This is a genomic window from Nocardia sp. CA-120079 (assembly GCF_050955745.1).
Lineage (GTDB): Bacteria > Actinomycetota > Actinomycetes > Mycobacteriales > Mycobacteriaceae > Nocardia.
In genome coordinates, this window is record NZ_CP192088.1 from 3,256,379 (window position 1) to 3,314,049 (window position 57,671).

At 65.0% G+C, this 57,671-nt stretch carries 52 protein-coding genes and 1 pseudogene (2 of these 53 running past the window's edge); 36 read left to right on the top strand and 17 right to left on the bottom strand.

Going from position 1 to position 57,671, the window contains the following annotated elements; all coding sequences use genetic code 11:
• Both ACQPYR_RS14840 and fabG read left to right on the top strand, forming a co-directional pair.
• On the top strand, positions 1–1,235 hold the 3' portion of the coding sequence (locus ACQPYR_RS14840) for an ATP-binding protein (protein ID WP_433632522.1). 1,087 nt of this gene lie to the left of the window's left edge; the window shows 1,235 of its 2,322 coding nt (coding positions 1,088–2,322); its start codon lies beyond the left edge, outside the window; it ends in the stop codon at positions 1,233–1,235.
• 50 nt (positions 1,236–1,285) lie between these two features.
• Positions 1,286–2,014, top strand: coding sequence for a 3-oxoacyl-ACP reductase FabG (gene fabG, locus ACQPYR_RS14845; protein ID WP_433632525.1), 729 nt, complete (start codon positions 1,286–1,288; stop codon positions 2,012–2,014).
• Between the two features lie 60 nt (positions 2,015–2,074).
• Here fabG and ACQPYR_RS14850 read toward each other — a convergent pair whose 3' ends face one another.
• The 3 genes from ACQPYR_RS14850 to ACQPYR_RS14860 form a co-directional block, all read right to left on the bottom strand.
• Entirely contained in the window at positions 2,075–2,656 is a 582-nt protein-coding gene (locus ACQPYR_RS14850; protein ID WP_433632528.1) for a helix-turn-helix domain-containing protein, read from the bottom strand.
• A gap of 132 nt (positions 2,657–2,788) precedes the next feature.
• On the bottom strand, positions 2,789–4,042 hold the full coding sequence (locus tag ACQPYR_RS14855) for a CaiB/BaiF CoA transferase family protein (protein WP_433632531.1): 1,254 nt from the start codon (positions 4,040–4,042) through the stop codon (positions 2,789–2,791).
• Positions 4,039–4,548, bottom strand: coding sequence for a DoxX family protein (locus tag ACQPYR_RS14860; protein WP_433632534.1), 510 nt, complete (start codon positions 4,546–4,548; stop codon positions 4,039–4,041). Before ACQPYR_RS14860 ends, ACQPYR_RS14855 begins: the two co-directional genes overlap by 4 nt.
• A gap of 114 nt (positions 4,549–4,662) precedes the next feature.
• Here ACQPYR_RS14860 and ACQPYR_RS14865 point away from each other — a divergent pair, with 114 nt between their 5' ends.
• Genes ACQPYR_RS14865 through ACQPYR_RS14875 form a run of 3 tightly spaced genes read left to right on the top strand, consistent with a single transcriptional unit; the run spans position 4,663 to position 7,471 of the window.
• Positions 4,663–5,082 (top strand): Zn-ribbon domain-containing OB-fold protein, encoded by a 420-nt coding sequence (locus ACQPYR_RS14865; RefSeq protein WP_433632537.1) that lies wholly within the window; start codon positions 4,663–4,665, stop codon positions 5,080–5,082.
• Entirely contained in the window at positions 5,079–6,224 is a 1,146-nt protein-coding gene (locus ACQPYR_RS14870; protein WP_433632539.1) for a thiolase family protein, read from the top strand. The genes ACQPYR_RS14865 and ACQPYR_RS14870 overlap by 4 nt, the downstream gene beginning before the upstream one ends.
• Positions 6,225–6,256: 32 nt before the next feature.
• Entirely contained in the window at positions 6,257–7,471 is a 1,215-nt protein-coding gene (locus ACQPYR_RS14875; protein ID WP_433632542.1) for an acetyl-CoA C-acetyltransferase, read from the top strand.
• 71 nt (positions 7,472–7,542) lie between these two features.
• On the opposite strand, the gene ACQPYR_RS14880 is transcribed toward ACQPYR_RS14875, so the two are convergent.
• Positions 7,543–9,072, bottom strand: coding sequence for an acyl-CoA synthetase (locus tag ACQPYR_RS14880; RefSeq protein WP_433632545.1), 1,530 nt, complete (start codon positions 9,070–9,072; stop codon positions 7,543–7,545).
• Between the two features lie 101 nt (positions 9,073–9,173).
• Between ACQPYR_RS14880 and ACQPYR_RS14885 the strand changes: the two genes are divergently transcribed.
• The gene (locus tag ACQPYR_RS14885; protein WP_433632548.1) at positions 9,174–10,013 is read left to right on the top strand and encodes a crotonase/enoyl-CoA hydratase family protein; all 840 of its coding nucleotides are present in this window, start codon (positions 9,174–9,176) and stop codon (positions 10,011–10,013) included.
• 45 nt (positions 10,014–10,058) lie between these two features.
• On the opposite strand, the gene ACQPYR_RS14890 is transcribed toward ACQPYR_RS14885, so the two are convergent.
• The gene (locus tag ACQPYR_RS14890) at positions 10,059–11,099 is read right to left on the bottom strand and encodes a TIGR03617 family F420-dependent LLM class oxidoreductase (RefSeq protein ID WP_433632550.1); all 1,041 of its coding nucleotides are present in this window, start codon (positions 11,097–11,099) and stop codon (positions 10,059–10,061) included.
• Positions 11,100–11,168: 69 nt separating this feature from the next.
• Between ACQPYR_RS14890 and ACQPYR_RS14895 the strand changes: the two genes are divergently transcribed.
• The 6 genes from ACQPYR_RS14895 to ACQPYR_RS14920 all read left to right on the top strand — a co-directional run bounded on the left by ACQPYR_RS14895 (position 11,169) and on the right by ACQPYR_RS14920 (position 16,784).
• Complete coding sequence (locus ACQPYR_RS14895) at positions 11,169–12,311, top strand: acyl-CoA dehydrogenase family protein (RefSeq protein WP_433632552.1); 1,143 nt, start codon at positions 11,169–11,171, stop codon at positions 12,309–12,311.
• Between the two features lie 34 nt (positions 12,312–12,345).
• Entirely contained in the window at positions 12,346–13,152 is an 807-nt protein-coding gene (locus tag ACQPYR_RS14900) for an acyl-CoA thioesterase domain-containing protein (RefSeq protein WP_433632554.1), read from the top strand.
• A 130-nt stretch (positions 13,153–13,282) separates the two neighbouring features.
• On the top strand, positions 13,283–13,687 hold the full coding sequence (locus tag ACQPYR_RS14905) for a hypothetical protein (protein WP_433632557.1): 405 nt from the start codon (positions 13,283–13,285) through the stop codon (positions 13,685–13,687).
• 310 nt (positions 13,688–13,997) lie between these two features.
• The gene (locus ACQPYR_RS14910) at positions 13,998–15,167 is read left to right on the top strand and encodes a thiolase family protein (RefSeq protein ID WP_433632560.1); all 1,170 of its coding nucleotides are present in this window, start codon (positions 13,998–14,000) and stop codon (positions 15,165–15,167) included.
• 2 nt (positions 15,168–15,169) lie between these two features.
• The gene (locus ACQPYR_RS14915) at positions 15,170–15,961 is read left to right on the top strand and encodes a crotonase/enoyl-CoA hydratase family protein (protein WP_433632562.1); all 792 of its coding nucleotides are present in this window, start codon (positions 15,170–15,172) and stop codon (positions 15,959–15,961) included.
• A 49-nt stretch (positions 15,962–16,010) separates the two neighbouring features.
• Positions 16,011–16,784, top strand: a complete 774-nt coding sequence (locus ACQPYR_RS14920) for an SDR family oxidoreductase (RefSeq protein WP_433632565.1) — start codon at positions 16,011–16,013, stop codon at positions 16,782–16,784.
• A gap of 121 nt (positions 16,785–16,905) precedes the next feature.
• On the opposite strand, the gene ACQPYR_RS14925 is transcribed toward ACQPYR_RS14920, so the two are convergent.
• On the bottom strand, positions 16,906–17,586 hold the full coding sequence (locus tag ACQPYR_RS14925) for a TetR family transcriptional regulator (protein WP_433632568.1): 681 nt from the start codon (positions 17,584–17,586) through the stop codon (positions 16,906–16,908).
• A 70-nt stretch (positions 17,587–17,656) separates the two neighbouring features.
• A complete protein-coding gene (locus ACQPYR_RS14930) occupies positions 17,657–19,006 on the bottom strand; it encodes an acyl-CoA dehydrogenase family protein (RefSeq protein ID WP_433632570.1) in 1,350 nt (449 codons plus the stop codon).
• Between the two features lie 228 nt (positions 19,007–19,234).
• On the opposite strand from ACQPYR_RS14930, the gene ACQPYR_RS14935 reads away from it, so the two are divergent.
• Entirely contained in the window at positions 19,235–19,771 is a 537-nt protein-coding gene (locus ACQPYR_RS14935) for a PaaI family thioesterase (RefSeq protein ID WP_433632573.1), read from the top strand.
• A gap of 158 nt (positions 19,772–19,929) precedes the next feature.
• Here the strand turns inward: ACQPYR_RS14935 and ACQPYR_RS14940 are convergent, their stop codons facing one another.
• On the bottom strand, positions 19,930–20,688 hold the full coding sequence (locus tag ACQPYR_RS14940; protein WP_433632575.1) for an SDR family NAD(P)-dependent oxidoreductase: 759 nt from the start codon (positions 20,686–20,688) through the stop codon (positions 19,930–19,932).
• Positions 20,689–21,435: 747 nt separating this feature from the next.
• Here ACQPYR_RS14940 and ACQPYR_RS14945 point away from each other — a divergent pair.
• The 4 genes from ACQPYR_RS14945 (at position 21,436) to ACQPYR_RS14960 (ending at position 28,016) form a co-directional block, all read left to right on the top strand.
• A complete protein-coding gene (locus tag ACQPYR_RS14945; protein WP_433632578.1) occupies positions 21,436–24,156 on the top strand; it encodes an ABC transporter permease subunit in 2,721 nt (906 codons plus the stop codon).
• Positions 24,157–24,229: 73 nt separating this feature from the next.
• Positions 24,230–24,871: an ABC transporter ATP-binding protein gene (locus ACQPYR_RS14950; protein ID WP_433632581.1), complete on the top strand. Its 642-nt coding sequence runs from the start codon at positions 24,230–24,232 to the stop codon at positions 24,869–24,871.
• Between the two features lie 105 nt (positions 24,872–24,976).
• Positions 24,977–26,248: an ABC transporter substrate-binding protein gene (locus tag ACQPYR_RS14955; protein ID WP_433632584.1), complete on the top strand. Its 1,272-nt coding sequence runs from the start codon at positions 24,977–24,979 to the stop codon at positions 26,246–26,248.
• A gap of 103 nt (positions 26,249–26,351) precedes the next feature.
• Positions 26,352–28,016 carry a CocE/NonD family hydrolase gene (locus ACQPYR_RS14960; RefSeq protein ID WP_433632586.1) on the top strand — a complete coding sequence of 555 codons (1,665 nt, stop codon included), beginning with the start codon at positions 26,352–26,354 and terminating at the stop codon, positions 28,014–28,016.
• Positions 28,017–28,070: 54 nt separating this feature from the next.
• Here the strand turns inward: ACQPYR_RS14960 and ACQPYR_RS14965 are convergent, their stop codons facing one another.
• The 6 genes from ACQPYR_RS14965 to ACQPYR_RS14990 all read right to left on the bottom strand — a co-directional run bounded on the left by ACQPYR_RS14965 (position 28,071) and on the right by ACQPYR_RS14990 (position 35,499).
• Complete coding sequence (locus ACQPYR_RS14965) at positions 28,071–29,075, bottom strand: LLM class flavin-dependent oxidoreductase (protein WP_433632589.1); 1,005 nt, start codon at positions 29,073–29,075, stop codon at positions 28,071–28,073.
• Entirely contained in the window at positions 29,072–29,653 is a 582-nt protein-coding gene (locus ACQPYR_RS14970) for a nuclear transport factor 2 family protein (protein ID WP_433632592.1), read from the bottom strand. The genes ACQPYR_RS14965 and ACQPYR_RS14970 overlap by 4 nt, the downstream gene beginning before the upstream one ends.
• On the bottom strand, positions 29,650–30,183 hold the full coding sequence (locus ACQPYR_RS14975; RefSeq protein ID WP_433632595.1) for an SDR family NAD(P)-dependent oxidoreductase: 534 nt from the start codon (positions 30,181–30,183) through the stop codon (positions 29,650–29,652). The genes ACQPYR_RS14970 and ACQPYR_RS14975 overlap by 4 nt, the downstream gene beginning before the upstream one ends.
• Position 30,184: 1 nt before the next feature.
• Positions 30,185–30,961, bottom strand: coding sequence for an SDR family NAD(P)-dependent oxidoreductase (locus ACQPYR_RS14980; RefSeq protein WP_433632597.1), 777 nt, complete (start codon positions 30,959–30,961; stop codon positions 30,185–30,187).
• Between the two features lie 179 nt (positions 30,962–31,140).
• Positions 31,141–34,467 carry a protein kinase domain-containing protein gene (locus tag ACQPYR_RS14985; RefSeq protein ID WP_433632600.1) on the bottom strand — a complete coding sequence of 1,109 codons (3,327 nt, stop codon included), beginning with the start codon at positions 34,465–34,467 and terminating at the stop codon, positions 31,141–31,143.
• A 219-nt stretch (positions 34,468–34,686) separates the two neighbouring features.
• On the bottom strand, positions 34,687–35,499 hold the full coding sequence (locus ACQPYR_RS14990) for a mycofactocin-coupled SDR family oxidoreductase (RefSeq protein ID WP_433632603.1): 813 nt from the start codon (positions 35,497–35,499) through the stop codon (positions 34,687–34,689).
• A 230-nt stretch (positions 35,500–35,729) separates the two neighbouring features.
• On the opposite strand from ACQPYR_RS14990, the gene ACQPYR_RS14995 reads away from it, so the two are divergent.
• The 4 genes from ACQPYR_RS14995 to ACQPYR_RS15010 are packed head-to-tail and all read left to right on the top strand — an operon-like array spanning position 35,730 to position 39,541.
• The gene (locus ACQPYR_RS14995) at positions 35,730–38,150 is read left to right on the top strand and encodes a sensor histidine kinase (protein WP_433632606.1); all 2,421 of its coding nucleotides are present in this window, start codon (positions 35,730–35,732) and stop codon (positions 38,148–38,150) included.
• Positions 38,147–38,578 carry a roadblock/LC7 domain-containing protein gene (locus tag ACQPYR_RS15000; protein WP_433632608.1) on the top strand — a complete coding sequence of 144 codons (432 nt, stop codon included), beginning with the start codon at positions 38,147–38,149 and terminating at the stop codon, positions 38,576–38,578. The genes ACQPYR_RS14995 and ACQPYR_RS15000 overlap by 4 nt, the downstream gene beginning before the upstream one ends.
• A complete protein-coding gene (locus ACQPYR_RS15005) occupies positions 38,575–38,952 on the top strand; it encodes a DUF742 domain-containing protein (protein WP_433632610.1) in 378 nt (125 codons plus the stop codon). Before ACQPYR_RS15000 ends, ACQPYR_RS15005 begins: the two co-directional genes overlap by 4 nt.
• 25 nt (positions 38,953–38,977) lie before the next feature.
• Complete coding sequence (locus ACQPYR_RS15010) at positions 38,978–39,541, top strand: GTP-binding protein (RefSeq protein WP_433632612.1); 564 nt, start codon at positions 38,978–38,980, stop codon at positions 39,539–39,541.
• A gap of 5 nt (positions 39,542–39,546) precedes the next feature.
• Here ACQPYR_RS15010 and ACQPYR_RS15015 read toward each other — a convergent pair whose 3' ends face one another.
• Positions 39,547–40,185, bottom strand: a complete 639-nt coding sequence (locus ACQPYR_RS15015; protein ID WP_433632615.1) for a TetR/AcrR family transcriptional regulator — start codon at positions 40,183–40,185, stop codon at positions 39,547–39,549.
• A gap of 36 nt (positions 40,186–40,221) precedes the next feature.
• Positions 40,222–40,917, bottom strand: a complete 696-nt coding sequence (locus ACQPYR_RS15020; protein WP_433632617.1) for a TetR/AcrR family transcriptional regulator — start codon at positions 40,915–40,917, stop codon at positions 40,222–40,224.
• A 217-nt stretch (positions 40,918–41,134) separates the two neighbouring features.
• On the opposite strand from ACQPYR_RS15020, the gene ACQPYR_RS15025 reads away from it, so the two are divergent.
• From ACQPYR_RS15025 to ACQPYR_RS15065, 9 genes are all read left to right on the top strand, one after another.
• Positions 41,135–42,601, top strand: a complete 1,467-nt coding sequence (locus ACQPYR_RS15025) for an aldehyde dehydrogenase family protein (protein ID WP_433632620.1) — start codon at positions 41,135–41,137, stop codon at positions 42,599–42,601.
• A gap of 28 nt (positions 42,602–42,629) precedes the next feature.
• Positions 42,630–43,520 carry an SDR family NAD(P)-dependent oxidoreductase gene (locus tag ACQPYR_RS15030; protein ID WP_433632622.1) on the top strand — a complete coding sequence of 297 codons (891 nt, stop codon included), beginning with the start codon at positions 42,630–42,632 and terminating at the stop codon, positions 43,518–43,520.
• A 79-nt stretch (positions 43,521–43,599) separates the two neighbouring features.
• Positions 43,600–44,790, top strand: coding sequence for a cytochrome P450 (locus ACQPYR_RS15035; RefSeq protein ID WP_433632625.1), 1,191 nt, complete (start codon positions 43,600–43,602; stop codon positions 44,788–44,790).
• Positions 44,787–44,978 carry a ferredoxin gene (locus ACQPYR_RS15040; protein WP_433632628.1) on the top strand — a complete coding sequence of 64 codons (192 nt, stop codon included), beginning with the start codon at positions 44,787–44,789 and terminating at the stop codon, positions 44,976–44,978. The genes ACQPYR_RS15035 and ACQPYR_RS15040 overlap by 4 nt, the downstream gene beginning before the upstream one ends.
• Before the next feature lie 180 nt (positions 44,979–45,158).
• Entirely contained in the window at positions 45,159–46,193 is a 1,035-nt protein-coding gene (locus tag ACQPYR_RS15045) for a hypothetical protein (protein ID WP_433632631.1), read from the top strand.
• Positions 46,194–46,257: 64 nt separating this feature from the next.
• Positions 46,258–46,887 (top strand): TetR-like C-terminal domain-containing protein, encoded by a 630-nt coding sequence (locus ACQPYR_RS15050; protein ID WP_433632634.1) that lies wholly within the window; start codon positions 46,258–46,260, stop codon positions 46,885–46,887.
• A 178-nt stretch (positions 46,888–47,065) separates the two neighbouring features.
• Positions 47,066–48,409 (top strand): phenylacetate--CoA ligase family protein, encoded by a 1,344-nt coding sequence (locus ACQPYR_RS15055; protein WP_433632636.1) that lies wholly within the window; start codon positions 47,066–47,068, stop codon positions 48,407–48,409.
• A complete protein-coding gene (locus ACQPYR_RS15060) occupies positions 48,406–49,095 on the top strand; it encodes a hypothetical protein (RefSeq protein WP_433632639.1) in 690 nt (229 codons plus the stop codon). The genes ACQPYR_RS15055 and ACQPYR_RS15060 overlap by 4 nt, the downstream gene beginning before the upstream one ends.
• A gap of 73 nt (positions 49,096–49,168) precedes the next feature.
• The gene (locus ACQPYR_RS15065; protein WP_433632641.1) at positions 49,169–51,631 is read left to right on the top strand and encodes a GNAT family N-acetyltransferase; all 2,463 of its coding nucleotides are present in this window, start codon (positions 49,169–49,171) and stop codon (positions 51,629–51,631) included.
• A 28-nt stretch (positions 51,632–51,659) separates the two neighbouring features.
• Here the strand turns inward: ACQPYR_RS15065 and ACQPYR_RS15070 are convergent, their stop codons facing one another.
• On the bottom strand, positions 51,660–52,286 hold the full coding sequence (locus ACQPYR_RS15070) for a TetR/AcrR family transcriptional regulator (RefSeq protein WP_433632644.1): 627 nt from the start codon (positions 52,284–52,286) through the stop codon (positions 51,660–51,662).
• 232 nt (positions 52,287–52,518) lie between these two features.
• Between ACQPYR_RS15070 and ACQPYR_RS15075 the strand changes: the two are divergent.
• The 6 genes and pseudogenes from ACQPYR_RS15075 to ACQPYR_RS15100 all read left to right on the top strand — a co-directional run.
• Positions 52,519–52,851: pseudogene (locus ACQPYR_RS15075) on the top strand (FAD-binding protein); the annotation flags it as partial.
• Positions 52,852–53,628: 777 nt separating this feature from the next.
• Positions 53,629–54,369, top strand: coding sequence for an MlaE family ABC transporter permease (locus tag ACQPYR_RS15080; protein ID WP_433635133.1), 741 nt, complete (start codon positions 53,629–53,631; stop codon positions 54,367–54,369).
• 4 nt (positions 54,370–54,373) lie between these two features.
• On the top strand, positions 54,374–55,231 hold the full coding sequence (locus ACQPYR_RS15085) for an ABC transporter permease (RefSeq protein ID WP_433632647.1): 858 nt from the start codon (positions 54,374–54,376) through the stop codon (positions 55,229–55,231).
• Positions 55,232–55,242: 11 nt separating this feature from the next.
• Positions 55,243–56,454 (top strand): MCE family protein, encoded by a 1,212-nt coding sequence (locus ACQPYR_RS15090; RefSeq protein ID WP_433632649.1) that lies wholly within the window; start codon positions 55,243–55,245, stop codon positions 56,452–56,454.
• Complete coding sequence (locus tag ACQPYR_RS15095; RefSeq protein WP_433632652.1) at positions 56,454–57,479, top strand: MCE family protein; 1,026 nt, start codon at positions 56,454–56,456, stop codon at positions 57,477–57,479. Before ACQPYR_RS15090 ends, ACQPYR_RS15095 begins: the two co-directional genes overlap by 1 nt.
• A protein-coding gene (locus ACQPYR_RS15100; RefSeq protein WP_433632654.1) for an MCE family protein crosses the window boundary here: on the top strand, positions 57,476–57,671 show its beginning. Its footprint extends 977 nt past the window's final position; the window shows 196 of its 1,173 coding nt (coding positions 1–196); its start codon is at positions 57,476–57,478; the stop codon falls past the right edge of the window. The genes ACQPYR_RS15095 and ACQPYR_RS15100 overlap by 4 nt, the downstream gene beginning before the upstream one ends.

Below are 57,671 nucleotides of genomic sequence, written 5' to 3' on the forward strand. Positions count from 1 at the left end.
ACTACTTCCGTAACCGGCTCGTCGAACGCTATCCGCACTGGTTCGGCCCCGGCCAACACGACACCATGGCATGGGTTCGAGCCGAACGCGACAACCTCCGGGCCGCGATCGACTTCTGTCTCGGCGAACCTACGGATGCTCGCGCAGCTGCGGTTATCGCCAGCGGTCTCGGTGGCGAGACATTGCTGACCGGCCGACTCGGAGAGGGAAGGCTGTGGATCGACCGCGTGCTGGCCGTCCTCGACGAGGATTGCACCGAACGCGCGATCCTGCTGTGGATAGCCGGCCAGTGTGCGGGGAATCAGGGCGATTTCGAGTCCGCAGAGCTACTCCTACGCAACGGTCAGCGAACCGCGCGGCGCATCGGTGCTCCCCACGAAGAGGCAATGGCCACCGTTTTCCTCGGTGTGCTGCGAATGTCGTTGGGAGCCTCGACCGAGGCCATCGAGCTCTTCGACCACGCGCTCGAGTCGCTGGTGCGCGACGACCCGCTGGCTCTCGCGCTGCTCCTGCTGCACAAGGGCAAGGCGGTCTACCAGCTCGGCGACCCGGAGGCCGGGATGCGATTGTGTCGGGAATCGCTGGCCGTGTGCGAGCGGCACGACGAGCATTGGCATCGGGCCGAGGCACTGTGGGAACTGGCCAACCTCTGCTTGTACGAAGGCCGGACCGACGAAGCTGAGATACAGGCGTTGGAAAGCCTGCGGTTGAACAATGAATTCCGCAACCCTGTGGGGATCGCCCGCTGTATCGAAACCTTGGCGTGGATCGCCGAGGCACGCGCCGAGCATGGGCGCGCGGCAAGGTTGCTTGGCAGCACCGATGCGCTGTGGCGCACGACCGATGCGCTGTTCGACCCGCAGTCGGTGCGTCACCACGAGAGGTGTCGCGATCAGGCGGCCCGAGCGTTGGGCGAGCGGGCGTTCAGGGCGCAATTCGAGGCGGGTGTCCGTGCACCGGTCGCCGAAAGCATCGCCTTCGCGCTGGGGGAGGTCCAGGCGTCGTCCGCCGGGGCGGCGGCTTCCGAGAACGTGCGGTTGACGCCGCGCGAATGGGAAATCGCCGACCTGCTCGCGCACGGCGCCAGCAACCGCGATATCGCCTCGAAGCTCGTGATTTCTCCGCGGACGGTCGAAGGGCATGTGGTCAATATTCTCGGCAAGCTCGGGTTCTCGTCCCGGGTCCAGGTCGCGGTCTGGATAGCCGAGCACGGTGCCGCGCGTCACGCGCTTTAACCCCGTATATAGTGCAATGAATAAGTGCTTAATGCGAGGGAGGAACAACAATGACCCTGTTGAAAGGGCGCGTCGCTGTTGTCACCGGCGGCGCCCAGGGACTGGGCCTGGCGATCGCGGAGACGTTCGTCGAGCACGGCGCTCAGGTGATGCTCGCGGATCTCGACGGCGAAGCCGCGGAGCGTGCGGCCGAGCGCCTCGGCGGAGCGGCGCGCCGATGTGATGTTACGGATGAAGACGGAATGACCGCCCTGATCGACGACACCGTACGACGGTTCGGATCGGTGGACATCATGGTCAACAACGCCGGGATCACCCGGGACAAGACGATGCGGAAGATGACCTCCGAGGACTTCCGCACGGTCCTCGATGTTCACGTCTACGGCGCGTGGCTGGGTACGCGGGCGGCCGGCGCGGTGATGCGCGAGCAGGGCCGCGGTTCGATCATCACCATGTCGTCCATCTCGGGCAAGGTCGGCAACTTCGGCCAGACCAACTACAGCGCTGCCAAGGCGGGCATGGTCGGCCTGACGAAGGCCGCGGCGAAGGAACTCGCCGCTGCGGGGGTGCGGGTCAACGCGATCCAGCCCGGACTGATCCGGACCGCCATGACCGAGGCGATGCCACAGCAGGCCTGGGACTCGAAAATGGCCGAAATTCCGATGAAGCGGGCGGGGGAGCCCAGCGAGGTGGCCTCTGTGGCGTTGTTCCTCGCCAGCGACCTGTCCAGTTATCTCACCGGTACGGTCCTGGAGGTAACGGGCGGCCGGTACATGTGACCGCGGCCGGTCCGGCCCGCCGAATCGACATGCGGCGGGCCGGACCGCCGGGTCGCGGTATCACCGTGACCGATCCAGGGACGTTCGCTGCTGGAATGCCAGTTCGACGAGATCGGTGAGGCTCGAGGACGGATCGGACCTGTCCCAGTAGCGCAACGCCGCACTGAGGCAGGAGACCGCGATCGAGGCGACGAGGGTGTGTCGGAGGGTAGGCGTCGCCGCACCTTCTTCGGTGGCGAGTTGCCGGGCGATCTCGCGTTCCCAGAGCAATCGCGTACGCAGGCTGCGGGCCTCGAGTGATCGGGTGGTCATGACCAGGCGAGTCAAGGTCTGGGTGCGTTCGTCCTGAAGTTCGGCCGCGAACTTCGTGATCGGTTCTTCCAGTGCGGCGACATCGACCGAGGAATCCGAGCGCGTCGCCACATACTCGACCATGGTCTTCGCGGAGTCGTCTTCATCCCCGAAGAGAATGTCTTCCTTGCTGGGAAAATGGCGGAAGACCGTCGCGCTGGACAGGCGCGCGGCGCGGGCGATCTGCTCGACCGTGGTGGCGTCGTACCCCTGCTCCGCGAACAGGACGAGCGCCGCCGCGGTGATGTCGTTGCGCGCCCGGATACGGTTGCGTTCCCTGAGCGTGCTCACGTCGTGGCCCCACTTTACCTTGACAGAAGTTCTCGAAATGAAGGTTTCTAGCGCAAGCAACTTTATCAAGCACCGTCATTTCCGTGTCCGGGCGGACACGGGCGCCGAAAGAGATTCCCCGGGGCGTCGTCTTCAGTCGGCCGCCCCAGCGAAGGCGGGACCTATCGCGCCGGCGGCGCGTAGTCGAGCGAGGTCTTCCTCAGCGAGGCCGAGGCCGCGAAGGACGGTGTCGGTGTGCTCGCCGAGAGCGGGAATCGGGCCCAGGACCGGATCGTATCCGTCGAGCACCGGGGGTGCCAGCAATGTGCGCACCGGGCCTACCGGTGAGCTCACCTCCCGCCACCTGCCCCGGGCCGCCAGATGTGGGTGGGCCACGACATCTGTGGTCGTGTTGTAGCGCGCGTTGCCGATCCCGGCGTCGTCGGCGGCTTTCCGGATGTGGGCCAGCGTGTGACGGGCGCACCACTCGCCGATCACTTCGTCCAGCTCGGCGCGGTGGACCACCCTGCGGGGCCCGTCCCGATACCGTTTATCGGTTGCCAGGTCGGCGCGGCCGAGAAGCTCGGTGGCCAGTCGCTGCCATTCGCGGTCGTTCGTGGTGCCGAGCACGACGACCTGGCCATCGCTCGTCGCGTAGGAGCTGTACGGCGCGACGGACGGCGATCCCATACCTACCGGTTCCTGGTCCTCCCCGGTGTATGCGCTCCAGGTCAAGGCGTAGCCCATCAGCTCGGTCATGGTGTCGAACAGGCTCACCGCGGTCTTCCCGCCGTGTCCGGTACGGCCCCGGGCCTGGAGTGTGGCCAGAATCGAGATCACGCCGTAGAGCCCGGTGCAGGCGTCCGCTACCGGGGGACCGGGCTTGGCCGGCTTCCCGGGCAGTCCGGTGATCGAGCATGCGCCGGACTCCGCCTGTGCGAGCAGATCGTAGGCGCGCTTGTCCGACAGCGGTCCGCCACTGCCGTATCCGGAGATCTCGCACGTCACCAACCTGGGGTACGTCAGTTCCAGGGTTTCTGCGTCCAGCCCGAGCCGGGCCGTGGCGCCCGGAGCCAGATTCGTCACGAACGCGTCGGCATCGGCGAGCAGCCGGTGCAGGACGTCGAGCCCCTCCGGCGTCTTGAGGTTGAGCGTGACCGATTCCTTGCCGCGATTGAGCCAGACGAAATGTGCCGCCATTCCGCGCACCACATCGTCGTATTCGCGGGCGAAGTCGCCCCCCGCCGGATTCTCGATCTTGATCACCCGGGCACCGAGGTCGGCGAGCGTGCGCGTGCACAACGGAGCGGAAACCGCCTGCTCGAGGCTTACCACAGTGATCCCGGCCAGCGGTCCCGGGCGCGCGGCCTGCTCTTCTCTATCGCCGATCGGCAGTCGGTCCTTCACTGGGCCTCCGTAGGTACGGGCCGATAGCAGGCCGCCAACAGCGCTGCCCCCGCGATCGAGCCACCACCCGCCGAGATCAGGAAGCCGGTCAAGCCCGACAGTGACTCGGTGAGCCCCAGCACGCCGTCGAGCGACCACTCGCCGGGCCCGGTAGTGCTCAGAGCGACACCGATGGTCGCGAGGACAAGGTTGTATTCCCAACCGGAGTTGACCGAGTAGAACCCGTGTGCGCGATGCACCGTCCAGGCGGCGACCAGCATCAGTCCGACGAATCCGGCGCCCGCCAGAGGGGTGAGCAGGCCGAGTGCCAACAGAATGCCGGCCGCCATCTCGGTGCCTGCCGCTGTGACGGCGTGCAACCGTCCCGGTCGCATCCCGATGCTGTCGAACCATCGAGCGGTTCCGGGGATCCGTCCACCCGAGTAGAACTTCTGATAGCCGTGGGCGGCCATGGTGAGTCCTGCGATCACCCGCAACAGCAGTGCGCCTGCATCGAGTGCGGTCATTGGTTATGCCTTCCGGTAGTAGGTATCACATTGCACCATATAGCGGCGATTGGTTACGGGTGTAGGGCACGAAACGGGTGGATAAATAGCTAAACAATTGTTACGATAACCTGTATGACCACGCAAGTACCAGTCGCCGAGGGGGTCTTTACCTGGCCCTCCGACGACCCACGGTTGATCGCCTCGGAACGAGATGGCGTCCTGTCCTTCCCCGCGGAGCCCGGTGCGCCGGAACGTCTGCTGGGCAATCGCGGGACGTTGTGGAGCTTCACGACACAGCAGTTCCGTCCCCCGTCACCGCCCTACGACGGCAACGACACCCCGGAGACGTTCGTTCCGTACGCCCTCGGCTACATCGAGCTCCCCGGGGAGCTGTTGGTGCAGGCCAGGCTCACTGAGTCGGACCCGGCGAAACTTCGGATCGGCCAGCCGATGGAGATGGTGGTCGTGCCGTACACGGTTCGCGCCGACGGCACCGAAGTGCTCACCTACGCTTTTGCTCCCGCCGATACCACTGGAGGTGAAACCGAATGACCGACGTCGCGGTAGTGGGTGTAGGACTGCACCCGTTCGGCAGGCACGGCGACAAACAGGCCTTGCTGATGGGCGCGGAGGCCGCGCGTGCGGCCCTGGCCGATGCCAACGCGCAGTGGTCGCAGGTCCAGACGGCCTACGTCGGAAGCCACGAGGTGTCCAACCCGGATGCGATCGTGGGCTGGCTGGGGTTGACCGGGATCCCGGTGCGCGGTGTGTTCAACGGCTGCGCGACGGGAGGTACGTCGCTGCAGATGGCCGCGGAGGCGATCCGGCACGGTGAGGCCGACGTGGCGATGGCGATCGGAATGGACAAGCATCCCCGCGGCGCGTTCGCCGCGGACCCCTCGGTGCTCGGGCTGCCGTCGTGGTACGGCCAGACCGGAATGTTCCTGACCACGCATTTCTTCGGAACCAAGGCCACCCGGTACCTCCACGACCACGGAGTCTCCACCGAGGCGCTCGCCCGGATCGCGGCGAAGAATCTGCGCAACGGCTCGATCACGCCGCACGCGTGGCGCCGCAAGCCGTTGTCGCCCGAGCAGATCCTGGCCGCACCCGTGGTCAACCATCCGCTCACGCAGTACATGTACTGCAGCCCCGACGAGGGCGCGGCGGCTGTTGTGTTGTGCCGGGCGGACCTGGCCTCGAAGTTCACCTCCACGCCGGTGTATCTCCGCTCGTCGGTGCTGCGTAGCCGGCGCTCGGGCGCATTCGACGTGAACAGCCCGTCGATGCCGTTGGACGGCGCGCCGAGTCCGACGGTCGACGCGTCCAAGGCCGCCTTCGAGCAGGCGGGCCTGGGGCCGGACGAGATCCGGGTCGCGCAGTTGCAGGACACCGATGCGGGATCGGAACTGATCCACATGGCGGAGAACGGGTTCTGCAAGGACGGCGAACAGGAGCAGTGGATCGCAGACGGCGCCACCGAGATCACCGGCCGACTTCCGGTGAACACCGACGGCGGGCTCATCGCCAACGGCGAGCCGATCGGCGCGTCCGGATTGCGGCAGGTCTACGAGATCGTGCTGCAACTGCAGGGCCGGGCGGGCGATCGGCAGGTCCCCGGCGACCCGAAGACCGGCTATACCCACCTGTACGGGTCTCCGGGAGCGTCCGCCGTGTCCATTTTCTCCCGGTAACCGACAAAACCGACAAGAATCGAGGATCGACGGTGCGTGACGCCGTAATCTGCGAGCCGCTGCGAACCCCGGTCGGCGGGTTCGGCGGTGCGTTGAAGGATGTGCCCGCCCACGAACTGGCGGCGACGGTGATCCGGGCGATCATCGATCGGACCGAAATACCGCCGGAAGCCGTCGACGACGTGCTGCTCGGCAACTGCTATCCGTCGATGGAGGCTCCCGCGATCGGGCGGGTGGCAGCGCTCGATGCGGGTCTCCCGGTGAGCGTCACCGGTTTACAGATCGACCGCCGGTGCGGCTCGGGGTTGCAGGCGGTGTTGTACGCGGCCGGTCAGGTTGCTTCCGGTGCCAGCGAGGTCGTGCTGGCCGGCGGCGCTGAATCCATGAGCTCGGCGCCGTTCTACTCGACGTCGATGCGCTGGGGCGCCAAGTCGGGTCCCGGTGTGCTGCTCAATGATTCGCTCGCGCGGGGGCGGGTGACCGCCGGCGGGGTGAATTTCCCGGTTCCGGGCGGGATGCTCGAGACTGCCGAGAATTTGCGGCGGCAGTACGGTATTTCGAGGCAGGAGCAAGACGAGTTCTCCGTGCGCAGTCATCACAACGCCGCGCAGGCGCAGACTGCGGGCAAGTTCGCGGACGAGATCGTGCCGGTCACGGTCCGGGGCCGCAAAGGCGACGTCGTCGTCGACCGCGATGAGCACATCCGCCCCGATTCCTCGGTCGAGCAGCTGGCGCGGCTGCGGCCCGTACTCGCCGCGAGCGACGCCGAGGCGACGGTCACCGCGGGTAATTCCTCAGGGCAGAATGACGGCGCGGCCGTCTGCGTCGTCACCCATCCCGCCAAGGCGGCGGAACTGGGCCTCCGTCCGCTGGTGCGCCTGGTGTCCTGGGGGGTGGCCGGGGTGGCGCCCGCGACGATGGGCATCGGCCCGGTTCCCTCTGTGCAACGTGCGCTCGCGGCGGCCGAACTCGGGCTCGAGAAGGTCGATCTGATCGAGCTCAACGAGGCCTTCGCGGCGCAAGCGCTGGCCTGCACTCGCGAATGGGGTTTCACCCCAGCTGATTTCGATCGCCTCAATGTGAACGGGTCCGGAATCTCGCTCGGGCACCCCGTCGGTGCCACGGGTGGCCGGATTCTCGCCACACTGGCGCGAGAGATGGTTCGCCGCGACGCCCGCTACGGCGTGGAGACGATGTGCATCGGCGGCGGGCAGGGCCTTGCCGCGGTGTTCGAGAAGGTGGCCTGAACGGTTCCTCGGAAGAGGATTGCCCGAACGTCGGCGGCGGTGGCTTCACCGTCGCCGACGTTCGGCGTCGATCACGAATTCATCAGTTGCTGTTTGAGCTCGTGCTTGCGCAATTTACCGGTCGGTGTGCGTGGCAGATCCGCGGGGAACCGGATATCGCGGGGGACCTTGAAACCCGCCAATTTCGCCCGGGCGAAGGAGATCAGTTCGGCGGCGAGCTCCGGCCCGGCCGCCTCGGGGTGTTCCAGTTGCACGGCCGCGGTGACGCGTTCGCCCATCTCCGGGTCGGGCAGCCCGACGACCCCGACGTCGGCGACCGAGGGGTGCATCAGCAGGACGTCCTCGATCTCGCGGGGATAGATATTGACCCCGCCCGAGATGATGAGGTGGGTCCGGCGGTCGGTGAGGAAGAGGTACCCGTCTTCGTCCAGGAACCCGGTATCGCCGACGGATGCTCCGCCGCGGGCGTCGCGGGCGGCCGCGGTCTTCCCCGGATCGCCGTGATAGGAGAACTCGCCGCTGTCGGCGAACCAGACCGTGCCGACTTCTCCGGCGGGCAGTTCGTTGCCTTCGTCGTCGGTGATATACGGCCGCCCGAGTATCGGCTTGCCGACCGATCCGGGCTTGCGCAGCCATTCCCGGGAGGTGATCGTGGTGGCGCCCACCCCCTCGGTGCTGGAGTAGAACTCGAAGAAGATCGGCCCCCACCAGTCGATCATCGCTCGTTTCACCTCGACCGGACACGGGGCCGCGGCATGGACGGCATGGCGCAGGCTGGACAGGTCGTGTCGAGCGCGCACCTCGGCGGGCAACTTCAGCATCCGCACGAACATGGTGGGAACCCACTGACTGTGGGTGACGCGGTGGGCGGCGATCGCGGCGAGGGCACGTTCGGCGTCGAAGCGCTCGAGGACCACCACGGTGCCGCCACTGCGGTGGACGCTCATGGTCCAGGCGAGCGGCGCGGCGTGATAGAGCGGGGCGGGGGAGAGGTAGACATCGCCCGGCGCGAAATCGAGCAGCTCGCGCAGCCACCGTCCCGGCACGTCGGGGTGGCTGCCCAGGGGCAGGCCGGACAGCGGCCGCCGGATACCTTTCGGACGACCCGTGGTGCCCGACGAGTACAGCAGGAAATCTCCCTCGGACTCGTCGGGAATCGGGGTGTGCGGCCGGGATGCGCGCTGTTGTTCGTAGCTTTCCCACCCGTCGTGCGGGGTACCGATCATCAGGCGCCCGCAGGGCGCGAGTGCGGGGTCGTCCAGCAATGCATCCGCGAGGGGAGCCAGCGCGTCGGACGCGACCACCAGTTGGGCGCCGCTGTCGCGCAGGATGTAGGCGGCCTCGTCGTCGGTGAGATGAGTATTGATTCCGACGTAGTACAGGCCGGCCCGTTGTGCACCCCAAACCAGCTCGAAGTACTCCGCCCGGTTGTCCGCCAGGATTGCCACACAACTCCCCGCTGTCAGACCACGGTCGCGGAACAGATGTGCGGCCTGGTTCGACCGAGCCTCCAGCTCGCCGTATGTGACGACCTGGCCGGACGGTTCGACGACGACCGCGGGCTGTGCGGGGTCGGCGCTGCCGAAGGGAGTTCCGGGCATGGTTCCTCCTCATGTGTCTGTGAACTAAATGATATAACTATTAATTTGTAGTGACCGGTGGATGCGTGACAATCCCGCATCCAGCCGATGGAGGAGGAACGATGAGTGAACCTGCGGCACGGGTCGAGTGGACGATCACCGATGGGATAGCGGATGTGCGGCTCAATCGTCCGGAGAAGCTGAACGCTCTCGACGACGAGATGTTCACCGCGCTGATCCGTACGGCCGCCGAGCTGCGCGCCGAGCCGGATCTGCGGGTCGTTGTGCTCTCGGGTCACGGTCGTGGCTTCTGCGCCGGCCTGGATCTGGATGCCTTCCGTGCTATGGCCGAGGGGCGTGCGTTCCGCCCGGCGGATTCCGATGTCCAGGCCGCGGAGCTCGCCGGTGACGGCGACCCGGAGCTGACCCGCGGGCAGCGTGCGGTGCTCGGCTTCCGTAACCTCCCGGTCCCGGTGATCGCGGCGGTGCACGGCCCGGCGCTCGGCGGTGGCCTGCAGCTCGCGCTCGCCGCGCACATCCGGTTCGTGGCTCCCACTGCCACGCTCGGGCTGCTGGAGATGAACTGGGGAGTCGCGCCCGATATGGGTGGCACCCAGCTGCTGCCCCGGCTCGTGGGATCGGATGTCGCCGCCGAGATGATCCTGACCGCCCGGCGGGTCGACGGTGCGGAAGCCGAGCGAATCGGTCTGGCTACCAGGTCGGTCGCCGAACCGCTCACTGCCGCAATGGAGTTGGCGCGCACTGTGGCCGGTCGAAACCCGGACGCGGTCCGCGCGCTGACCACGATTTTGGCGGCGCCCTCGTTCGCCGAGGGGCTGGCCGCCGAACGAGCCGCGCTGCGCACGGTCACCGGTGCGCCGAATCAGCGTGAGGCGGCCGCGGCGGCGCTCGAGAAGCGTGATCCCGTGTTCGTGACCGGGGCAGGTGCCGCGCGAGGCTGATCACCGGGGGCGAGCGGGCGCGAATCTCCGCGTGCTGTCGCCCCGTCAGGCGTGCGCGTTCAGTTCCGCGACCGCGGGCAGCCAGATCGCCGGGTCGTGGTCATAAGGGGCGTAGAAGCTGAAGCGTTCCACGAGGTCGCCGAATCGGGTACGCACGGCCGCGCCGAGCCGGTCGGGCTCGGCCACCACGGCGAAAGTGTCGAGCACCTCGTCGTCGATGAGTTCGCCCATGCGCCGCCAGCGATCGTCGTCCTCGTCCTTGGACAGCTTCGTCAGTTCACGGCCCAGCTCTTCCCATCCGTGCAGGGCGAGCACGGGCTGGTACGTGGGTGTACTGCCATAGAACGCGATCTGGCCGCGCACCGCTGCGGCGGCACGAGCCATGTCCTCCTCGGTCGCGCCCGTTACCACCAAGCCGGACAGGCTGATGGAGAAGTCGTGCAGGTCTCGCCCGGCGTTCTGCCGTCCTTTCCGCAGCATCGGCACAGTCCGTTCGCGCAGGAACCGCTCGGTCGTGAACGGGTGCGGTAGCAGACCGTCGCACACTGCGCCCGCTACCTCGGTCATCCGGTCGCCCACGGCCGCGAGATAGATCTTCGGTGGGCCCCAACGGCTCGGTTCGGGCGCGAAGAACGGGGTCATGAGTGTGTGGGTATAGAACTCACCGTGGAAGTCCAGCGGTCCACCGGTCTGCCAGCAGGTCCAGATCGCCCGCAGGGCATCGACGAATTCCTGCATGCGCCGGGCGGGGTTGCTCCACGGCATTCCGAATCGCCGTTCGATGTGCGGTTTGATCTGAGTGCCGAGTCCGAGCAGCAGTCTGCCGCCGCTGAGCAGTTGCAGATGATGTGCGGTGTAGGCCAGCGACATCGGATTGCGGGCAAACGCTACCGCCACCGCTGTGCCGAGCTTCAGGTGTTCGGTGCGCTGCGCCACGGGGACCAGCGGCAGGAACGGGTCGCCGGAAGACTCCGCGCTCCACAGCGCGCCGTATCCTTCGTGCTCTGCCCGGCGGCCTTCCTCCGCCAGCGCGTCCAGGCTGTCCGTTCCCGGTGCGGGCTTTGCCAGTTTTACGTCGACATACATGGGCTCTCCCTCATCCTTGCATCGGATAGTATAATGAGTTAACTGAATGGAAAGGATGGCGGTCAGATCATGCGACGCACGATTCTCGAGCCCGAGCACGAGCAGTTTCGCCAGACGGCACGCACCTTCTATGAGAAGGAATGCGTGCCCTACGTCGATGAATGGGAGAAAGCCGGCCACACGAGTCGTGAGGTATGGCTACGGGCAGGGGAACTGGGTCTGCTCTGCTGGGAGGCACCCGAAGAATACGGCGGTGCCGGAATCAAGGACTTCCGGTTCAATGCGGTGCTCAACGAGGAGTACTGGCTCACGGGCTCGGTCGGCGTGGGCTTCGGCGTCCAGAACGACATCCTGATGCCCTACTTCCTCGAGCTGACCACCGAGGAACAGAGGCAGCGCTGGCTTCCGGGCATGGTCTCGGGTGAGCTCATCACCGCCATCGCGATGTCCGAACCCGGCGCGGGTTCGGACCTTCGCGGCATCCGCACCACGGCTCGGCGCGACGGTGATCATTACGTCATCAACGGCTCGAAGACGTTCATCTCCAACGGTCTGCTGTGCGACCTGGTGGTTGTGGCGTGCAAGACCGATCCCGAGGCCGGACACAAGGGCGTGAGCCTGATCGTCGTGGAGGCGGGTACCCCGGGCTTCACCAAAGGCCGCAAGCTGGACAAGATCGGCCAGCATTCCGCCGACACCGCCGAACTGCACTTCGAGGACGTCCGAGTGCCGGTGGAGAACCTCATCGGCGAGGAGAACAAGGGTTTTTACCACCTGATGCGCAACCTGCCGAAGGAGCGGCTCGGGATCGCCGTCCACGCGGTGGCCGGCGCGCAGCGCGCCTACAACCTGACCCTGCCCTACGCGCGTGAACGCAAGGCATTCGGTCAGCCGATCGGCACCTTCCAGGTCAACCGTCATGCGCTGGCCGAGATGCAGACCAAGCTCGAGGTCATGTGGACATATCTCGACCAGTGCATCGCCGCGCTGAATGCCGGTGAGCTGACCGCGCAGGAAGCGGCGGGCGCGAAGTGGTGGACCACCGAAACCCAATGGGAGATCCTGGACCGGTGCCTGCAGCTGCACGGCGGCTACGGGTACATGAACGAGTACGAGATCGCACGGCTGTGGCGGGACGCACGTGTCCAGCGTGTGTACGGCGGAACCAACGAGATCATGAAGGACCTCATCGGCCGCTCGATGGGCCTGTAGTGGTCGCGGGCGCGACGGCCACGTGGTGCCGCTCATGATCGCAGGAACCACGACGGGCGATTCTCTGGCGCTGAGCGCGGTCGAGGCCGGTGTCGGGCTCACGGCGATGCGGGTCGGTCCCGGCCGGACGGCGCTGCATGCGCCGTTGCCGCCGGGTTCGCTCCGTACCGGTCGGCTGTCACCGGCGCTGCTGGGCGTGGCGGCCGATTGCGCGGTGGCGACCGCGGTGTTCGCTCATCCGGCGGGCTCGCCTTCCGGCGTAACGGTAGAGCTGCGGGTGGATCAACTGGCCCCGGTCGCGCCGGGTGCGCGTTACCTCGACGTCAGCGCCGTCGCGCTGGGCGTGACCCGCGAATTCGGCACGGGGCGTGCCGAATTGCGGGACGACCGGGGAACTCTGATCGCTCAGGCGGTGGGGGTGATGGTCGGCGACGCCGACGGTAAGTCCCCGCGCGGTGACGGCGGCGACGACCCGATTCCCCCGATGGACCCGGAGATTCTCAGGGTCCGTCCTGAGGGCGACGGCTCGGCGCGGGTGGACGTCGTCGCGGGCATGCTCAACTCTCGGGGCGTAGTGCACGGTGGTGTTCTCATGGCGCTCACCCGGCTCGCGCAAGAACGCTGCCACAGTGCGGCCGGCGCCACGCTGCGGCCACTGGGATTGAACATCTCCTACCTGCGACCCGCGCCCGGGGAAGACTTTCTGCGCTTCCGGTCCGCATACGTCCGCAAGGGCCGGCGGTTGTCGACGCTGCGCACCGAGGTTCTGCGGCCGGACGGAGTGGTCGTAGCGGTCGCGATGGGGACCGGGGCGGTGTCGGCAGTCCCCGCGGCGGGCTGATTTTGGCGGCGGACAGCCTCTTCGCTCGACCGGGTAGTCGATCCAGGTGTTTTCACGGGGTCGCGCCGGCGTTCCGTCGGGCACGGTGGAATGTGACCGGGATCATGGTCTGCGAGAGGAATCAATGTTGATGAACCACGTCTCTGCCCAGGAATCGTCCTGCTGTACCGCCGAGGACTACCCGGCACCGGTGATCGCGATCGTGAACCTGATGCTCGATTGGGACCTTCCGGTCCTGGAGATCAGCTCGGACGAATTGGCGGAGTGGCTCGAAGTATCCGTGGATGACGCCCGGCGAGCCCTGCTGGAGTTGGGCGCGCTGCCCGGTGCGGAAGTGCTGATGCCGGCGGAGCCGCACGCCCTGGTTCGAGCGGCGCTCGATGTCGATCGGTGCCCACTCACCGCCCCACGCCCCGGCGCGCTTCGGTTGGTGCACAGTCGGGACGGCTCGGCTGAACGCGAGGCGATCACCGCTCCCCGGGCGATCCGGTGGACCGGCGAGGTCGCCGCCGAAGAGCTGCGCCGTCGAGCGTAGACACCTGAATTCGGCCCGCATCCGCACTCGATTCTGGGAATCGAGGGCTTCGCTCGAAGGATCGCGCCGAGGAAGACGCGCGCGTGAGGGACTCCTCTGCCGTGCTCCATTTCCTGTCGCCTGAGCTGGAGTCCGATGCGGCTCACGCGACACGGGCGAGGCTCGGGCTGCGAGAGGCGACGCGGTCGAGCTCATGCCGACGAGTGCTTGCCATGCGCGCACCGTAGAGTGTAATCATTTAGTTAATAACTTCTAACCTGTGATGCCTTGGCCGGGATCCGGGCGATGATCGTACAGAGAGGACTTCCAGATGCGTGACGCGGTAATCGTCGAGGCTCTGCGCACACCGATCGGCAAGCGGAGGGGTGGCCTTGCCGATGTGCACGCCGTCGAGTTGTCTGCGCTGATACTGAAATCGATCGCCGAGCGAACCGGTATCGACCCCGCCGTGGTCGACGACGTGCACTGGGGCAACGTGATGAGTGTCGGCCAGCAGTCCGGCAATATCGGCCGAATGGCGGTGCTCGCCGCCGGTTGGCCCGAATCAGTCCCCGGCTTCACCATCGACCGGCAGTGCGGCTCGTCGCAGCAGGCCATCTCCACCGCCGCCGCGGCCGTCATCTCCGGCCAGGCGGACGTCGTGGTAGCCGGCGGCGTCGAGATGATGTCGGCCATACCGATGGGTGCCTCCAATGTGCCGGGGACCGGCGAGATGGGTGGACCCGCGGTCACTCGCTATGCCGACCGATTGACCGCCCCCGGCTTTGGTGGTGCGTTCAACCAGGGCTACGGCGCCGAGGTGATCGCCGATCAATGGAAACTGTCGCGCACGCGGCTGGACGAGTACTCCGTTCGCTCGCACGAGCGGGCTGCCGCCGCACAGGACGCCGGCTATTTCGAGACCGAGATCATCGCGGTCGATACCGGGTCCGGCACCGTGAAAGCCGACGAGGGGATCCGTCGAGGGTCCACCGTCGACAAACTCGCCACTCTGAAAACGCCTTTCAAGGAGGGCGGGGTCATCAGCGCCGGAAATGCCTCCCAGATCTCCGACGGGGCGGCCGGCGTGCTGGTCACGACCTCGGAGAACGCCGCGCGTCTCGGACTGACCCCGCTCGCCCGCATCCACACCGCGGTGGTCACCGGCGATGATCCGGTCAAGATGCTCACCGGTCCTATCCCAGCTACCGCGCTGGCCCTGCGTAAGTCCGGGCTGAGCATCAGCGATATCGATGCCTTCGAGGTCAACGAGGCCTTCGCGCCTGTCCCGCTGGCCTGGCAGATCGAGACCGGCGCCGACGAGGCGAAACTCAACCCGCTGGGCGGCGCGATCGCCTTGGGACATCCGCTCGGGTGCTCGGGTGCTCGCCTGGCGACCACACTCGTCCACCACCTGATCCGGACCGGCGGGCGATACGGATTGCAGACCATGTGTGAAGGTGGCGGTACCGCCAACGCGACGATCTACGAGCGGATCTGACCATGGGAGCTTCCGACGTATCCGCGCCGTCCCGGACGGCGGCTCTCCTCGTCGAGCAGCGCGAGCGTGTCCTGGTCATCACAATCAACCGGCCCGCAGCCCGCAATGCCATCAACGCCGAGGTCAGCCACGGTCTGGCCGACGCGATGGAACTGCTCGACACGAGCCCCGATCTCTCGGTGGGCGTGCTGACCGGCGTCGGCGAGAATTTCTGCGCCGGTATGGATCTCAAGGCGTTCCTTGCTGGTGAGAATATCGCCGTCGAAGGTCGAGGACTCGGTTTCACCGAGGCGCCGCCGAATAAGCCCGTTATCGCCGCGGTCGAGGGATTCGCGCTGGCCGGGGGCACCGAACTGGCACTGGCGACCGACCTTATCGTCGCGTCGCGTACTGCGGCCTTCGGTCTGCCCGAGGTCAAGCGCGGCCTGGTCGCGGGTGGCGGCGGATTGCTGCGGCTACCGCGGCGTATTCCCTACCAGATCGCGATGGAGTTGTCGCTGACCGGAGAGACCTTCTCCGCCGAGCTCGGCCACCGGTACGGACTGGTCAATCGCTTGGTGGAGCCCGGTGCCGCGCTCGACGGCGCACTCGACCTCGCGGCGCGCATCTGCCGTAACGGTCCACTGGCCGTTGCCGCGACGAAGCGAATTCTCGTCGAGTCGGCCGACTGGACCGAGGCCGAGGCATTCGACCGGCAGCGCACGTTGCTGGAGCCGGTCTTCGCGTCCCGGGACGCCCGTGAAGGCGCCGAAGCCTTCGCGCAGAAACGCGAACCGGTGTGGACGGGAGAGTGAACCGCACCCGGTTCGCACCCCCACAGCAGACAAACCGAATGGAGAAGATATGAGCACTTCGGCGACCGAAGTGGCACTGGTAACCGGTGGTGCGGGCGGGCTGGGCGAAGCCGTGGTCCGCCGCCTGCACAAGGCGGGAATCGCGGTGGTCGTGGCCGATCTGGCCGACGATCGCGCCGGTCGGCTGGTCGAGGACCTGGGTTCCGGCGCCCACTACGCGCGAACCGATGTGACTTCCGAGGAATCGGTGCTGGCGGCGCTCGACGCGGCGGCGGAACTGGGCACGCTGCGTCATGTCGTGATCGCGCACGGTGGCTGGGGGGTTGCCGAGCGGGTGGTCAAGCGGGACGGTACCCCGGCGAGTCTGGAAGGCTTCAGCAAGACGCTCGATCTCTATCTGGTCGGGACTTATAACGTCTTGCGGCTCGCCGCGGCCCGGATGGCTGACGCCGAGCCCAGTGCCACGGGCGAGCGCGGCTCGGTAGTCGCTACCGCGTCGATCGCGGCCTACGAGGGACAGATCGGCCAATCCGCCTATGCCGCGGCGAAGGCGGGTGTTGTCGGACTCACCCTGGCCGCGGCGCGTGACCTCAGCACGGTCGGTATCCGGGTCAACACGGTCGCGCCCGGCACGATGCATACCGCGATGATGGAATCGGTGGGTGACGAGGCGCTGGCGAAGTTCACCAACAATATTCCGTTCCCGAAGCGCCTCGGTTCGCCGGACGAATTCGCGGCCCTGGTCGAGCATCTGCTGACCAACGGCTACATCAACGGAGAAGTGGTCCGCCTCGACGGCGCCCAGCGGTTCGGCCCCCGCTGATCACTCGGTCATAGACAACTCTCGGCAGCGACGAGGCCCGCTATGGGGTACACCCGTGGCGGGCCTCGTCATTTTCCGGTACCGGTCGAGTGGACAGAGCCTTGGTGTCAGGCCACCGCGGTCAGGCGCCGCCGAGGCTCGCGTCGCGACGGTTCGCCGCGACCCGCGCACGCAGACCGTCGATCAGGATGTCGATGCCGAAGTTGTAGTAGTCGGCCCCGTGAAGTTCGCCGAGGTGCGGAACGACCTGTGCCAGGGTGGGGGGCAGTTCGATCTCGTCTCGCGGCACGTCGGCCAACGCCACCTGGTAGCGGCCGAACAGATAGGTGTGGATCGTCGAGTAGGCCAGCAGTACCTGCTTGTCTTCGAGCCCGGCATCGACGGTGATCGCCATGATCGCATCCACCAGGCGGCGGTCGGAGTGCAGCATTCGTTGCAGCAGCAACCCGGCGATTCCGGGGTTGCGACGGAGTTGAGCGTCGATACGGTCGATGAGCACCCGAAGCTGGACATCCCACGGCCCATCGGCTTCGCCGGGGACCTCGACGTCGGCGAGGGTGCGTCTCGCGACAAGGTCGAGCAACGCCTGCTTGTCCGTGACGTAGGAGTAGGCAGCCATCTGGGAACGTCCGAGTTGCTGCGATAGCCGCCGCATCGACAGTGCGTCGAGACCGTCGGTCCGGATGATCTGCAACGCCGCATCGACGATCTGGTCTTCGGTCAGCGTCGGCGGGCGCCCCCTGGCCCGCCGGGATGCCGTCACGGATCGGTCGACGGCTGCCGACTGATCGCTGGATCCCACAGGGGCAGTGTACTCACCGGACCGGTCGGGTCCGGTGAGCGTCACCGCGGCCTCCCATCGTTCACGATGATCAGATCCCGAGGCGCTCGAGCAACCGTTCATGTGCCAGTGCCGGACCGCCCAGCAACAGGTCGGTGCCGCGGGCGCGTGTCGCGATGGCTTCGACGGCCGCGGTATCGAGATCGCCGGTCACCGCGGTCAGCCGCAGCGCGACCTGTCGAGCCGCGTTCGAGCACCCGATGTGCGCCATCGCCGCGGCCACCGCCCCTGCGTCGAGATCGTCTTCGCCTTGGAGCCGCACCGCGCGATACCACAGCGCGGTCGCGCCGGCCCGCAGCAACTCGAGTTCCGCCAGCTTCTTGGTATAGCCTCGCCACGAGTCGCTGTCGTCGGAGGAGGGCAGAACCTCGGACAAGCACTTCAGCGCTCGATCGACGAGCCCCATCTGCTCCCCGGCGAGCACCGTGGTCGCCCGGTCGACGGTGCGGTTCATGATCCGGCCTCCGACGCCCTCGCGGCCGATCAAGATCGCCGGGGTGTTCTCGAAGCCGACCCGTGCGAGGGGACGCGCGTCATCGAGCGAGTCCATGGATTCGATGGTGATACCCGGTGCATTCCGGTCGACCAGGTACAACGACGGGCCACCGATATTGCGTGCGACCACGAAGATCGTCCGCGCCGATTCCGCGCCCGGGACGAACCACTTCTCGCCGGTGAGTTGCCAGCCGTCAGTGCTCGCCGTGGCGCGGGTTCGGACCAGTGCGGGATCCCAGGAGCCGGTCTTCTCTGCCGCGGCGAGCGTCGCGCGGCGCACGTCCACGCTGTCGTCGGTCGGCGAGCCGGCGATGGCGAAGGCCTGTGCGGCGAGCCCGGCGGCCGGGAAGTAGTCGGTTTCGCTGACCGTGTATCCGGCCGAGTAGGCCACCTGCGCGAGACCGGTGGCACGTGGCCCGAAGGCGGCGGCTTCCCATTCGTCCTCGGGAAGAATCGCGGAGAGCGCTTCATTGCGCTCGATCACGTGCCCGGTGACGTCCACCGCCAGTTCGTCTATTGCGCGCGAGGCCTCGGCGGTGAGTTCGCCGGTGGCCTCGACGAGGGGTAGCAGGCGCGCACGGAACGTGTTGCCCGTCGCTGCGAGCAGGTGCGGGCCCAGAACTTCGGCGACGAATTCACCGGTGGACGCGAGAACACGGGCCTCCACCGCTGCAAGGGCCGGCGCGGAGCACTCGACTGCGCCGGTTCGCAGTTCGCGAACGGCGGTCAGTCCTGTGAGCAGTTCGCTGAGCCGACGCCGGAGTGCGCGATCGTCCCAGGTCCAGGTGGATCGCATCAGTGCGGACAGGGTTTCGGCGTTCAACGTGGCGAGGTAGTCGTCGCGCTGTTCGCGGGTGAGGACCCTGCTGCCGGTTGTGGGTTCCATCGCGCCTCCAAGGCTGTCGTTCGAGGTTCACCGCATAGGATGACTTCTTTTCGTTACAGTGTAAAGTATGTAGGCGGACCGCGGCGGTCGCACCGGCGCCGCCGGTCGACCACCGGGCGGGGCTGCCATCTGTGGCCCGGTGGACTACCTGTCCCCGCCGATCCGGTTCAGCTCACCTCGGCGCATTCGGCGATCAGGTGCGGAAGTCTTTTTCATGAAGGGGTTCGTGTGAACGAGAGCGGAACAAGGGAATCGGGACAATCCACCACGACGGTGGATTCCCGTGACCGGTCACCGGTGGACGCGCCTGAGTCGCCTGACGGGGTGCGCCTCTGCTTCGGGTGTCGTGCGCTGAATCGCTGCCGGTTCGGGATCGAACGTGAGCGACTCGGCGATGACGGTGTCGTGGTCAGCCACGTGGTGTGCTTGCGTGAAAACGAGGGCGGGCCGGAGGTGGCACACGGCGGTTGGACCGCGAGTGTGATGGACGAACTCGTCGGGCACACATTGTTGTTGAACGACGAATTCGCGGTCACCGGAACACTGACCGTCAAGTTCGTGCGTCCGGTACCTGTCGGGTGGCCGCTGATCGGACGGGCCTGGGTTGTCGGAAGAGAGAACCGCAAGGCCTTCGTGCGGGCGACGCTGGAACTCGAAAGTTCCGGCGCCATCGTGGCCGAAGCTGACGCGACCATGATCAAACGTCCGGCCTCGCATTTCGAGCTGCATTACCAGTGGCTCGAAACGCAGCGTGGCAAGGAATGAACGCACGTAGCGGTGGCCGGCGCCCGCACTGAACCGGACAACTCGTCCGGGCAACGGTGCGACCCCCCGCCCGGGGTCGAGCCGATTCGATCGAGCGGCTCGACCGCGTCGGTCATTTTGCGGGGGGACGGTGTCCGCGAGGGATCCGTGCTCGGCTGTTACCGGAAGTGCGATCGTCCGCCGTCCGCGAAGAGGGTGCGGCCGGTCATGTAGTCGGAGTACGGACTGCTGAGGAAAACGACGACGCGACCGACGTCGGCGACCGGATCACCCATCCGCTGGATCGGAAACAGTGCGAATGTCCTCTCGAGGTCTTCCACACTCATCTCACTTTTCACTTTCTCCCAAGCAGGTGAGGCCCCGTTCGGCACAACGGCGTTCACTGTGATTCCGTACTTTCCCCATTCCGTCGCCACACACTTCGTAAGTCCTCGAACCGCCTCCTTCGCAGCTCCGTACGTCGCCATGTTCGCGACGCCTTCGGTCCCTGCCGCGGAGCCGAAATTCACCACCTTGCCGCCGTTCACCCGGAGATAGGGAAAGCATGCCTTCATGCAATTGAAGGTGCCGAGCACGGAGGACTCGTAGGCATCGGTCAGGTCTTCTGCGGTCGCCTTGTCGAAAGACACGAGATTCTGCGTCATCGCGTTGTTGATCAGGATGTCGATCTTCCCGAATTTCGCGACGGCCGCCTCGACCGCACTGTCGACGGCCGGACGGTCTCTCACGTCGCATTCGACTGCCAGAGCTTCGTACCCGGCTGCGGCGAGGTCGCCCGCTACCTTCTCGACCTTCGCGAACGCACGGTCCGCGAGGACGACGGCCGCTCCATCGGCTGCCAGTGCGTGGGCCACTCCTTCGCCCAATCCCTGACCCGCACCCGTGACGAACGCGATCTTTCCGTCTACCAGACCCATGTGTTTCCTTTCTCGAACCGTTTGCTATCCGACGCATGCCGGTGGTTGCTCCGCAGGCCGCGAGCGGCCATCGGCTGACTCCGGGGAATCCGGCGGCTGGTGCGTGCAGGTGTCCCGTCATCCGAGGTCGAAGCGGTGTTTTGTGGCCGGGACGACGATGGGAAACCCGGACCGCACGTGCCGGCAGATGGACTTCGATCGCCGCGTCGGAGCATGCACGGCATCTCCCGGACAGCTTGCATCATATAATCAGATAATTCAGTGTATAGTACTGTTTCTTGGGGGTAGGGTGCCGACTGAGCGGTGTAGTCCTCGGCGGTGCAGATCGGCCATCGAGAGCCTGGTGGAATCGCGTTGCGGCGCAGTGCAATACCTGGTGGGGCGACGGCCAGGGAGTGCGGAGCGAGACGCCCGCCTGACTCGCTCGCGTCCTGCCGGTGTCGAACGGCAGTCCGAAGCGCTGTGGTAGCAGTCGGCGGTAACGCATGCGGCGCGCCGGATTCGATGCTCGCGCTCGGAGTCGCCGCCCCGGTCACGCAACGCTTTCGCTCGCAATGACCCTGCCTCGCAACATTGTTCGGCGAATAGTCGCCGGCAACTAGCGGACGGCCGACTCGAATTGGCCGCGACACATCTTGTGTATGTGGCCTACCTCACGTAGATTCAGCTGAATTAACTAACCAATTCATGATGTCGAACTGCCTCGGCGCGGTTGACATCGCGGCACGTTCGATCGGACGGAGTGGAATGGAGCACCTGACCTTTCTGCTCATGGGCTTGGGTAGTGGTGCGGTTTTCGGGGCTTTGGCTCTCGCCGTAGTGCTCACATATCGGAGCTCAGGAGTGATCAACTTCGCCGCCGGAGCCATTGCGCTCTTCGCGGCTTATTTCTACGCGTTTCTCCGTCAAGGTGAGCTCCTCGTGCTGGTACCGGGATTCCCCGCCACGGTGCGGCTCGGTAATCCACTCGGGCAGTGGCCCGCGATGGCGTTGGCCCTGGCCGTCTCGGCAATAGTGGGCGCTGTTTTGTACATACTGGTCTTCCGGCCGCTGCGACGAGCGCCTGCGGTCGCTAAAGCTGTTGCCGCCTTGGGTATCTCGCTATTCATACCGGCCTTGTTGGCGGCGCGGCTCGGGACCTCCGCGATCGTGGTCGATCCGATCTATCCGTCGGGCGTGTGGCGGTCCTCGGATTTTTCAATGCCGCACGATCGGATATATCTGGCGTGTACCGTCGTCTTGCTGGCCGTCGCACTGGTGGTCTGGCTACGGTTCAGCCGATTCGGCCTCGCCACCCGGGCGGTTGCTTCATCCGAGCGAGGCGCTTATCTGAGCGGCATGTCGCCCGGTCGGACAGCTGTCTACAACTGGATGCTCAGTTCGGTCGTCGCTGGGCTCGCCGGCATTTTGATTGCCCCCATCGCGCCTCTCGCCCGGGTTTCCTACACGTTGTTCATCGTGCCTGCCCTCGCTGCCGCGGTAGTCGCTCGCTTCGAACTGTTGTTGGTAGCGGTTGCGGCCGGCCTGGGGATCGGCATGGTCCAGTCCTGGTTCCAATACCTCACGACACAATTCTCGGTATTGCCGACGTCCGGTCTCGCCGAACTCGTGCCGTTGATCTTGATACTGGTCGTGCTCGTAGTCAGAGCTCGCCCGCTGCCCAGCCGCGGCGCGGTCGTCGTGCAAACTCTCGGTTCCGCGCCCAGACCGGCGAGACCACTGATCGGTACGGCCGCGGTAGCGATAATCGCGACAACGCTACTTCCGGTCCTCGACGACCGGCTGCGGAACGGGTTGATCACCAGCGTAATCATGGCCGTCATCGCTTTGTCGATCGTGGTCGTCACAGGGTATGCCGGGCAAATTTCATTGGCGCAGCTGACAATTGCCGGAGTTGCCGCATTTCTCGTGGGACCGCTGACGCGAGCGTGGCATCTGCCCTTTCCGGTATCGCCCCTCGTCTCCGCTCTCATCGCTGCCGCAGTCGGGGTACTGATCGGCTTACCCGCGCTACGAATTCGTGGTCTTTCCGTAGCTGTCGTGACGCTGGCGATGGCGTTCGCAGTCGAGGCCGTGTGGTTCCGCAATACCGATTTCGTGACGTCGTCCGGTGTCGCGGTGCCTGCGCCGAGTCTGTTCGGATGGGACCTCGGGATCGGTGCCGGCGAGGACTATCCACGCATCCGGTTCGGAGTCGTATGCGTAATCGTGCTTACCGCAGTATGTTTCGCGACGGCGATGCTCAGACGCAGCAGGTTCGGTTCCCAGATGCTTGCTGTTCGCGCCAACGAAAAATCTGCCGCTGCCGCCGGAGTCAACGTCGTCTTCGTCAAAGTGCTCGCTTTTGCGATCGGATCGTTCATTGCCGGTTTGGGGGGATCGCTGCTGGCCTATCAGCAGCAGTCGGTGATCTTCGAGCCCTTCTCCGCGATGAACTCGGTCGCATTCTTCGCCACGGTATATCTGGCGGGAGTCACGTCTCTGTCGGGCGGCATTCTGGCCGGCGTGGCGGCCACGAGCGGCCTGTTGTACATCGTCATCGACGAGACGGTCGGAGCTGGTGGCTGGTACTCGACAATCGCCGCCGTGCTTCTGGTGATCACGGTGATCGTCAACCCCGAAGGGATAGTCGGGCCCATCCACAGCTGGATCGCGAGACGCCGATCGAAAGGTGTCGTCGCGGACATGGTTCACGCCGAGGATCTCGACATCGAGAGCACGCCGGTGCCGGGGGGCGCCCGGGCCGCGCTGCAGGCCGACGGTGTGAGCGTCCACTACGGAGGCGTCGTCGCATTGGATTCGGCGACCCTGGAGATCCCGGAAGGCGCACTCGTCGGCCTGATCGGCCCGAATGGCGCGGGAAAGACCACTCTCATCGACGCGCTGTGCGGATTCTCCGAGTACACGGGCAACGTTCGATTGCTGGGAGACAGGGTCGACGGACTGGTGCCGTACCAGAGAGTACGGCGCGGGTTGGGCCGGACCTTCCAGGCGCTGGAGCTGTACGACGACATGTCGGTGACCGAAAACATCAAGGTGGCTCTGCGAGCCGGCAAATTCGAGGACGCGTCGGTGCAACTGTCCTCGATAGAACGAATCCTGGGCACGCTCGGTTTGTCGGCGGCGGCCGATCGATCGGTCAGCGAGTTGTCGCAGGGACAACGACAGCTTGTATCCATCGCCCGAGCGCTCGCCGGAAATCCGTCGGTTCTGTTGCTCGACGAACCGGCAGGTGGACTCGACAGTGACGAAAGTATGTGGCTCGGAACGCGTTTGCGTCGCATCGCCGACTCCGGAATCGCTGTCCTGATGGTCGATCACGATATGGATCTCATTTTCGGATCGTGCGATCTGGTCTACGTGCTGGATTTCGGAAAGGTGATCGCCGTCGGCTCGCCCGAGGAGATCAGGAACAACGAGAAGGTCGTAGCGGCCTATCTGGGAGGCGAGGTGCCGGCCGATGCATGAGGTACTGCACAAGCCGACGTCGACGCCTGTCCTCGAGTGCCTCGAACTGGCGGTCGGTTACGGATCCACCACCGTGGCCCGGGATATCGACATCGCGTTGCACGAGTCGAAAGTGCTTGCGGTTCTGGGGCCGAACGGGGCGGGTAAAACGACGTTGCTCAACACCATCGCGGGCTTTCTCAAACGACGAAGCGGTTCGGTGCGGGTAGGCACGACCGATCTCGCCAACGGTGACCCGCGGCATGCGAGCCGGCATGGATTGGTACTGGTTCCGGATGACAGGGCCTTGTTCAACGACCTCACCGTTCGAGAGAACTTGAAGGTCGCCTGCAACGACCAGGCGATCGGTTCCACCCTGGATCTCTTCCCTGCACTGCACAAGAGACTGAAGGTGCGCGCCGGTGATCTGTCGGGCGGTGAGCAGCAGATGCTCGCGGTCGCGCGAGCGATGGTGCAGAGGCCGAAAGTGTTGCTCATCGATGAGATGAGCATGGGACTGGCGCCGGTCATCGTCGAAGGGCTACTCCCCGTTGTTCGTCACATAGCCGAGAGTACGGGCGCGGTGGTCGTGCTCGTCGAACAGCACGTTCAGCTGGCACTCGAAGTAGCTGACGAAGCTGTCGTCCTCGTGCACGGCCAGGTTCGGTTGCGCGGCTCGGCCGAAGAATTGCGAACCGACCCGGGGCGTTTGCGCGAGGTCTATCTGGGGGGCTGACGCGACAACCGCCGACTGCAGGGCAGTCGGCCGTCCGCATGCGGCCTCGCCCCGGCATCGGGGCGGCGAGCCGCGATCCACATCGGTGTCAACGCAAGGAGAGAAATGAAGGTCGGAAATCCCTGGCGAACTGTCGGTGCGGCAGTCGCCGCCTGTGCGGTCGCCGCAGCAGCGACAGCAGGCTGCAGTTCGAACAGCGACAACGCGTCCAGCGGAGCTGCCACAGTCGATCCCGCCATTCTCGGGGCGCAGAACGTGGCGACCGGCGAGCCCGTAACGATCGGCTTCATCAGCGAGGGCAAAGCGGCAGCTTACGACACCAGTGCCGAAATAGCCGCGGCGAACGCGACAGTTGCGTATATCAACGAGCATCTCGGCGGCTTGCGCGGACACAAGGTCGTCTTGAAAACCTGTGAATCCAAAGGCAATCCGGCAGCCGCGACCGATTGTGCGAATCAAATGGTCGGAAGTGGCGTCGTCGCCGTCGCCGAAGGGGCGCTGGGGCTCGTCGACCAGACGATCGACGTTCTGTCGCCGGCCGGTGTCCCGCTCCTGCTCAACTACGGGGCATCGCCGAAATCGCTGTCCGCACCGAACGTCTTCAGCCTGATGAACGGGGTTTCCGCCATTTTCGCCACTCCCGCGGAATTGGCGAAGGAAAAGGGAATCACCAAGGCCGCGATGGTGACGATCGATGTGCCCGGCGCGACCGGGACCGCGAACCAGATCGGAAAGCTGACGTTCGCCAATGCCGGTGCGGCGCTGGACGTGGTAACCATCCCGCCGGGAACGCCCGATATGACCTCTCAAATCGCGGCCGCGAAGCGCAACGACCCGGGTATGTGGGTTGTTCTGGGCGAGACAACCTTTTGCGGCGGTGCGCTGAAAGCGATCAGAACGGCTGCGCCGGATGCGCCGGTGGTCGTCAATGATCGCTGCGTGAGTCCATCGATCAGTTCGTCGATTCCGGGAGGTTTCGAGGGCGTGCAGGTCGGTACGACGACGAACTTGGATCCGGCGAACAACGATGTGAAATTGATCCAGGCGGCACTCGATCAGTACGCGTCCGGTACCCCGGTCAACGCCACATCGGCCGGTGGCTGGTCACCGATCCTGGCACTCGCGGAGGCGTTGAATTCCGCCCCGGGCACGGATGTCACCCGGCAGTCGATTCTGGAAGGCCTCCGCACGGCACCGCCGCAGAAGTACCCGTTGACCAACGGTATCGATTTCCAGTGCAACGGTAAGGCTTTCCCGATGGCGCCGACCGTCTGTGCTTCCGATGTCATCGTGGCGACGGCGGACCGGGGCGGCAAGCTCGGGGACTACCGGATTCTCGAGACGGATCCGGCGTTGTTCACGCCACCGTCGCGCTGAGGCACTTCGGCTGGTGGTGACGATCGCAGCCTCGAACGCGATCGTCACCACACTCTGCTGTCGACCAACTGCGATAACCGACAAAATTCAATGGAGAATATCAATGTACGAGATTGCTGGGCGACTGGGCTGGCGAGTCATGAGCCGCGTCGCGCAGAAGCAGATGTCGTTGCCGAAGCCATTGACCAGAAATATTGTGGTGCAACGAGATCTGGAGATCCCGATGCCCGACGGCACCGTGCTGCTCGCCGACTTCTATCGGCCCGGGACACATTCGGGATCGCTGCCCACGCTACTGGTGCGTTCCCCGTACGGCCGCCGCGGCATGCTCGGGCTCTATGTCAGGCCTTTCGCCGAACGGGGTTATCAGGTGCTCGTGCAGAGCACTCGGGGCACCTTCGGTTCGGGTGGCGAGTACGAGCCGTTGCGGCACGAACGCGCCGACGGGCTCGCGACGATCGACTGGGTGATCGAGCAACCGTGGTTCGACGGCAACCTCGTGCTCGCCGGTCCCAGCTATATGGGCTACGCCCAGTGGGCGGTCGCCGACAAGGTGCCTTCCCAGGTCAAAGCCATCATGCCGGTGACGACATCGGCGAACGTGATCGATGCTTTCCACCGTCCCGAGGGCATGCTCGCGGAAAATCTGCTGGATTGGACCGCCATCCGATTCGCCCCCAATGTCTGGTCCCAACTGCTCACCGAATCACAGATTGTGCGACGAATCCGAAAAGCGCTCGCCGCAGGGCCCGTCGTCGATTCGGAGGCACGCCTCGTCGGACAGTCGTGGCCGTTCTTCCAGGAGGTGATGCAACACCACAGTGAAGACCCCTACTGGGCCACGATCGATGTCGACCATCGCGAAACGATCGCCGGAACCACCGTGCCGGTCAATATTGTCGCCGGCTGGTATGACCTGTTCCTCCCGCACTCACTGCGCGATTACCGGACGCTCGTCGATGCCGGTAGGCAACCACGCTTGACGGTCGGCCCTTGGACGCACATCGATTCCGGCCTCCGTGGTGCGGGAATCCGAGAAGGCATCGAATGGGGACTGACGCTCGCGCGTGGCGGTGAGGTGGCCGAACAAGACCCCGTCCGGCTCTTCGTCACCGGCAGTGAACAGTGGCGCAATTTCCCATCCTGGCCGCCGCCGGACCGGATCACCGATCGTTGGCACCTGCACCCGCACGCCGCGCTCGACAAGGACCCCGCGGTGCCGAGCGCACCGGACACCTATCGCTACGACCCAGCCGACCCCACACCATCGCTCGGCATGTCCAAACTCGTCGCCCAGCAGGCCGGCCCCCGCGACAACCGCGAACTGGAAAGCCGCGCAGACGTATTGACCTTCACATCCGCCCCGGTGACTCAGGACTACGAAATCATCGGCGACATCACCGCCGAAATCTGGCTTCGCTCCAGCCGTCCGAGCACCGACCTCTTCGTCCGCATCTGCGATGTCGACCCCCGCGGGCGTTCGATCAACGTCTGTGACGGGATCACCGTGGTCGAGGCAGCCGAGCCCGACGCGCAGGAGCCGGCCAAGGTGGTCGTACCCCTCTGGCCCACCGCCCACTGCTTCCGCCGAGGACACCGTATCCGTGTCCAAATATCCAGCGGTGCGCACCCGGTGTACGCCCGCAACGTCGGCAGTATCGGAGAACGCCTCACCGGCACCTCTCTGCACGCGGCCGACCAGGAGATATTCCACGATCCGGAGCATCCGTCCGTCCTCCTGCTGCCGGGTTCCACTGCCGGCAGGTAAACCAGCGGACCCGATAGCCGGCCGGTCATTACGGGCGGGCCGGCTATCGGACGGTCACCGCAGCAGCGGCGCCAGCCGAGTGCACACGACGCGGATATGCTCGGCGACCATGTCTTCGGGCATGCCACCGACCGACCCCCATAGGAAGACGGTGGAAACCGGTGCGTCACCTGTGATCGTGCGGATGCGGCCCGCGATGTCCTCCGGCGTGCCGAACCAGAAGTAGTTCAAGGGACCTCGGGGTTCGCGGGCGGCCAATTTCACCGGATCCACCGGCCGGGGCGGTGGGGCATCGGTGCCCTGCACCATGTGTCGGCGATAGGAGTCGGCCTGGTAGCCGATATAGGGCGCGACGAGCGGCCAATCTCGCTCCGGGTCCTCGGTGACCCAGGCCTGGATTCCGCCACCCATGCGAGCGATCGCGGGATCGTACCCACCGGCCACCAGGCCCTCGCGATATGCGGGCCAGCTCTCGTGATTCGCCGTGAGAAGTGGCGTTCCCAGCAGGCCGGCACGGCGCGCGCCCTGGGGACCGTGATATCCCAGCCACACCGGGAGCGGGTCCTGAACCGGTCGGGGAGTGACCCCGCCGTCGTACCACAGTTGTCGCAGCCGTCTCACCATGTCGTCGGTGGTGGCGTAGCGCTTGCTGTCCGAGATTCCGTACAGCTCGTACTCCGGCTTGCGGTATCCCGCACCGATACCGAGATCGACTCGCCCGCCGGAGATCAGGTCGACAAGCGCGGCTTGCTCTGCGACTTCGACAGGGGAGTGCAGTGGGGCGATCAGGATCGCGGTGCCGATGCGTGCGTCTCTGGTCCGTGCGGCCGCGGCCGCGGCGAAGGTCAGCGGCTGGGTGAGATAGCCGTCGTCGAAGAGGTGATGTTCGGAGAACCACAGTGAACCCGCGCCTAGTCGATCCGCTTCCTCGCACATCTCGAGAGTGAAGCCGTGCAGTCGGGTGGCGCTGGTCTCGAGGTGCTGCGGCTTTCGTAGATCGAAGTACAGGCCGACGTCGATCGGCGGATTCGTCTCATGTGCCGTTGTTTGTGCTGTCACGGTCGTCCTTCCACGACAGGCCGGCCGGTAGGAGCTGCGTGGTTCGCCGGCCAGAACGCCGCCCACGCCGGATCATGGCCCGGCAGTGCGGGCGGTGGTCCGACCTGCCAGCTGTCGAATCCGGCCTGCTGCGGGCGTTCGAGCAGATCGGCTGCGTACCAATGTCGTTCGACGCGCTGCTCGAACAACCATTGCCCGCCGTCGCGTCGATAGCGGTCGTCGTACCGGATGGCCATCACCACCCAGCGGTCGTCCACCTCGTGCTCGGCCCGGCAGTAGACCTGCCCCGTGGCGGTGATCGGACCGCCGTCGCCGTGGTCCGGTCCTATCTCGATGCGATGTCCGCAGATCAGATGAATCGACCGATAGAACCAGCGCAACTGCGGTTCGATGAACCCGCGCAACGCTTCCCGGCCCGTACCGTGCCGACCGAGCCGGACGTCCGGAACGAACAGCGACACCCAGGTATCGATGTCACGCTGATCCACCGCCAGGGCGTAGCGGATCGGCAACTGTCCGATCTCCCAACGCGCCTCTGCCAGCTCGAGCCGCCGTTCCAGACTCGACCGGTCCATCATTCGCCTCCGGTCAGCATGAGCGTGTCACCGGTGAGATACGCCAGATCCTCACTCATGAGGGCGACCACGGCACGACCGATATCGCTCTCCGGATCACCCATCCGGCCGAGGGGCAGCTTGCGCACATGCTGTCGGAAGCGTTCCGGCTGTTGCTGTGCGAACTCCTCGGCGGCGGGAGAAAGCGCGGTCGGCACAACGACATTCACTCGAATCCCGTAGCGTCCCCATTCCCGGGCAGCGACCCGGGAGAGCCCGCGAATGCCTTCCTTGGCCATCGCGTAGGCGCCGAACAGCGGAGCGCCGTTGATCGCGGTGCTGGATCCGAAGTTGACGATCGACCCGCCACCTCGCTCACGCAGCCACGGCAGTGCGGCCTGCATCGCCCATAGTGTCGCCAATGGTCCACTGCGCAAGCACATATCGACATCGTCCGGTGTGACATCGGCCAGCGGCCCCTGGGTGGAGGACTGTGCGTTGTTCACCAATCCGTCCAGGCCACCGTACCGATGAACCTCTCTCTCGACACTCACCTCAGCCCACTGCCGGCTGATGCATGACAGCGCTGATGCCCGAGTCGACGACAAGGGCGGTACCGGTGATGGCCCCCGCCTCGGCCGATGCGAGGAATGCGACGGCGTTCGCGATGTCGGCGGGCTCGGCCATGCGTCGCAGCGGCAACTGCTCCGTATATCTCTGCAGGCGTTCGGCACCGAGGTAGGCCTCGAAACTCGGGGTGCGGACCGCCCCCGGGATCACCGCGTTGACCCGGATGCCGAATTCACCGGCCTCCACGGCGGCCTCTTGTGTCAGTTGCAGGACACCGGCTTTGGCCACTCCGTAATAGGGAACAACGCCGGGAACCTTGCGCAGGCCCGCCGCCGAGGCGGTATTTACCACGACCCCGTGCCGTTGCGGGGTCATCGCTCGTATCGCTGCGCGCACCCCGCGAAAGGTGGCACCGAGATTTCCGTCGAGGCCGTGCCGCCAGGCCTCGTCGTCGGTGTCGACGAGGGAATTGTTCCCGCCGAACCCGACGTTGTTGTGCACGATATCTATTCGGCCGTGCCGGTCGAGAACCGCGTCGAACATTTCGTCGATAAATCCCGGTGCGGTGACATCGCCGGCGACAATATGCGGACTTCCGCCGACGGCGCGGATCAACTCCGCGGTCTCGGCGGCCTTCTCCGGCGAAAGGTCGTTCACCACGACGGCGGCTTCTTCTCTGGCGAACAAGACGGCGGATGCGCGACCGATCCCCGAGCCCGCACCGGTGACCAGCGCTACCTGATCGCGAAATCGTTCGCCCATCGTCACTCTCGCTTTCGACATCGTCGACCCAGGGTGTATCGGTAACCAGCTGGATGACTTCCACTTCGAACGTAACCGACGGATTCGGAAAATCCACGGGTCCGCTGCGGGAACCGCGTTCGCGTGCGGTTTCCCGATCGAGCGCCGTGGTCACCGATACCGGGAGAAGCGAAACGACCTCAGCCGATCGGCAGGGTGGCGGCGATGTCGCCGATGCCGGGTCCGGAGTCGTTCACCAGTCTCGGCACGCCCTGTGTGAGACACCGCGAGATCGCGGGGCCGGCAGTCTTTTCCGCCTCCTCGCGGTGCCCGGCCGCCCAATGGCAGCAGGCATACAACAGCTGTGCCTGGATCAACGCCTTCGGCCGAGGCCGCTTTCCTATTTCACGCGCCAGCGCTTCGGCTCTGTTCAATGCTTCGGTCGTCGCGACTTGTGATTGTTCGGCGAGCAGGAGTCGAATCGCGGAATCCTGGTCCAATTCTGCTGTTATGGCCTGTGTTCTGGTGACCTGTACGTGGTAGGGAGGAAGGGTGGTCAGGCGTGCGCGAACGTCATCGGGAATCGGAAGGTTCGCGCGTATACGTTCGTTGATGATTCGTGCGACCAACCGGGGTAGCGAGCGTTCCTCGGCGATCTGCGCCCCGATGGTGAGCAACCGTTCCGCTTCGGCGAGGTCGCCGAGCACGGTGGCCAGCCTGGCGCCGGTCCCGTAGGTGGCGAGCAGGAAATCGGTCATGCCGCCCTGCCGGTGCAATGTGGTACTCGCCCGCAGTAGTTGCTCTGCCTCGATGAGGTGGCCCTGCTGATACCGCAGATCCCCCAGCAATGCGCCGGCCATGAGCGAAATGCGGGTTCCGAGGTCCGCACCGCGTGGCACCAGCGGTGTGACCGCGAAATGTTGCTCGGCGCGGGTGATGTCGAACTGCTCCAAGGCGGCGAGTCCGGCGACGCAGTGACTGTGCTGGACCACGACGGCGCCCGTTTCGGAGCCGTACCGGAGGGTCGTGCGATGCCAGCGCTCGACCGCCGGAAAATCGAATCGGTTGAGTGCGTCGGCGGCGTGCAGGTCGGCCGCGGCTATGGACATCATTGGCGTCGCGAGGTCGTCGATGTGTTCGGTTACGAGCTCCGGCACACCGTCGACGCGGTCGAGGTCGTACTGTTCCAGGCTGATAAGCAGCGACGCTTCGGCGCGCAAGACTGTTGCGGTTCGCTCGTCGATATCGCTCGCCTCGATGGCGGCGAGAGCTCGGTCGAGCGCGGCATGCAATTGCGCGGGCCGCTCGAGTCCGAGACCCGCCCAGGCGACGCACAGCTGTAGCCGGGGCCGTGATTCTGTCAGCGAGATAGGCAGTTTGGCCATCAGGCCCAGGAAGGTGGCCGTCCGGAAGGTGTGAATGAGGTTGAGGGCCTGCGCGTCGACCAATTCCACAGCCCTCCGGGCATCGTCGGCGATCAGGGCGTGGTCGACGGCCTCGGTGAGCATGTCGTGTTCGGCGAACCAGGCCGACGCGCGGGAATGCAACTGCCGGACTCGATCCGGACCTCGATATTCGAGCTTGCGTGCCAGAGAATCGGCGAACAGACGGTGATACCGGAACCATTGATCGCTGTCGTCCATTCGCTGCAGGAACAGGTTGCGATCAGCCACCAGCTCGAGCAGTTCCTGGCTGTCGGATCGACCCGATAGAGCGGCAGCCAGACCGGCACATGTCGTTCCGGTGATCGACGTCGACATGAGAAATTGCAGCAGCGTCGGCTCCAGCGAGCCGAGAACATTTTCGGTGAGATACTCGCCGATGACATGGTGGCGGCCGGTGAGGTTGTCGATGAACTCGGCGGGATCATCGCGGCCGGCCAGCGACAGCTGCGCCAACTGCAGGCCCGCCGGCCAGCCTTCGGTCGACTCCCGGACCTTGTCCACCTCCTCGGCTGCCAGCCGAAGCTTGTTCATCCCGACCAAGAACGCGGTGGCCTCGGTGGAATCGAAACGCAATGCGGCGGCGTCGATTTCGACCACCTCGTCCTGTACGAGCAGCTTGGTCAATGCCAGCCCGCCGCGATCACGAGTCACCAGCACGACCCGCAGATGATGACAGCCGTGCTCGAGGAGATAGTTCATCGCGGACAGGGTGTTGTCGCCGCGCACCTGGTGCCAATCGTCGACCACGAGCACCATTGCCCGGTCGCTGTCGTGGATCTCGTCGATAAGCGCCGAAAGCACCGCTCGGGTGGCGTCGGTGGACCGTTCCTCCAGCAGCGAGCCCAGCTCACCGGCCAGTTCCGGCCGCACTCGGCGGATCGCCTGGACCAGGTGAGCGAGAAACCAGACGACATTGTCGTCGTCGCGATCGGTTGTCAGCCACGCCACCGGGACCCCGCCGGATTGCAGGTCGGCAGCCCATTGCGCGGCCAGCGTGGTCTTGCCGAAACCCGCCGGTCCCTGGATCAGGACGACCCGTCGTCTGCCGCCGGCATTCAATATCTTCGTCAGGCGAGGGCGCCCGATCGCCGTGCGCGCGGCGGTTGGTGGCCGGAATTTCGTTGCCGCGGAGGGCGGTGGCGGTACGGTGACCGAGCCCGCCGAGTGGGAAGCAGGACTCGGTGACAGAGACCCGCTGCCCAGGGTGGATTCGTCCGGCGGCAGAACCATGATGGCGTCGACCGGCTGCCCGGCACTGCGCTGCACGTCCCGGAGTCGCTCGCCGAAGCGGATGGCAGATGCGGCGCGGTCCGCGGGCTCGCGCGCCATCGCGGTCTCGACTGCCGCCCGGACAGCGTCCGGAATTTCGTATTCGCGAAGATCGGGCAGTTCGCCGCGGGCAATGCGACTCAGCTGCACCTCGAGCGGTTCGGCGGTACGACGGCCGAACGGTGGACTCCCGGTCAGCAGGCAGAACATCGTGGCGCCCAAACTGTAGATGTCGGCCGCGCCGGTCGCCGTCGCACCGAGCAGCACTTCGGGTGCCGTGAAAGCGGGCGTACCGTGGACCATCGGCTCCGAACTCGAGGTGATTTCGCCGAGGTGGACAATCCCGAAATCCGACAACTGGGGTTCGCCGTAATCGGTCACCAGGATGTTGCCCGGTTTGACGTCGCGGTGCACCATCCCGGCGGCATGGGCGGCGGCCAGCGCGCCGCTGATCTTCACGCCGACCGACAACACCTGGGGCCAGGGCAGCGGACCTTCCTGCCGGATGCGCTCGTCCAGAGACCCGCGGCGGAAGTACGGCATCACTATGTAGGGCCGGCCGGTCGGCGTGATATCGACCTGGAGCGCAGGGACGATGTGCGGATGCATGGACAATCGGCCCAGGGCACGCTGTTCGCGCACGAACATCTCGCGTTCGTCGCCGCGCACTTCGGACCGGAGCAGTTTGACCGCGACGTCCCGATCCAGCGCATATTCGCGGCAACGGTAGACGATGCCGGAACCGCCGCGTCCGATCTCCACGGGGTCGCCGAAACCTGCCGCGAGTAGCTCGCTCGCGATCCCGCTGGCCATATCCCGTTGTGTCGTGGCCTCGTCCACATCGGACCTCGGCTGCCTTGTCGGGACGACTGTCGTCCGTCGGATCGCGGCCGGTGCCGGTGGGCCTCGCCGACCGCCTCACACACGATAGCGCTGATGTTTCCCGAGGGGTAGCCAGACGGTGCCTGGAGGCGATCATGCTGAGGCCGTGGTCGCCGAATCGGTGAGGCCATCGGACCTCCGAACGGCATCTCAGACTTTGGTGGCACCCATGTCGAGTGTCAGCTGGGTTCCGGTGACCGCGCGCGACAGGTCCGAGGCGAGCCAGACCACTCCATCGGAGATGTCATCGGATTCGGCGATCGGCAGCCCCGGCAGCAGCGAGGCGAACGAGGCGAGGAAGTTGGGGTGTTCGGCCAGTACGGTCGCCACCGCCGGGTCCTCGCCCATGGGCGTGGTGACCCCCCACGGGTGAATCGAGTTGACGCGAATTCCATACTCGCCCAGCTCGATTGCCGCGGTTTTCGTCAGCCCGACTACGCCGTGTTTGGCTGCGCTGTAATGCCCTTGCCCGGGAAGCGATTTGATGCCGGCTACGGAGCTGACCGTGATGATCGATCCGCCGTTGCCCGCGGCGATCATCGCCGGAGCGGAGGCCTTCAGGGTCCGCCATACGCCGCTGAGATTGACATCGATCATGGTCTGCCACTGGTCCTCGGGCATTTCCCAGAAACGGTTCCAGTTGCTGATGCCGGCATTGGCCACCACCACGTCGAGACGGCCTCCGAACTCCTGTACGCCCTCCGCCACGAGCGCCTCGAGCGCTGCTGAGTCGCGGACGTCGGCGCGCCTCGCAAGGATTTTTTGTCCCTCGGCTTCGACGAGGCTTACCGTGGTGGCCAGATCTTCCTCGGTCGCGGCGGGATAGCTGTTCGCTGACGCCACGGCGGTGCACGCATCCATCGCGATGATCGAAGCACCTTCGCGGGCGAGCCGGATCGCGTGGTTGCGACCTTGGCCCCGGGCGGCGCCGGTGATGAATGCGACTTTGCCGGACAGCAGCACGGCTTCTCCCTGGTGAGTGTGGTGACGTCAACTCGGTGTCCCGCAATGCTTTTGCGCGTGACGATTCGATCCTCGTGGGGCTCAGCGCTGCATGAAAGGGTCCGCGGTGGGAACGTCGTTCCCGCAAGTAGGGGCGATTGCCGAGCGTATGCTTCGCGGTTTCCGCTGGTAGACCGCGTGTCTATGAAATCCGAAACTCGATGATTAGGACAAATAATTAAAGAATTCTGTTGATTCATCTCATTTTTCGCTCAGGGTCGGTTAGGTTGATGCGCGTGTTCAAGGCTTTACGCACCCTCCGGGCGCGAGTGCTCGCGATCGCGCTCGTCCCGAGCATCGTGCTGCTCATCATCGGTGGCGGGGGCGCCGTCTACCTGGTGGTACAAGGCCAGAAATTGCGGAATTGGGGCAACGAGCAGGCTTCGGCCGCGACCCCTGGCCTCGAGTTCGGTATCGCCATCGCCCAGGAGCGGCGGTTGACGCTGATGCGTCTGGCCGGCCACTCCGAAATGGCCGGCGGCCTGCACGACGTGCGGCCGAAGGTGGACGGGTCTCTGCAGCAGATCATCTCGGCGGCGCGCACTCTGAACGATATGCACCCCGGTTCCACCTCGGGCAGCGAGGATGTGTTGACGGGGCTGGCGAGCGAACTCCCCGCAGTACGTGCCAAGGTCGACACGAATACGCTGTCGATGATGGACGCCTATGCGTTCTTCAATCGCCTCACCGGCGTCGTTCGACAGTCGATGGTCTCCTTCGCGCACAGCGCGCCCGACACGGAACTCGCACTGGCGCTCGCTACTGTCACGGATCTGTTCACCGCTGCCGATGCGATGGCCCGGGGACACGACCTCGCGGTCGCGGCCGAAGCGGCGGGGGCGTTGTCGCCCGCCGAGTTCGACGAGTTCGCCGATCAAGTCGGCTTCTATCATGCGCAATTGCAGAATCTGGAGACGAGCATGACGCCTCAGGTCCGCGCGCAGTGGCAGGCACTCAGTACGTCACCGGAGCTCAGAAGACTGGCCGATATCGAGAACATCCTGATTCGGAGGGGTGCGATCCCGCTGGCGAGTAGTGCCGACAATTCGAGTACAGCCCAGAGCCGGGGAAATCCTTCGCGCACAGGCAGTTCGAATGGGGCGAGCGACCCGGACGCGGATGCGCCGCCCGTATCGACAGCCGATTGGAATGCTGCGATCACCAAGGTCTCCGATGACATGTTGCGGATGTGGACCGGTGAGGGCGAATACGTCTCTACGCTGAGTCGCCAGATGGGAGAAGACAATTCGCGGAACTCGATGCTCGCGGGCGCCGCTGTTCTGATTGTCACGCTGGCGGCCTTCGCCACCACTCTGCAATTGTCGCGGCGCATGATTCGCCGTCTGCACCGGTTGCGCACGGAAACGACCCGGATGACCGACGACCAGCTGCCCGGCATCATGGCGGCCCTGGATCGCGGCGAGCAGGTGAACATCGAGAACGAGATGTCCACACTCGATTTCGGTACCGACGAGATCGGGCAAGTCGCCGATGCGTTCAACCGCGCGCAACTTGCGGCGGTGAACGCGGCCGCGACCGAGGCACGAACCCGCGAAGGCGTGAACTCCGTCTTCGTGAACATCGCGCATCGCAGCCAGGTCGTTCTTCATCGGCACCTGAAACTCCTGGACGAGGCCGAATTCGAGCAAGAGGATCCCAAGGTCCTCGATCTGCTCTTCCGGCTGCACCACCTGGCGACTCGTGAGCGCCGCAACGCCGAGAATCTGATCATTCTCGGTGGCCAACAGCCACGGCGTCAGTGGCGTAAGCCGGTCCGCCTCGATGAACTCGTGCGCGGCGCCATTGCCGAGACCGAGGACTACGCCCGTGTTCACGTGGGGCGATTGCCTGAGGTCAGCGTGTCCGGTGGCGTAGTGGCCGATCTCCTGCATCTGCTGGCCGAGCTGATCGACAATGCGACATCGTTCTCTCCGCCCGAGTCGCGGGTGGACGTTTCGGGCAATGCGGTAGGCAAGGGCATCGTTATCGAAGTCGTCGACCAAGGGCTGGGCATGCCGGTCGAGCGAATGGATTCGTTCAACCAGACGCTGTCCAACCCGCCGGATTTCGCCTTCGCGGCGCTCTCCCAGGAGAATCGGCTGGGGCTGTTCGTCGTGGCGAGGCTGTCCGCCCGGATCGACGTGTCGGTCCGGCTCGCGGAGTCGGAATATGGTGGTGTCAAGGCGATTGTCCTGGTTCCGCTGTCGCTACTGTCCGAAGAAGAGGTTGCCCAGCCGTTCCCGGCCACAGCGGCGCTCCCGTATGTGAGAGCGAATACAGAGGCCGTTCCCAGGCCGGCGAATCCGGCATCGACGGTGGAACCCGTCGAGACCGCTGTGCGGGAACCGTGGCGGCGACTTGCCGATCAGCGAGAACCGTCCCGAACGCGTCCGGCGCTACCTCGGCGGCGTCGTCAGGCGAGCCTGACGCCGGAGTTGGCGAACCGCACTGTGCCTCCCGGCGAATCCTCGGGTCCTCCGGTTCAGCGCTCCGCGGAGCAGGCGCGTGATCTCTTCTCCGCGATCGAGACCGGTACTCGACAAGGCAGAGAGGCGCCGCCATCGGCTCCGCAACAGTTCACGACAAAGTACGGGGAATGGGAACAGCAGTGACGACTTCTTCCAATATCACCAAGAATCTCGACTGGTTGATCGACGACTTTCTCAATCGAATGCCGGGAATCGACTGCGCTGTCGTGCTTTCCACCGACGGGATGTTGATCAGCAAGTCCAGTGCCATGTCCCGTGAACGGGCCGAACACTTCTGCGCCATGGCGTCGGCACTGCAGGGGCTCGCCCGCAGCGCGGCCGGCTATTTCGACGTCGGCGGAGTCCGTCAGTCGGTCATCGAACTCGACCGAGCTGTGCTGTTCGTGACGTCGGCAGGTGACAACGCGTGTCTTGCGGTGCTGGCGGGCGAGGATATGAACATGGGCATGGTCGCGTACGAGATGAATCAGACCGTGGTGCGGGTGGGGTCGTTCCTGTCGACGACATCGCGTCCGAACGGTGCCCACGGGACGAATCACAGATTGCCATGACCGATACCCGGGGGCCGTGGTTCGACGAGGAAGCCGGTCCGCTCGTACCCGCCTATGCCGTCACGCGTGGGCGGACGACGGGAAGCCGCTACGAGCTCGACATGATCACCTTGGTGGTCGCCACCTCCCGCGGGTCCAGCAGCCACTCGCGGATGGATGCGGAGTATCGCGCAATACTTCAGTTCTGTATCGCACCGAAGTCGGTCGCAGAGATTTCCGCACAGATACGCCGCCCGCTCAGCGTTACCAAGATACTTCTCGGCGACTTGATTGCGGACGGCTACCTCACTTTTCGGTCGCCCGGTCCGGCCAATACGGATGCGACCGATGTCAACTTACTTCGGATGGTTTTGGATGGAATTCGCGCACTCTGATCTCGGTGGATCGAACGTTCTTCCGATGACTGCTGTGAAAATCTTGGTCGCAGGAGGTTTCGGAGTCGGCAAGACGACGCTGGTCTCAGCGATCAGTGAGGTAGCTCCGCTGCGCACAGAGGAAACGATGAGTGAGCTGAGCATCGGTGTGGACGATGTGGACGGCGTCGAATCGAAGACCACCACCACGGTGGCTCTCGACTTCGGCAGAATCACGCTCAACGATGCGCTGGTCCTCTATCTGTTCGGAACTCCCGGACAGGAACGGTTCTGGTTTCTGTGGGACGAGTTGTCGCGCGGATCATTGGGCGCCGTCGTCCTCGCGGACACTCGCCGCCTCAGCGACTCGTTCGCGGCGTTGGACTATTTCGAAAGCCGTCGAGTGCCCTTCATTCTGGCAGTGAATTGTTTCGATGAAGCCGATGTGTACACGGCAGAGGAGATCACGGAGGCTCTGGACCTGGACGCCGGCGTGCCGGTCGTGTTGTGTGACGCGCGCGAGCGAGATTCGGTCAAGAATGTGCTGTTGTCTTTGATGGAATACGTTCTCGCCCGTGCGGACTCGGGGCGGTCCGAAGCTCTGCTCTGACCGGATTACCGGTGGCCGAGGGCACGCAGTACGAAAGCATGGACGTGAGTGATCAGGGCGTCTTGCTCGGGCGGAAGGCCCTGCTTGACGCCGCTGGTCAGCAAACCGCGCACGAGGTACCCGACGAGCAACGCATCACCTGCGGGATTCCCCGGCCGCAGTTCGCCGTTGCGCATACCGCGCCGGACGATTTCGGCCAGTTGCTTGTCGAATATGCCGTACAGCATCGTGACCTGCTCGGGGAGAAGGTCCAACATGTCCTGGTCCAGGAACAGGCGGGTGCGTTGTACGCGAGCTTGGTCGTACAGGGTGCCGATGTTGTACTGCAGCCACGTGCGTAGTTGCTCGGAGACCGGTGCCGCGGGGTCGATCCGGTCCCGAAGCCGGCGGTCGACGAGTCGGACCTCATCCTCGAGCAGGGCGAGCATCAGGTGGGCTTTGCTGGGGAACCGGCGATAGAAGTGGCTTGCCGAGGTGCTGGATGCCGCGAGAACCTGGCGGACCTTCAGCGACCGGAACCGCGACCGTTCGAGTACACGCCATGCCGCGGTGAGAATCCTCCGCGTTTCGGAATCGCGCGCCGACGGTGTGTATTCGGTCGTCTCGAACTCGCGTACGTCGCACGTGGTGGCGAACGGCTGCACCTTTGCACCTCACTCATGCCAATCAGATAGATAATTCTACTGCATGTGTGAAGGCGGAGCCAGTAGCCGCGGGGGCGGGTGTGCGGGCGGTGTTTCCCGCCGGGCGGTATCCGTTCGCCTTTCGGCGGCGTAGCCGGAGCCGGAGAGGATGTATTGTGCCAGGGCCGTGGGGATTTCGGTCTCCTCGGTATCCGGCGGGAAAAGAGCGTCGCCCGCGAGTGCGGTGCCGAGAACGAGGGCCACCGTCATGCGGACCGATGTTCGGACGTCGTTCGTCGCCCGTGTTCCGTGGGCGGCCATGTATCGGTGAACGCCGTCGATCACGGCGTGCAGGCATGGTGCGAGGGGTGACTCTTCGGCCGTGGTCGCATGTTCGCTGACGCCTGCCGCCAGTGATACGAGGATGTGGCGATTCGCCGAACACAGGTCGTACAGCCCCCGGGCGAAGCGGACGGTGATTTCGCGGGGGCTTTGCGGGGTGTCACCCATGGTGTCGGCGAAATTGTTCATGAACTCGACCAGTGGTGCGGCGGCGGTCGAACGGAAAAGTTCCGGCTTGGAGTCGAAGTGGCGGAAGACCATGGACTCGGTCACTCCCGCGCGGCGTGCCACCGAGCGGATGGTCGTCCGCTCGAAACCGTTCTCGATGAACTCCGCCGAGGCGGCGTCGGCAATGAGCCTTCTGACCTCTGCGGATGATCGTCGTTTTCGGCCGGTGCTGACTGTGCCCATTCTTCGATCGTCGCACAGCCCGGTTAGGGAGTGGAACTCCCTTGACAATGTGACGGGGTTTACAGTTAGATGATTTATGAGATTCGCGTCACTCTTCTCGGATGCATGACGATCCCTCGATCAGCAACCTGTCGTTCGGTCCCGCGATGCGCGGCACGGCGAACGTGGTCGACGCGACTGCTCGATTCACCAAGTACACATGTGAGGAGATCGGAAGATGCCCACGTTTGAAGGTCGGCTTTTCATCGACGGAGAATTCCGCGAAGCGCGATCGGGACGCCGATACGACGTGATCAACCCGGCTGACGAGTCGGTGATCGCGCAGGCGGCGGATGCCGGTGTCGACGATGTCGACGATGCGATCACCGCTGCCCGCCGCTTCGCGGACAGCTCGGACTGGGGAAGCGATCACGAGTTCCGCCGCAAGTGCCTGGTGCAGCTGCAGGAGGGGTTGCGGGCCCGGTCCGACGAGATCAAGGCGCTGCTCACCGCCGAAGCCGGAGTCTGCGTGCAGAATATGCCGACCCACGTAGACGTGATGGTCGAGGGGATGGACTTTTTCAACGACCTGATCACGTCGTTCCAGTGGGAGGAGGACCTCCCGGCCTTCGACATCCTCGGGAACCGTAGCCTGCGCAGGATCTGCTACGAGCCCTACGGTGTGGTCGGGGCGATCACGCCGTGGAATGCGCCTTTCATGACCGCGATCTGGAAGGTGCACCACGCGTTGGCCACCGGAAACGCCGTCATACTCAAGAGTGCGCCGGATACGCCGCTGACGGCGGCGCTACTCGCTCGGATCGTGAGTGAATCCACCGACATCCCCAAGGGCGCGTATCACGCGATCAGTTCCGCGGACAAGGCCATCGTCGGCGATGCCATGACTGCGGATCAGCGTATCGACCTCTATCACTTCACCGGATCGCCCGGTGTCGGCCAGCGGATCGCCGAGCGCGCGGCCAACGGCATCCGGCACACTGTGCTCGAACTGGGCGGCAAATCGGCGAATGTGATTCTGCCGGACGCGAATCTGGACCTGGCGTGCGGTCTCGGCATGGTGATGTGCATGTCCAACAGCGGCCAGGGATGCGCGCTGGCGACACGAATGGTCGTGCACGCGGACGTCTACGACGAGGTGCTCGCCCGGCTGCAGCCGATGATCGCCAACCTTGCCTGGGGCGACCCCACGGATCCGGCGAACATGGTCGGGCCGATCATCCGCGAAGAACAACTCGAGCGGATCGAGGAGTTGGTCGATCGAGCCGTCGCGGCGGGAGCACGGCTGCTGGCGGGTGGTAAGCGTGGCGACCGCCACGACCGCGGCTTCTGGTACGAACCGACTTTACTGGCCGACGTCGACCAGGATGCGGAGATCGCCCAGACGGAGGTGTTCGGTCCGGTGCTGTCGGTGATCCGCTACGAGGGCGACGACGACGAGGCCGTGCGAGTCGCGAACAACTCTCGATACGGCCTGTCGGCCTACGTCCAGTCCTCCGACGAGGAGCGAGCCTGGAAGGTCGCGCACAAGCTGCGGGCCGGAACGGTCAACATCAACAACTCCTTCTATCTCTCGCCGGACGCACCCTTCGGCGGCTACGGCATCAGCGGGGACGGTGTGGAGCACGGGGTCGCCGGGTTCCGGGAGTACCTGCGAATCAAGTCCATCGCGAGCCCCGAGCACTGATTCGTATCGATTCGAGGAGTTTCATCCAATGCGTATGCAGGACAAAGTAGTAGCGATCACCGGCTCGGGTTCCGGGCTCGGCCGGGAGGGAGCCCTCCTGTTCGCGGCCGAGGGCGCGCGAGTGGTGGTCAGCGATGTAGTCCCGGGCCGTGCGAAGAAGGTCGCCGGTGAGATAGAGGCGCAAGGCGGCACCGCCACCGCGGTGGACGCCGACGTTCGCGTCGAGGCCGATATGAATGGGTTGGTCGAGGCCACGGTGTCGGCGTACGGCCGGATCGATGTGATGTGGGCCAACGCCGGCATCCCGGAGCCGGGCTTCGGCATGCAGCCGCTGGCGGAGTCGTCGGTGGAGGACTGGAACAACATCTTCGCGGTGAACAGCACCGGAATCTATCTGGCGTGGAAAGCCGCCGCGCGGTGGATGATCGCCGCAACGTCCGGCGGGGCTCTCCTGGCAACGTCGTCGGCCGCCTCGTTCACCGCCTATCCCGGTTTCCCGATGTACACCGCTTCGAAGGCGGCGGTCAACGGCCTCGTGCGCGCTGCCGCGCTCGAGTTCGGCAAGTTCGGGATCCGGGCCAATGCCCTGTGCCCGACGCACGGTATGTCGGTGAACTTCGCTCTTCCTTCCGAGGCCGAAGTGCTGGGCAAGTCCTACGAGGAAATGTCGCCGTGGAACCCCGACGAGCGAGCCATGCCTCTGCGCCTGGAACGCCCGCCGGTACTGCGGGACAACGCCAACCTCGCATTGTTCCTGGCCTCGGACGAGTCGGGCTACATGTCCGGCCAGACCATCGCCTCCGCTGACGGCGGACAGTTCGCCAGGACGTCGATCATCTTCCCGACTGACCTCGGCAAGAGTGAAGACATCACGTCGGGCTCGATTCCCGACGATTTGCGCGACCAGATCGACCGCTGATCTCTGCTCCCAACCCCGATCGTTCCGCCGGCGCCGACCGTGAAGTCGGCGGCGCCGGCCCTCGCCCATGGAGGGCTCGATGCAACCTGTCAGCACCAGATTCGACCCTCGCGTGTCGGGGCTGTCCCAGCGCGTGAAGGATCTCGCCGAACCGCAATGCGTCTACTTCGAGAAGGCCAGGGACGTCCGCGCCGAATATCTCGACGGCGCGCTGCACCTTTACCGCCACGAAGACATCCTCGCCGTCAATAAACACCAGGACGTACTCGGAAACGGCGGGCGCGGTGGAAGTTTCGGCCACGACGGACGCCTGATACCGCTGGAGATCGACGGGCCGGACCACAAGAAGTGGCGGCGCCTGCTCGACCCGCTCTTCGCGCCCAAACGTGTGCAGCACCTCGAAGACAGTATCCGCCGGTTGGCCGGCGAGTTGATCGGCGAGGCGCAGAAGGCCGGTGGCGCCGAACTGTACGGTGACTTCTGCACTCTGTTGCCGTGCCAGACATTTCTCGGTCTCGTCGGTGCCCCACTTTCCGACCTCGGCTTCTTTCTGGAATTCAAAGAGGGAGTCATTCATCCCAAGGGGGAGACGACCGAGGAGATCGATGCGAACATGGCCGCGGCGGGAGGCAAGCTGCTCGAGTACTTCAACGGGTTCCTGGCCGACAAGCGCCGTCGTATCGACAAGGACGACGATGTCATCGCCGAATTGCTTCGTGCCGAGGTCGGCGGGGAGCCGCTCGCCGAGTTCGACCTGATCAACATCCTGTTCCTGCTAATGTTCGCCGGCCTGGATACGGTCACCGCGTCGCTGTCGTGTCTGATCACCTGGTTGGGCCGCCATCCCGAACAAAGGCAGGCATTGGTCGATTCCCCCGATCTGCTGATGCCTGCTATCGAGGAGCTGATGCGATTCGAATCGCCGGTCCCGTCCGGGATGCGATACGCGCAGCGCTCTATCGATCTCGGCGACGGTCTCGTGATTCCTGAAGGAGAGCAGATCAACGCGTTCTGGGCCGCGGCGAATGTCGATCCGACCTATCACTCGGATCCACTGCGCGTGGACTTCCGTCGGGAGCGCACGGCGCACATGACGTTCGCCAGTGGCGTGCACCGGTGCCTCGGCTCGCATCTGGCCCGGCTCGAGTTACGAATCGCACTGCAGGAGTTGCTTATTCGGGCCCCGCAGTACGAGATCGACGTCGATGCCCTGACCTACGACAACATTGCCGTCCGCGCCGTGACGAACCTTCCGGTGGTGCTGCGGTGAGACTTCGCCTCGACAGCGACCAGTGTGTCGGGCACGCCTTGTGCCACGCCGCCGACCCCGACCTGTTCCCGATCGACGACGACGGATATTCGAGTCTCGGCTCGGTCGAAGTCGCGGACTCCGATGCCGAACGAGCGCACCGCGGCGTCAGTGCGTGCCCGGAGCGGGCGATCCTGCTGGAGGAGTAGCGGCTGCGACGGCGTTGCGTTCAGACGCTCTCCGATTTACGGTAATGGCCGTGACCGAAAGTTCGGTCGGCGAACCCGCTGTGACTTCGTGGGTTCGTGACGGACACCTCCGTGCCATCGGAGCCGGTTCGTGTTCGGTGGTCGGCATCTGCTGCCGGCAATTCAGATAAGGACTGGATTATGACCTCAACCCTCGCAAACGTGTCACCGACGGGTTCGTTCAATCACGCGGCGATCAGCTCGGGCCGACGCTTCGAGCCGGCGGCTGTGCTCTCGCGGGACACCAGCGTCCACGGACTCGAACCCGAAGCCGGGTATATCTGGGGAACGCTGCGCGACGACGACGGCGGACTGCATTCGATCATGCGGCGCGTGCCCGCCGTTCGGGACGACAACAAGGCGGGTGCCGATATTCGCTCGCTCGGCGGCAAGCTGATCCTGCTCTCCAGCGCCGGCGGCACCGAACAGCAACAGCTGCGCCGGGAGCCGCGTCACGCGCCCGAGAGCAACGAACTGAGCCGGCGTGTTCTCGACACCGGTGCGGTCGAGTTCACGTCGCCGGCAAATGACCACGGGCGGGCCGTGACCCTGGAACTGTCCCCGCAGACGCTGCGCTATCAGGAGACCGATGTCATCGATGTGACCGGGACCTTGGCCGCGCCGCCGTTGCAGTGGTTCCTTCCGGGGCCGGATTCCTCGCTGTTGTACCTGACCCAGACGTGGTTGGTCGAGGGCGACCTGGCGGGCAAGCACGTGCGCGGATTCCTGTTCTGGGAGGAAGCGTGGATGCGCGACGGTGGCCGCCTGTACGTGGACAAGGATCCGCTGCACGATGCCGAGTACACGACCTGGTACTCATGGGCCAACCACTACGAGGACGGGACCTCCGAGGTGGGGCACTTCCTGTTCGGGAACGGCGATTTCCACGTCGGAGTCATCGGGCACAGCGACGGCACGGTCACGACCGCCCGCACCATGGACGCTGTGATCCGCCGCGACGCCGATGGTTACTGGCACGACGGCATCGACTACACGATCAACGGTGACCGGTGGGTGTGCGAACCGGATCCGAACGGCCGTATGGAGGGCCTCGGGCGGATTCCGAACCCGCAGCAGGAGGGCCGGATTCACCGGGTCTCGGACACCCGGGTCCCCGACGTCTGGATGGCGTGGGGCGAGTCGGTTCCGGGGAACGGTGAACGTCGCCGCTGGTGATCGGTGACCGGCGAAAGCTCCTGCGTGGCCGCAGTGTCGCGGTGAGATGACTTAGAGTCGACGGATGGCGACTCGGACACCGGCTCGATCGTCGGACGCCGAACCTCGGCGCACCGGCCGTCCATCGGACGCCACCGTCGAGCAGCGGGTGTTACGGGAAGCCAGGGCCGAACTCATCTCCTCGGGTGTCGACGCCTTCAGTCTCACCGCCACCCTTCGTCGCGCGAAAGTCGGCAACAGCGGTTTCTACCGCCGTTGGTCGAGCGCGCAGGAGCTCATCGTCGATGCGCTGGCCTCGATCGCGACGTGGCCCGACGTTCCTGATCTGGGCGATCTCCGGCAGGAGCTGGGCCTTCTGATCGAGGCATTCGACAGGCCGGGTGCGTGGCCCGGGCTGCAGGTCTTGTTCACCTTCGCCGGTCAGGCCGCCCGGCATCCGGAACTGTATGCCCACGTGCAGCGGACGGTGATCGTCCCCGGCAACGAACGTGTTGTCGCCGTCTTCGAACGGGCTTGCGCGCGAGGGGAATTCGCTGCCGATGTCGACCCGCGAGTGCTGGCGGCGGCATTTCTGGGCGCGTTGACGGTGGTCTTGCAGTGGTCGGCCGGTGCGTCCGGCGGCACCGCCGTGGACGTCGCGGCGGTAGTGGAGACCTTCCTCGCACTCTCCGGAGCGCCTCGGCCCGACAGGTAGTGACGGCCGGGCCGGTGGTGTTCGCAGGTGCCGGAGGTTGTGCGCGGGCCACCCGGCCTGAATATAGGTAAATATTTATGCTGTATGCTGTGTGTGGTGGATCACGCCGCGGTCGGCGGTCGGGCAAGGGGCCCGTTCGGAGATCGAGCGTGCGGACGCCTCGGCGATGGAGGAAACATTGACTATCAGTGGGCTGAAAGACCCGCGCGGGATACTCGACGGCGATGTTCACGAGTTCCTGGAGCCGGATGTGGAGACGGCTTCCCGCGACGCCATAAGGGCGGCTCAGGAAGCCGCAGTGGTGGAGTTGGTCCGGTTCGCATGGGACAACTCGCCGCTGTACCGCGAGCTCTGGACCGCGGCCGGTGTCTCGCCGGACGATATCGAGACCCTGGACGACTTCACGACGAAGATTCCCACTTTGACCAAGGCCGATATCCAGGCATTCCGAGCGCGCACCGGCGACCCGTACGGCGGTCTGCTGTGCGTCGACCCGAAGGCGTTGACCTCGGTGACCACGACCTCGGGTACGACATCGGAGCCCGAACCCCTGCCGGAGGTCTGGACGGACGCGCCGCCGTTGCCCGCCATCTCCGCCCGCGATCTCTACGTGCACGGCCTGCGGCCCGGTGACCGGGTGATCGTCCCGGTCGGGACATTCCGCAATTACTGGGACGATTTCTATCTCGCGATGGGGCTCACCCCGGTGTTCGCCGACAGCTGGCTGGGACAGGGCGAGGCCTTGGTGCGGGCCATCCGGAAGCACAAGGTCGCGTACATGCAAGTGCACCTACCGGCCATCATGGAGTTCGAGAAGCTCGAGGCGAAATACGATCTGCGCGAGGCGTTCGCGTCGGTGAAGTTCTTCGCCTTCGCGGGACAGCCGATGGGAGCCGCGCTCAAGCGTAAGGTCACCGAGGACTGGGGCGTGAAGATCGTCACCTACACCAGTGCCGGTGATACCGGGACTGCCTGGGAGGGACCGGAACTCGACGGCTTCACCCTGTGGGAGGACACCATGCTTCCCGAGGTGGTCGACACGGTGACCGACCGGCCGGTCGGCGACAAGGAGATCGGCGAGCTGATCGCGACCGACCTCGACAACCGCGTTGCGCCCTACATTCGGTTCCGCTCCGGCGACCTCGTGCGGATGACCCGCGAGCCGTCGCCCAGCGGCCGGACACACGCCCGGATGTGGTTCGCGGGTCGCCGCGGCGACGAGACGGTCGTGGGCGGTAAGGCGATCGTGGTGGGCGATGTGTGGCGGCTCGTCGAAACACAGCCGGAACTGACCGACGGCATGTTCCAGATCATCCGGTCCACCGACCCGATGACCCGGTTGCGCCTGCGCGTCGGCTACGCGCCCGAGCGAACCGCCGACGTCGAGGAGCTCGAACAACGGCTGCTCGCGATCCTGGAGTCCGAGCTGCACGTCAGCGTCGATATCACCATGCTCACGGTGGAGGAGATCCTTCAGTACAGCTCGAGCGTGGCCAAGTTCCCGAGGACGGTCAAGGGATGACACGCAAGACGATGATGGAAGCGGCTCGCAGGCTTCCTCGGTCCCCCATTTACGGCATCGGTGTCTGCCGCGCGGGGGAGGGATTCATCGACTATGAGATCGGCTGGGAAGATCTGGAACGCGATGTCGTGTGGGCGCACGAACAATTGGTCGCCGCGGGCATCAGCGCCGACGACCACGTACTGATCACCACGCCCAACCACGAGGGCCCGTGGCTGAGCCCGGTCATTCGAGCGCTGCGGCAGATCGGTGCGACCTACACCCCCGCCGAAACCTATAACTGGGACTCGGCGCGATTCCTTTCGGTGCTGGCTCGCATGCCGATCACGGTGGTGATCGGCCTGTGCGCGGAAACCGTTGGTTCGGTGAAGGCGCAGAACCCGGACCTCGCGGCAGTGTTCGAGAAGGTGCGGGTGATCTGGGCCCGGCCCGATGCCCATGCCGAATTGGCTGCCGCGAATGTCGATTCGACCCTGATGGCCTTCCTGGGTCCGGCACTCGCGCTGGCTCGGCCCGACGCTCCGGAGGTGCTGCGAGTCGACGGCGCGGAATGGGATGTCCGCGATAAGGTCGGTCATCTGGTCGTCTCGGCCACCGCTGCCCGGACCGCGCGGATCGTCGATGTTCCGACGGGTCTGTCCGGATCGGTACGGACGGCGGGCGACACCATCCTGGTGGAATTCTGAGGACGGCGCTCACCCTCGCCGGCGGGGGTGAGCGCCCGAGTCGTGCGAGGTTCTCCGATCGAGAGGCGACGGCGTGGCAGACGATGAGGACGATGCGGACAAGGGAACACCGGGACTGCTCCGGGACGGACGTTCGGTGCTCGTGCGGCGCCTCGACGCCTCCGATTTGGATCTCATAGTCGATTTCAGTCATCGACTGTCGCGCCGCACCGTCTCGATGCGCATGCTGGGGCCGGTCGTGACGCTGGATCGCGCAGGTCTGGCGCGATTCATGGACCTCGAGGCCCGGGATCAGGTGGCGCTCGTGGCGATCTACGAGAATCGAGCGGTCGGTGTCGGCGACTTCGCGCGAATCGCCGGCAGGGACGACCGTGCCGAGGTGACCTTCACGATCGCAGACGAGTTCCAGTCCAACGGGCTGGGCGGATTGCTGCTCGAGCACATCGCCGCAGCCGCTCGCGACAGCGGGATCACGGTGCTCGAAGCCGATATCCTCGCCGAGAACATCGCCATGATCCGGACGCTCGAGAGTTCGGGTTATCTCGTCGAATTCGGGCCGCCCGGCTCGGTGATACACGCCGACATCGCGATTCACCCCAGGGCGCAGGTGGTCGCGGGCTCGGACCGCCGGGAACATCTGTCGACTCGCTCGTCGATGCAGCGGATCTTCGATTCTCGCACCGTTGCCGTGGTCGGAGCGGGCCTCAGTACGGACAACTTGGGGCGCGCCGTGGTGAAAAACCTGGTGACGCATGGGTTTCCGGGGCGCGTCTATGCGGTCAACCCGAACATCCCGGCCGTGATGGGGCTGCCCACCCACCCCACCGTCGGTTCGATCGGCGAACCGATCGACCTCGTCGTGATCGCGGTCGCCGCCGACCTCGTCCCCGAGATCATGCGCGACTGCGCTGCCGCCGCGGTGGCCGCGGTGATCGTGGTGTCCGTCGGATTCGGTGAGCTGGGCGAGACCGGTCGCGCCGCCGAGCGGGATATGGTGCGGTACGCGCGTGCCCGGGGGATGCGCGTGATCGGGCCCGCGAGCATGGGGATTCTCGCGCAGCAGGGTTCGCGGCGCCTGGCCGCGACATTCTCCGTGTCGCTGCCGCCGCCCGGAGTCGTGGCTGTGGCGAGCCAGTCGGGCACCCTCGGCCTCGCGGTTCTGGAGCACGCCTGCCGGATCGGTCTCGGATTGTCGAGCTTCGCGTCGCTGGGGCGTTCGGTGGACGTCTCACCGAACGACCTGTTGCAGTGGTGGGAAGAGGACACGGCCACCTCGGTGGTGCTGCTGGATCTCGAAAGATTCGGCAACGCAAGGAAGTTCGCTCGCCTCGCGCGGCGGGTCAGCGCTCGGAAGCCCATTGTGACCGTAACCAGTGCGGTGCAGCCGTCGTTCGGTGGGGCCGTCGATATGCGCACGATCGATCGGGGTGCGGTGACGGATACACTGTTCTCCCAGACCGGGATTGTCGCGACCCGAACGCTCGCCGAGATGTTCGACGTCGCAAGGCTTTTCGAGCACCAGCCGGTGCCGCGGGGAGAGCGTGTCGGAATCGTCACCAATGCCAGCCAGCCGGGTGTGCTGACGGCGGCCGCCAGCCGGGCCGCCGGTCTGCGATTGGCCGTCGTGAGTGAGGCGACGCTGGCGACACTGCGCGAGCTGGTGCCCAGCGGCGAAGCGAACAATCCCTTCGACCTGACTCCCCGAGCGAATGCCGATCGGTACGAGGCGGCGGTGCGGGCGCTTCTGGAAGACGACGGAGTCGATTCCGTCATCGCGCTTTTCACCCCACCGCTGGCGCAGAACCCGGACGCTATCGCTACGGCATTGGTGCGCGCCGGTTCGGTCGCGCCCCACAAGACTCTTGTCGCCAGCTTCGATGGGGTGGAAGGGGTTTTGTCGGCACCGGAGGTGAGCGGACGGTCGGTACCCAGCTACACCTTCCCCGAGACTGCTGCCAGCGCCCTCGGGCGGGCGACCGCCTATGGGCTCTGGCGCCGCCAGCCCGCCGGTGTGCAGCAGCAGCCGAAAGGTATCGATGTGCCTCGGGTCCGTGCCGTCGTGGATCGAGCCGGGGTCGGTGTCGCCGCCGAGGCCGACGTCGCCGAACTCTTGGATGCCGTCGGGCTGGCAGTGCAGCCGGACCACGGTGTCTCGGGACCGGAAGTCACCATCTCGATCGTCAGCGACTCGACCTTCGGCCCGCTGATCGCTTTCGGAGTGCTCGGTGAGCCGATCAGTCTGTTCGGAGACGTCGCATTTCACATCACGCCGGTCAGTGACCTCGACGCCGCGCGGATGGTGCGTTCGGTGCGAGCCTTCCCACTGCTCGAGGCGTTCGACGTGGACGGTGTGGTCGATGCGATTCTGCGCACGGCATGGATGATCGAGGAACTGCCGGAGTTGACCGAATTGCGTCTCTCGCCCGTGACGGTCGGCACCGTGGGGCAGGGGGTGGTGGTGCGCGAGGCGCACATCGTGTTCTCCGTGGCGGCCGAGGAGCGTCGTCATCGGGAACCCAGAATTCAGTCGCCGTGAGGAGGATGGGGCGAATTTCTCCGCAGCTTCAGCCGGTGCGACGCGAAATGCCGTGCAGCACATAGTACGTCAGCTCGGTGATCACGTCCGCGCGCGCGGGGGCGGAGCCGCCGACGAACAGCAGATCCGCGTGAATCACCGCGGACAGCACCATGCCGAATGTGAGGCGCACCGTCATCATCGGGTCGCGGGTGGGCAGGCCGTGCTCCGCGACACCGTCGCGGACGGTTCGTTCCAACCGGGTGAACAGTGATTCGATCCGCTCAGCAGCGGCCGGATGGTGGGTTCGCGCCGCGAGCAGCGCCGTGACGAGTTGGCGGTTGTCGTCGAAGAACTCGTACAGCAGCGTCACGTAGTCGCGAGCCAATTCTTCGACCGATTCACCGCTGAGGCCGTGATGGGACCAATGCCACGTCCACCGGTCGACGAATGTCTCGAACGGATCCAGGACAGCGGAGTCGAAAAGGCCCGCCTTGTTGCCGAAATGGCGGAAGAGCAGCACCTCGGTGACGTCGGCCCGCCGCGCTATCTCCTTGGTCGACGCGCCGGCATAGCCCTGCTCCGCGAACACCTCGCGCGCGGAATCGAGCAACCGGGCGCGGATTTCGTCGCCGGTCCGACGGCCGCGCGTGGTGCGACCGGCGCCGGTGGTCATATGCCGTCCACCGCCACTTCGTCCCCGCTTCCGGTCGGAGGGTTCTTCATTCGGACATTGACAGACCTTACCGCAGGTCGCTATACAGTAATCACTATCTAACAAAGTGGCCTAGAACACAGAGGAGGCCGATAGTGACTGATCTGACAGAGCTCTCCGCACAGCGTGACACAACGCCGCCGCCGCGCACGGCAAGGATCCCGACTTCGCCAAGGGAGAACGCGCCTACGATCGGTACTACGGTGATCCGCGGGTGCGGCCGAATCCCTGTGTCGCGCCGGTGGATCGGCCGCCGTACTATGCCGTGGCGCTGTATCCGGGCGACGTGGGTACGTGCGGCGGGCTTGTCACCGACGCGGACGCGCGGGTCCTGCACACCGACGGCACGGTGATCGACGGTCTCTACGCCACCGGCAATTGCACGGCCTCGGTCGTGGGCCGGACCTATCCGGGCGCGGGTGCCAGCATCGGAGCATCATTCGTCTTCGGTTGGCGGGCAGCCCAACACATGATTCGCGCTGGTGCGCCGCCGGCCGCAGGCAAGCAGGACGGGAGCCCCCGATGACCGAGTAGTCTCAGGCTCGGCGTTGCGAGGAGGGTCCGCGATATGCGGGCCCTCCTTTGCGTCGCGGTGATCTCGTCCGGACAACCGGCCGGATTCGGATCGGTTCCATGCGGGGTCCGCATGGTGCCGCTCATGGAGTCGGTGGAAGTTGGCCTCGCAGAAGCACATACGCGAGGGCGGTGACGAATTGCTCGATGGGGCTCACCAGATCGAAGGTCATTTGCTCTCCAGCTCTCATTGATTACGTGAAATCTCTTGCAAGAGTGACTATCCGGCTCGGATATCCCGTCTCGCGACCGGCGGAATCGTGACGCTGTACGCAACCAGGTGCGGGTGTTCGGCCGTGCCGTACCCCGCCGCTGGGAAAGCCTGAATCGCGCCTAATCGATCAGATCATATATCTGTAAACGTCGTCACAGGGAAGTGTTGTGCCGTCGAATCAGTTAGCGATGGATGTGCTGGAACCGCGTATAGGTGGTCGGTTGTTCAGGTTCACGGTTCGAACTCCGACCGGAGAGTCCGGGCGCGGTGGGAGGTTAAACCGAGAAATTGTCCTAAATATTCTGCGGGACAGCATTTTCGGTGAGACGTGTTCCGAGCGTCCCTTGATTCAGTTACTCGAGGCCCGCCTCGCCTGCTGGTCGAGTGGCCGAATGCTGTCGGGTAGCACAGCTATTGCAAACAGTTAAATAATATGTCAGGATGAGCGCCGATTGTGTGACTGGGCGCACATTTCAGTGACAAGGAGGGACAGTGCGGCTTCCGCTCGATACCCCCATGCGGGCAGTGGGAGACTTTTTCCACATGTGCGCGACGACCGCGCGTTGTGCGGTACGCCGGCCGTTCCAATGGGCCGAGTTCTTCGAGCAGGGCTGGTTTCTGGTCCGTGTCGCGCTGGTGCCGACCTTGCTTGTCGCCCTGCCCTTTACGGTTCTGGTGATCTTCACGTTGAACATCCTGCTGGTCGAATTCGGCGCGCAGGATCTGTCGGGTGCGGGTGCCGGGCTGGGGGTAGTGACACAAGTCGGCCCGCTCGTGACGGTGCTCATCGTTGCCGGCGCCGGTGCTACCGCCATCTGCGCAGATCTCGGCTCGCGAACCATCCGGGAGGAGATCGATGCTGTCCGGGTCCTCGGAATCGATCCGATCCACCGGTTGGTCGTGCCCCGTGTCTACGCCTCGACGCTCGTCGCAGTGCTGTTGAACGCCCTGGTCGTGACGGTCGGGCTGGTAGGCGGCTTCCTGTTCTCGGTCTTCGTGCAGAACGTGACGCCGGGGTCCTACGTCGCCAGCCTCACCTTCGTGACCGGTGTTCCCGAGGTCGTCATCTCCGAGATCAAGGCGGGACTGTTCGGACTGGTGGCCGCACTGGTGGCCTGCTACATGGGATTACATGTGAAGGGTGGTCCGAAGGGCGTGGGCGATGCGGTCAACGAAACCGTCGTCTACGCGTTCATGGCATTGTTCGCGGTGAACGTCGTCGTCACCGCCATCGGCGTGAAAGCGACGGTGCGATAGCGCCATGTCGAATATCGCCACCGTCCGCAGCAGGTATCCGAGGTACTTTCGTCGTTTGTCCGGCCCGGGGCGCAGTGTTCGTCTCGTCGGTGAACACGGCGTGTTCTACTTCCGCACTTTCCGAGAGATCGGGCATGCGTTATCCGCCTATCGCAAGGAAACGCTCCGGATCGTCGCCGAAATGGGCATGGGCACAGGAGCATTGGCGATCATCGGCGGCACGGTGGTGATCGTGTCCTTCATGACTCTCTCGGCCGGGGCGCTCCTGGCCATCCAAGGATTCGCGTCTCTCAGCAATATCGGGGTCGAAGCGTTGACCGGATTCTTCGCCGCATTCATCAATGTGCGGATCGCGGCACCGGTCACCTCCGGAATCGCGTTGGCAGCCACCATCGGTGCGGGTGCGACCGCGCGCATCGGAGCGATGCGCATCAGCGAGGAGATCGACGCGATGGAGGTCATGGCGATCCGGTCCATCGCCTATGTCGTATCCACCCGCGTCATCGGCGGCCTGATCGTGATCATCCCGGTCTACTCGATGGCAGTGCTGATGTCGTTTCTCTCCGCACAGCTGTACACGACCTATATCGCCGGCCAGTCGGCCGGCGTCTACAACCACTACTTCTATACGTTCCTGCGACCGGCCGATCTGATGTTCTCGTTTCTGCAGGCGATCGTGATGTCGATATCCGTCATGCTGATCCACTGCTTCTACGGCTACCACGCTTCGGGCGGTCCATCGGGAGTCGGATTCGCTGTCGGGCGTGCTGTACGAGCCTCGCTGATCGCCGTGGTGTCGGTGACTCTGCTCGTGTCACTGGCTGTCTACGGCACGTCCGGAAACTTCGACTTGGCGGGATGAGGACGATTTCTGTGGCATTTCTGCGAAAGTCGCGGCAGGGGAGGTACAAGAAACCACCCGTGCTGCGCGCCGGCGTCCTGTTGCTCACGGCACTGCTCGGTGTCGTCTGGCTGTGCCTGGCATCGTTCCGCGGTGCGTTTCACTCGGTCGTCCATGCGCAGGTGGTCTCGGAGCGATCCGGTTTGGTCATGGAGCCCGGATCCAAGGTCAAGTTGCACGGCGTCGCAGTGGGAACCGTGGAATCGGTTTCCCTCGTAGCGGGGAAGTCGACGGTGAATATCGAGCTCGAGCCCGACAAGGTGACGCTCATTCCCGCGAACGTCGCGGCCGAGATCAAGCCGACCACAGTCTTCGGTTCGAAGTACATCGAGCTCGTTGTGCCCGAGAGCCCGGCGCGGTCACACCTGAGCGCCGGCGCGGCGATACCCGCGCGAAACGTATCCACCGAGGTCAATACGGTATTTCAGGACCTCACCGGGGTGATGAATCAGATCGAGCCCGACAAGCTCAGCGCCACCCTGGCGGCGCTGGATGAGGGGTTGAGCGGCAGGGGAGCGCAGCTCGGCCGAACTCTCGCCGATGCGGATGCGTTGCTGGTAGCGCTCAATCCGCAGCTGCCCGCGCTGCGGGCCGATCTGCGCGGAACGGCCGATGCGGCAACCACTCTCGGTGATGCGGGCGTGAATCTTATGACGATTCTCCGAGACGCGTCGGTGACCTCGGATACGGTCGTCGCCCGTCGCGATGATCTGGACGGGATGCTCGACTCCGCGGCGGCTCTGGGGCGCAGCGGTGGGACGATATTCGGAGACAACGGCAGCGGAATCATCGACACGCTCCGGTTGCTGACGCCTACGACTGCGCTGTTGAGCAAATACAGCCCTGAGTTCGTCTGCATGCTGCACCTCGGCGCAATGGATGCGGAAAATATGGCCGATACGATCGACGTCACGAACTATTCGGTGCGGTTGGATGCCGGTCTGTTGCTGGGTGACGATCCGTATAAGTACCCCGAGAATCTGCCCGTGGTGGCGGGCAAGGGCGGTCCCCACGGTACGCCCGGATGTTACCCACCTGCCACGTGGGACACATATCCGGCGCCGTATCTGAGAATTGACAATGGAGCTCCACTCCACGGTCCGGGAACCGATCATCCGCGCCCGGCGAATCCGACGATCGTCGATTTCATGTTCGGTTTCACGTTGCCTGGAGGTAGTCGCTGATGCGAATCACCGGGCCGGCCGTGAAATTCGCGGTGTTCATCGCTACGATGAGTTTCTTTCTGTTCGCCATCGTTACTGTGTTCGGCAATTTGAGGTTCGATCGCGAGACCGAATACCGTGCCGTTTTCAATGATGTCTCGAGTTTGCGAGCGGGTCAGTTCGTACGGATCGCGGGAGTCGAGGCCGGACGTGTGCGCAGTGTTTCGGTAGTCGACGACTCGAAGGCTTTGGTCACCTTCTCGGTCGCCAAGAATGTGGTGCTCACCGACGGTACACATGCGGTGGTGCGCTACGAAAACCTCGTCGGTGACCGGTATTTGGAGCTGACGCAGGGGGCTGGATCGTCTCGGCCGCTACCGAAGGGTGCGACGATCGGAGTGGACAAGACGACTCCGGCGCTGGATGTCGACGCGCTGATCGGAGGATTCAGGCCTTTGTTCAAGGCGCTGGACCCGGACCAGGTCAATCAATTGTCCGGCGAACTGATAGCGGTGCTGCAAGGTCAGAATTCGGACATCTCGAACTTTCTGGCCCACACGGCGAGTCTTACCTCGGCTCTGGCCGACCGCGACGCCTTGATCGGCAGTGTCATCGGCAACCTGAATTCCCTGCTCGGAACGATCGATGACAAGAACGGTCAGTTCGATTCGATGATCGACAATCTGCAGAAGGTGGTCAGCGGAATCTCCGCGCAGACGGATCCGATCGGTGCTGCATTGACCCATATCGATGGCGTGTCGAGTTCGGTCGCCCAACTGCTGGACGCAACGCATGGGACGATCCGGTCCGACATCGGTGAATTGGGTCGGGTCAGCACGAACATCGACAACGATCGTAGCTATGTGGACAATCTGTTGTCGCAATTGCCGGACAGATATCGACGCCTGAGCCGACTGGGTCTTTACGGCGACTTCTTCTCGTTCTATCTGTGCGATGCGACGTTGAAGGTCAACGGCCCCAAGGGCGATCCGGTCTATATCGATGTTGTCGGCCAACGCGCAGGAAGATGTACTCCACCGAAATGAACGGAATGCTGGAATCCAACTCGTTCCGCGCAGGCCTGATCGGCGCGGTTCTCGTGATCGCCGGCGTGCTGAGCGCGCAGAATTACGACCACGTCCCCTACCTGGCCGCACATCGGGAATACGAGGCGTATTTCGCGGAGGCCGCCGGGCTGCGGGCCGGCGCCCCGGTGGAGGTTGCCGGCGTCACGGTCG

Bases quoted from the DNA above. Each gene is read 5' to 3' on its own strand.
- fabG (WP_433632525.1), top strand. From the start codon at position 1,286: ATGACCCTGTTGAAAGGGCGCGTCGCTGTTGTCACCGGCGGCGCCCAG.
- ACQPYR_RS14860 (WP_433632534.1), bottom strand. From the start codon at position 4,548: ATGACCGCACTCGATGCAGGCGCACTGCTGTTGCGGGTGATCGCAGGA.
- ACQPYR_RS14865 (WP_433632537.1), top strand. From the start codon at position 4,663: ATGACCACGCAAGTACCAGTCGCCGAGGGGGTCTTTACCTGGCCCTCC.
- ACQPYR_RS14870 (WP_433632539.1), top strand. From the start codon at position 5,079: ATGACCGACGTCGCGGTAGTGGGTGTAGGACTGCACCCGTTCGGCAGG.
- ACQPYR_RS14880 (WP_433632545.1), bottom strand. From the start codon at position 9,072: ATGCCCGGAACTCCCTTCGGCAGCGCCGACCCCGCACAGCCCGCGGTC.
- ACQPYR_RS14885 (WP_433632548.1), top strand. From the start codon at position 9,174: ATGAGTGAACCTGCGGCACGGGTCGAGTGGACGATCACCGATGGGATA.
- ACQPYR_RS14890 (WP_433632550.1), bottom strand. From the start codon at position 11,099: ATGTATGTCGACGTAAAACTGGCAAAGCCCGCACCGGGAACGGACAGC.
- ACQPYR_RS14895 (WP_433632552.1), top strand. From the start codon at position 11,169: ATGCGACGCACGATTCTCGAGCCCGAGCACGAGCAGTTTCGCCAGACG.
- ACQPYR_RS14900 (WP_433632554.1), top strand. From the start codon at position 12,346: ATGATCGCAGGAACCACGACGGGCGATTCTCTGGCGCTGAGCGCGGTC.
- ACQPYR_RS14905 (WP_433632557.1), top strand. From the start codon at position 13,283: ATGAACCACGTCTCTGCCCAGGAATCGTCCTGCTGTACCGCCGAGGAC.
- ACQPYR_RS14910 (WP_433632560.1), top strand. From the start codon at position 13,998: ATGCGTGACGCGGTAATCGTCGAGGCTCTGCGCACACCGATCGGCAAG.
- ACQPYR_RS14915 (WP_433632562.1), top strand. From the start codon at position 15,170: ATGGGAGCTTCCGACGTATCCGCGCCGTCCCGGACGGCGGCTCTCCTC.
- ACQPYR_RS14920 (WP_433632565.1), top strand. From the start codon at position 16,011: ATGAGCACTTCGGCGACCGAAGTGGCACTGGTAACCGGTGGTGCGGGC.
- ACQPYR_RS14930 (WP_433632570.1), bottom strand. From the start codon at position 19,006: ATGGAACCCACAACCGGCAGCAGGGTCCTCACCCGCGAACAGCGCGAC.
- ACQPYR_RS14940 (WP_433632575.1), bottom strand. From the start codon at position 20,688: ATGGGTCTGGTAGACGGAAAGATCGCGTTCGTCACGGGTGCGGGTCAG.
- ACQPYR_RS14945 (WP_433632578.1), top strand. From the start codon at position 21,436: ATGGAGCACCTGACCTTTCTGCTCATGGGCTTGGGTAGTGGTGCGGTT.
- ACQPYR_RS14955 (WP_433632584.1), top strand. From the start codon at position 24,977: ATGAAGGTCGGAAATCCCTGGCGAACTGTCGGTGCGGCAGTCGCCGCC.
- ACQPYR_RS14960 (WP_433632586.1), top strand. From the start codon at position 26,352: ATGTACGAGATTGCTGGGCGACTGGGCTGGCGAGTCATGAGCCGCGTC.
- ACQPYR_RS14970 (WP_433632592.1), bottom strand. From the start codon at position 29,653: ATGATGGACCGGTCGAGTCTGGAACGGCGGCTCGAGCTGGCAGAGGCG.
- ACQPYR_RS14980 (WP_433632597.1), bottom strand. From the start codon at position 30,961: ATGGGCGAACGATTTCGCGATCAGGTAGCGCTGGTCACCGGTGCGGGC.
- ACQPYR_RS14985 (WP_433632600.1), bottom strand. From the start codon at position 34,467: ATGGCCAGCGGGATCGCGAGCGAGCTACTCGCGGCAGGTTTCGGCGAC.
- ACQPYR_RS15005 (WP_433632610.1), top strand. From the start codon at position 38,575: ATGACCGATACCCGGGGGCCGTGGTTCGACGAGGAAGCCGGTCCGCTC.
- ACQPYR_RS15010 (WP_433632612.1), top strand. From the start codon at position 38,978: ATGACTGCTGTGAAAATCTTGGTCGCAGGAGGTTTCGGAGTCGGCAAG.
- ACQPYR_RS15020 (WP_433632617.1), bottom strand. From the start codon at position 40,917: ATGGGCACAGTCAGCACCGGCCGAAAACGACGATCATCCGCAGAGGTC.
- ACQPYR_RS15025 (WP_433632620.1), top strand. From the start codon at position 41,135: ATGCCCACGTTTGAAGGTCGGCTTTTCATCGACGGAGAATTCCGCGAA.
- ACQPYR_RS15030 (WP_433632622.1), top strand. From the start codon at position 42,630: ATGCGTATGCAGGACAAAGTAGTAGCGATCACCGGCTCGGGTTCCGGG.
- ACQPYR_RS15035 (WP_433632625.1), top strand. From the start codon at position 43,600: ATGCAACCTGTCAGCACCAGATTCGACCCTCGCGTGTCGGGGCTGTCC.
- ACQPYR_RS15045 (WP_433632631.1), top strand. From the start codon at position 45,159: ATGACCTCAACCCTCGCAAACGTGTCACCGACGGGTTCGTTCAATCAC.
- ACQPYR_RS15050 (WP_433632634.1), top strand. From the start codon at position 46,258: ATGGCGACTCGGACACCGGCTCGATCGTCGGACGCCGAACCTCGGCGC.
- ACQPYR_RS15060 (WP_433632639.1), top strand. From the start codon at position 48,406: ATGACACGCAAGACGATGATGGAAGCGGCTCGCAGGCTTCCTCGGTCC.
- ACQPYR_RS15070 (WP_433632644.1), bottom strand. From the start codon at position 52,286: ATGACCACCGGCGCCGGTCGCACCACGCGCGGCCGTCGGACCGGCGAC.
- ACQPYR_RS15080 (WP_433635133.1), top strand. From the start codon at position 53,629: ATGCGGGCAGTGGGAGACTTTTTCCACATGTGCGCGACGACCGCGCGT.
- ACQPYR_RS15085 (WP_433632647.1), top strand. From the start codon at position 54,374: ATGTCGAATATCGCCACCGTCCGCAGCAGGTATCCGAGGTACTTTCGT.
- ACQPYR_RS15095 (WP_433632652.1), top strand. From the start codon at position 56,454: ATGCGAATCACCGGGCCGGCCGTGAAATTCGCGGTGTTCATCGCTACG.